This is a genomic window from Arthrobacter sp. 24S4-2, assembly GCF_005280255.1.
Lineage (GTDB): Bacteria > Actinomycetota > Actinomycetes > Actinomycetales > Micrococcaceae > Arthrobacter.
On the sequence record NZ_CP040018.1, the window covers coordinates 1,542,913 to 1,600,583 of the forward strand.

A 57,671-nucleotide genomic window follows, 5' to 3' on the forward strand; every position below is an offset into this window, starting at 1 on the left:
CGACGTCGCCTCAGCCTGGCAGCGGCGGCGTCCTTTGGCGATGAGGCTGCTGATTTGTACCAAAACGCAGTCCAGGACGAGCTCCACGTCCTGCAGCTGTTCCTGGAGTCGCGCGAGGGAAACTGGCCCAGCCCGGGCGGTGAGCTCTTCCACCGGCTGTGCCCGGCGGATTCCGGCGATAGCGGGCACTCCGGTCCGGGTGGTGAGCCGTCATCCCACGCGGGTATCTTCCTCCTTGCCCTGGCCGCCCAAGGCCTGTCCGTGCGCGGAAAGTCCGCGGACGCCGTCGTGCTTTCCACCAGGGCGCTGAACGCAGTGGAGCGGCTGCCGCGGTGCAGTGTCGACTTCCATTCCATGGTGCTGACGATCCACGCCTCCAACCTGGCGAGGCTGGGCCAAAGTCCCGGGGCCGGGAACGCGGCGGAACCCACGGGCAGCAACAAGTGGATGAGCTATCCCGGCGGCCCCCTGCAGCTCTTCAGGGCCATGATGTTTTGCCGGCACGCCGCTGCTGACCGCGCCGCACAGGGTGCCCCGGGAATGGCCGGCGGAACGCCCGGCGGCCCTGAAGACCTGCTCGCGCTGACCTTGGGCGCGCAGGCCACGGCCGAGTGGATGACCTGGGACCTGGCACACGTTCCCGGTGCCCCGGACTCCCGGCCGGACAGGTCCGGAGTGGCCGTGCTTTCAGTGGCACTGCCATCGCCGGCCATGCCTTCCGACGGCGACATCTCCGCCAGGCTGGCCGAAACGTATGCGTCCGTCGCACGGCCGGCGGTGACCGGTGCGGTGGGCCCGCCGGTAAGAACGCCGCGTAAGCCTGCGAAGGCAGCCGGCGGCGGCCGGGGGCGCCGGGCGGTGGAGCTGCTGAACCTGGGTGCTTCGGCGCGCGGGGAGAATCCGGGGCATGACCAGGCCGCCGACGGGATTGGCGACTGGAGCTGGTCAACGGCAAGGAGCGGCGGTCCGGTGCCTGCTGGGCCACTGGAGAACCGCCGGGCCGCCGCCGACCCCGCGAAGCTCTCGCAGCGGGAGCGGGAAGTGGCGGTGCTGGTTGTCTCCGGAATGGGGAGCGCGCAGGTCGCCAGGGAGCTTGGGATCGCCGTGAATACGGTGAATGCGCACCTTCAGAGGATCTATGGCAAGCTCGGGGTTTCCCGCCGCCAGGAGCTCGCTGAGCTGTGGAGAAGCCTGGATGCGGCAGGGCTGTGACACCGGTCCCGGAACCGGGGCCCGGCAATAGTGGGACAATTGAGGAGTAGCACCGCGGACCCAAGCGGTGTGCCTGGCGTGGCAGTGAGCCATCGGCAGGTCTTGCCTATCTAGGAGCTCCAGTTTGGTCATGGTACCCACTCCCGCTACCGCAGACGCCGAGGTCGCGTTCAGTGATGTCGAGGTCCTGCGTATCCGCAACGACTTCCCTGTCCTGGATCAGGAAGTCAACGGCAGGCCGCTGGTGTATCTGGACTCCGGCGCCACCTCACAGAACCCCCGTAGCGTGCTCGAAGCCGAGCAGGAGTTCTACGAACTAAGGAATGCCGCAGTGCATCGCGGCGCACATCATCTGGCCGTCCAGGCCACGGACGCATTTGAGGACGCCCGCGCCACTGTTGCGAGTTTCGTGGGGGTTGCGGAGGACGAGCTGGTCTGGACCGCAAACGCCACGGCGGGGCTCAACCTGCTTGCCTACGCTTTCTCCAACGCCAGCATCGGCGCTGTCGGCGGCGAAGCCCGCCGCTTCGCGCTCGGCCCGGGGACGAGGTGCTGGTGACCGAAATGGAACACCACGCGAACCTTATTCCGTGGCAGGAACTGTGCCGGCGCACCGGCGCCACACTGAAATTCATTCCCATTGACGACGACGGCGCGCTGCGCCTTGACGAGGCATCCCGCCTGGTGACCGGACGCACCAAGGTCCTCGCGTTCACGCACGCCTCGAACGTCCTCGGAACCATCAACCCGGTGGCCGAGCTCGTCCGGCTCGCCAGGGGAGTGGGCGCCCTTGTGGTCCTGGACGCCTGCCAGTCCGCACCGCACCTTCCGCTGGACCTGAAGGCCCTGGATGTCGACTTCGCCGTTTTCTCCGGGCACAAGATGCTGGCGCCGACCGGCATCGGCGGTGTCTACGGCCGGCGGGAACTGCTCAATGCCATGCCTCCGTTCCTGACCGGCGGCTCGATGATCACCACCGTGACCATGGACAAGGCGGAGTACCTCCCCGCACCCCAGCGGTTCGAAGCCGGAACACAGCCCATTTCGCAGGCCGTGGCGCTCGCCGCCGCCGCCAATTACCTGCGCGAAACGGGCATGGAACGCATCGCCGGCTGGGAAGCGGCACTGGGCCAGCGGCTCGTCGAAGGGCTAAGCGCCATTGACGGAGTGCGCGTCGTCGGGCCGGCGGCAGGCGTGGAACGGCTGGGGCTGGCAGCCTTCGACGTTGCCGGCGTTCACGCACACGACGTCGGCCAGTACCTGGACAGCATGGGCATTGCGGTCAGGGTGGGACACCACTGCGCGCAGCCGCTGCACCGCAGGCTTGGCCTGACCGCCACCACCCGGGCGAGCACTTACCTGTATAACACCACGGACGAAGTGGATCTGTTGCTCGAAGCGGTGGCCCAGGTACGGCCCTACTTCGGCGTCGTCACTGACGGAGCGGCGAAATGAGCGCCTTGGATGCGATGTACCAGCAGCTGATCCTGGAACATGCGAAGACCCGCAGCGGATCAGACCTGACGGCGGAGGAAGCCGCGGCCATGCCGAACCGGGCCGGAGTGGGTCAATGCCATCAGCTCAATCCCGTCTGTGGCGACGAAATAACACTCCGGCTGGAGCTGGACATGGCCGGAAAAGAAGCGGCGGGTGGCGGCCCGGGCACGGCGGCTTCAACGGTGAAAGGCGTGCACTGGCATGGTGACGGCTGTGCGATCTCAATGGCCTCGGCGTCCATACTGAGCGAGATGTCGGAGGGCGCCTCTCCGCAGGAACTTGAAGGAATGATCGGTCATTTCAGGGAACTGATGCGATCCCGGGGCCGGCTGGAGCCGGACGAGGAAATCCTGGGCGACGCGGCAGCGCTGGCCGGCGTGGCGAAGTACCCTGCCAGGGTCAAATGCGCAATGCTGGCATGGGTCGCGGCCGAGGACGCCCTCAGGCAGGCCGTGGGCAGCGCCCTGTAGGTCTTGAGGCGTCTGGTCCTTGCAAGTGGGTTAGGTCTTGCCGGCGTCGGGGTGCTCGTCATCGGCCAGCGTCGAGTGGTGCTGGACGTAGTCCTCGATGGCGTGCTCGGGCACACGGTAGGACCGGCCGAACCGGACGGCCGGCAGATCGTGCGCCTTGACGAGCCGGTACACGGTCATCCGCGACAGCCTCATGACTTCGGCTACCTCGGAAACTGTGAGGAAACGGGTATTGGAAAAACCTTCAGCGGCCACTTTTCTCAGCTCTCCTGGGACGTAGTTCAATCCTGGGGACGTACTTCGATCCTGAGATAAACGTCGCTGAGCCGATCGCCGATCTTACCGCTACTTTATGGCATGGTGAGCTTGATGTGAAGAGCGAACAGCAATGGGGAAAAAGACAAGTAGTGGCTACTCTAGTGGCGTGCAGGGTGCCCCCGTAGCCTTTTAACATGGTTGATATCCAGGACGACAGTGAATGGCGTCAAACGCAGCACAGGATTCGCAGGGCGGAAATTGTGTGCGTTATTTCGCTGGTGGTGCTTACCGTGCTGACCATTGCTGCCGGCTTCTCCGATTTTGTCCGGTAATTGGGCCCGGCAGGGAAATTGGCCAGCTTCGCAAACAAAACTCCGGCGGGTGGACCGGCCGGAGTTTGATTGTGTTGTGGAAATTCCGAAAATTAGTGGGGAAATACTACAATTACCCACGCGATAAGCCCCAATAGGGTCAGGGCAAAGTATAACGACCAGTTTCTGCGGTCGCTTTTACGGTGGTTACCGTGCCAAACCCTTTCCATCTCGTTCGCATCCATAGCAGCAATCTATGGCCTTATCACGTTCAGGTAACAGCGTGTCGTCCACCCCATTTACGGACCCCGCCACTCCATTTGCGGTACCGGCTACTCGAGTGCCCCGCGGCCGCCTCCAGTGCACGGATGCGACGGCCGCCTGAGCGGGCCGACCTGCAAAAGACGGTAGTCTGGTTGCGCGCCAGCGGGTACCGGAGGATTCCGTCCCCGGCTGCGAAATCAGCAATGCCGGAGAAGTGGAAGAGGGCCGTCAAGTGAAGTTCGTGGTGCAGGGGGATCTGGGCCAGGGCGCTTACCACGTCGGCGATGAGGCCATGACTGTTGCCGCAGTGGACGAACTCTCCGGGCGGACCGGTGCCTCCTTTGTGTTGCTGTCCCGCGACCCGGGACAGACCGTCGGGCTGTACGGCACGGCGTCGATACCCACCATCGAATTCCCATGGCCGCCTGCCGAACGCAGCGCACACCTGGAGCTGGTGCGCCGCGCAGTCCGCGGTGACCGCGCCGCACTCCCGCCGGCCGACCACGTGTGGGGCGTCATCGACGAGGTGGCCAAGGCCGACGGCGTACTGATTGCAGGCGGTGGCAATATGAACTCGCTGTACGGCTGGCTGCTCTACGAGCGCGCCGCCGTCGCCATCATCGCCCGCGAACTCGGCAAACCGCTCGTGGTCAGCGGCCAGACGTTCGGCCCCACCCTGCTGCCGCAGGACCGCAAGGTCCTCCACGAACTGCTGGAATGCGCCACCCTCATCGGCGCCCGCGAGCCGTCGTCCTACGCCCTGGGATTCGAACTGGGCCTGGGCTCGGACAGGCTTGTCCGCGTGCTCGACGACGGCAGCTTCCTGCCGTCGTCGGCCCGGCACCTGCCTTCGGCAGCGGAACAAGCCCCGCCGGCCGGAGACGGATTGCCGGACCTCCCTGCCGGTGGCTACATCGCAGCGACGGTGGGCCCCGACGCCTGGCGGGAGGGGACCCGAACCCTGGCGCCGATCGCCGCGGTCCTGGACCGTGCCGCGCTGCTGACCGGGCTGCCCGTGTACCTGCTGCCCCACATGGGCGCACTGGGCTCCGCGGAAAACGGCAGTGACCATGAGTCCCACCGCACGGTGCTGGCCCACTCCCGATCGGGGCAGCTCACAATGCTGCCCGTCCTGCCGGTCCGCACCGCGGCGGAAGTGACGGCGGCAGCCGCCCTGGTGATCACCAACCGGTACCACCCCGCGGTATTCGGCCTGGCGGCCGGCGTTCCCGTGGTGTCGCTGGCCAACGATGCCTATTCCGACATCCGGCTCACGGGCGCCCACGGAAACTGGGGGCTCGGCGACTGGGCCCTGCCGCTGCCAAGCCTCGCCCCCGGCGGAGTGGACGACGCCGTGGCGGAAGCCTGGGGGCGCCGGGACGAGATCCGGCAGCACCTCGAACGGCTGCGGCCCGGGTTCCAGGAGTCGCAGGAGCAATGGTGGGACGCCGTGGCGGCGGTTCTGGCCGGCGGCACCCGCCCCAGCTACGCCGGGCTTGCGGAGGCGCCGGCCCTGCGCTCCGCTGCGCCCTGGTCGGGGCAGGCCGCCGAACAGCGCGAGCTGTTCCGGACGCTCAGCCTGGGAACCGGAAGGCTCTGGACAGAATGGGACGACGTACGGTCCCAGCGCGACGTACTCATCCATGAACGGGATGAAGCAAGACGGGAAAAGGACAGGATCCTGGAATCACGAACATTCAAGGCCGCGAAACTGCTGGGCCGGGGCGCCGGCATCGCCCGCCGACTGACCGGAAGGAAGCGCTGATGGCTGACGGACGCGTCAATGTGGTGGTTCGGACCAAGAACCGCCCGGTCCTGCTGAACCGGGCCCTGGAAAACATCCTCGGCCAGTCCTACCAGGACTTTTCCGTCGTGGTGGTCAACGACGGCGGGGATCCGGCTCCCGTTGACGCATTGGCCCAAGGCTACGGGCACCTTCCCGCCGGCAAACTCACCGTGATCCACCACCCGCAGAGCAAGGGCATGGAGGCGGCCACCAACGCCGGCATCGCGGCGTCCGCTTCGGAGTACGTTGCCGTGCATGACGACGACGACCGGTGGCACCCGGATTTCCTGCTCAAGACCGTGGGCCTGCTGGACGGGAAAGCCACCGCGCAGGGCGTCGCCGTCAGGACCAACGTGGTGTACGAGGAAGTCCGCGATGGGGCCATCGTGGAGACGGGGTCCTTCGCGTACTGGCCCGATCTTCAGGCGATCACGCTGACGGATATGCTGCGCATCAACAGGATCGTCCCCATTTCCTTCCTTTACCGGCGCTCCGTTCACGAACACATCGGTTTCTACAACGAGGAACTTGACGTGGTGGGGGACTGGGAGTTCTACCTGCGCTTCCTGCAGGCCTACCCGATGGAGCTGCTCGACGACGAACCGCTGGCCTTCTGGTGCCAGCGGCCCGCAGCCAGCGGCGACATGGGGAACAGCGTCATTGCTGCCGCCGACGAACATGCGAAGTTCGACAGCCTCGTGAGGGACGCCTTCCTGCGGCGCGAAGCCGGCAAGACGGGAGTGGGGTACCTGCTTTATTTAGCACAACTGAGCGGGCAGCAGGAGGAAGCCGCCGCCGAAGCACGCGTGCTGGCTGACCGGGTGGTATCCACCCTGGAGGCCCTCAACCGCCGAATCGCGGCGCTGGAAGAGACGGTGGTCCGGCGGACCAGCGTCTTCGAGTTTGTGGGCAGGCCCGCCCGCGTGGCCGCGCGGCTCTGGAAGTCCCGCCGGAAAGACTAGCCTGTTCCTTCCAGCCGGCACGCACCGGCTGGAAGGAACAAGGCCCGGCGATGGCTAGGCGACCAGCCCGGCGATGCCAATCGCGGCCGTTGCCGCGCCAAGCACCATGGAGACGGACACCAGGACCACGTGCACCGTCAGGAACTTCGTGGCCTTGCCGGCCGGGTCACGGGCCCGCGGATCCTTCATCACGCGCTTGAGGAACTGGGGCCAGACCGCCAGCGACCAGACACCGGCAATGATGAGGATCCAGGCCAGGGCAACGGGAAGCTGCACGGGATCAGTGGCTTTCCAGCCAGGCCTGCGCCTGCTGGGACTGGATGTTCAGGGCCTTGCCCACCAGGGGCTCGGCAGCATCGGCAATCTTGCCGCCCAGGAACGGCACCGAGGACGTGACGTTGCCCTCGAGCTCAACCCGGGTGCTGCCGCCATCGGCGACGAGCCGCTGCACGGCGCTGACGTCCAGCGGCGCACCTGCAATCTTCAGGCTGATGCTGCTCTGGCGTGAGCCGTCGGCGGCGGGCGCTTCCCACGCCTCAAGCTGGGTAACGGTGAGGCTCTCGCCCACGAACTTGCGGGCGATCTCCGGCAAACGGGTGGTGGGCAGGGTGCGCACCGAAGTGGTGCTGAAAGCGCCGGCAACATCGCCGTCGACCTTGAACGATTCAAGGGTTCCGCCCACCAGTTCACTGGTGTGGCGCTGGAAATCTTCGTTGGCGAACACAGCCGCAACGCGATCGACGCTGTGCGGCAGGGTGGTGGAAGCACTCAGTGCCATTGTTCCTCCATTGGGTTGGGGGTAGGGGGCATTGGCATTTTGCCTCCCACATCCTACGTGCTGGGCCCCGCCGACTCCGATTCGGCCTCTTCCAGCTTTTGCGCGGCGGCCGTGATGTTGTGGGACATGGCGGGGAAAATGACCCTGTGGAACGGCAGCACGGCCAGCCAGTACAGCCGCCCGCTGAGTCCCTTGGGGAAGAAGATGGCACGCTGCCGGTACCGGCTCCCGTTGCCCTCCGGTTCCACCGATAGTTCCAGCCACGCACGTCCCGGCGCGCGCATTTCGGCCCGCAGCCGGAGCAGTCGGCCACGGTCGATCCGTTCTGCACGCCACCAGTCCACCACCTCGCCCTCGGCCAGCAGGTGCGGGTGCCTGCGGCCGCGCAGCAGGCCGGCGCCGCCGGTCAATTTGTCCAGCCAGCCGCGCACCCGCCAGGCAAGGGGCAGCGAGTACCAGCCGTTGCGGCCGCCGATCCCCTCGATGATGGTCCACACATGCTTGGGGTCCGCCGGGCTGGAATAACTCCGCTCGTCCAGGAACACCCGGTGTCCTGCCCACTCCGGGTCGCTGGGCAGGGGATCGGCATCCGCTCCCGCGTTGGCCCAGGTTGTTTCCACCTGCGCGTCACGTTCCTTGCCCAACGCGAGGGAGACTGCCCGCCGGTACGGGGTCAGGCCGCCCTCAGGCACGGGGATATAGGCATCGATGTCATGTTCCCTCGACACGGCGTCATGCTGGAGCGACTCGACGAGCGGCAACGACATGGACAGCGGGATGGGCGTGGTCAGGGCCACCCACATTCCGGCCAGTTTGGGGGCAGGGATGGGTAGTGCCAGCACCACGCGGTGGGGCAGGCCGGCCTCGGCGGCGTACTCCTTCATCATCCCTGCGTAGCTGAGCACCTGCCGGCAGCCGATGTCGAATGTGCGGTTGATGGGCCCTTCCAGGGACGCCGCGCCCACCAGGTAGTAGAGCACGTCCCGGACAGCGATCGCCTCGATCCGGTTCCGGACCCAGCTCGGGGCCGGCATCAGGGGAAGGGTTTCCGAGAGGTGCCGGATCATTTCGAACGACGCCGACCCCGAGCCGATCACGACGCCCGCCTGGAAGACGACCGCGTCCACCGGACCTGCGAGGAAGACCTTGCCGACGGCTTCGCGTGAGCGCATATGGGTGGAGAGCTCCGCGCCTTCGGGGTGCAGCCCGCCGAGGTAGACGATTCGCCCCACCCCGGCATCGGATGCAGCCTTGGCGGCGGTCTCGGCCATGGCCTTTTCCTTGGCCTCGAATCCGGCGCCGGCCGCCATCGAATGCACCAGGTAGAAAAGCACCTCGACGCCGTCCAGCGCTGATCGGAGCACGTCGCCGTCGTCCAGGCTGCCCTGGATCACCTCAACCTGCTCCAGCCAGGGCACACCGGCGATCTTGGCCGGCGTCCGCACAACAACCTTTACCTTGTGCCCTGCCTCCAGGAGTCGCGGGACAAGCCGGCCGCCGATGTAGCCGGTGGCCCCGGTGACCAGCACGGTTTTCGGGGAGGCGGCCCTGACGGAGGCAGACGCGTCAGGGGCTGCCTGCGGGGCTGGCGCAGGCGTTCCAGCGGGTTCAGGGGTTGCGGTTGTGCCGTTCATGGTGACTCCTTGTCAGCCAGCAGTTGGGGGGTGGCCTGCGAAGCCATTCGGTGCCCAAGCGGTTCGGTGCCCAAGCGGTTCGGTGCCCAGGCCACTTCGGATGGGCGGCCCGCTCCTTCCGCCAGCCTAGCCCTGTGCATCCGAGTGCGTCAGCCAGCCCCCGTCGGCCGCGCCCGGGGCTCCGCGGTAGGCTTGGAGGACCCGGTATTCTCACGAATTTCGGCTATTCGTGTTGCCTGCATCCCCGTGATCACATCAGGAGCTTCAGCCATGAGCCTCAACGGCCCCTCTCTCACCGGTTTGCGCCGTGTCCTCGCCGAAGACCGGAACTACGCCCGCGTACAGGCCGAGGCCGCCCGCGGGTTCGCCGGCCGCAGCGAGGACTACCAAATCAGCGCCCCGGCCGGAATGCGGTCCACGTTGCTCGCGGAAATGGCGGACGGACTCGCGACGCTCACGGCGAACGAAACCGGCGCTGCCGAAGCTGGCCCTGGCGAAACCGGCGCTGCCGGAGCCGGCCGTCCGGTGCCCGTGGTCCTGGCCGTCACCGCGACGGGCCGCGAGGCAGAGGACCTGACCGAGGCCCTGCGTGCCTTCCTTCCGGCAAACGCCGTGGCAGAGTTCCCCAGCTGGGAGACCCTGCCGCATGAGCGGCTGTCACCCCGCTCGGACACCGTGGGCCGGCGGCTGTCCGTGCTGCGGCGGCTCGCACACCCCGAATCGTCCGCCGCCGGTGCGCTGCGCGTAGTGGTGGCCCCAGTTCGCGCCGTCGTGCAGCCGATCGTCGCAGGCCTGGGCGAACTGGTGCCCGTGACCCTGAAGGTCGGCCAGGATGCCCCCTTCAGCAGTGTTGTGAAGAGCCTCGCCGACGCTGCCTATGCCCGGGTGGACATGGTGTCCCGCCGAGGCGAGTTCGCCGTCCGCGGCGGCATGCTGGACGTCTTCCCGCCCACCGAGGACCACCCCGTCCGGGTCGAGTTCTTTGGCGACGAGGTGGACCAGATGCGCTGGTTCGCCGTTGCCGACCAGCGCTCGCTCACCGCGCCCGGCCTGCGCCATCCCACCGAACTCCATGCCCCGCCGTGCCGCGAAATCCTGATCACCCCCTCCGTCATGTCCCGCGCGGCCACCCTGAAGTCCCAGCTCCCGGCCGCCGCGGACATGCTGGAAAAGATCGCCGGCGGCATAGCGGTTGAAGGCATGGAATCGCTGGCCCCCGTGCTGGTGGACGCCATGGTGCCGTTCCTGGACCAGCTCCCGGCGGGTTCGATCTCGGTGGTGATCGAGCCGGAGAAAGTCCGCACCCGGGCCCACGACCTCGCTGCCACCAACGAGGAATTCCTCGAGGCCGCCTGGTCGACGGCGTCCGAAGGCGGCCCTGCGCCCCTGGCGCTGGACACTGTCCTGAGCTCCGCGGCGTCCGAGGCCCTGCACTCGGCCAGCTTCCGGTCGTTGACCGAAACCCGTACCGCCGCCCTGGAGCACGGCGTCTCGTGGTGGTCCATCACGTCGCTGGCCAGCGACGAAGAGCTGCTGCCCGACGTCGACGTGCTTAACCTGCACGCCCGGGAACCCCGCGGCTACCAGGGCGACGTGGCGGAAATGATGGACTTCATCGGCTCACGCGTCCGCGACCAGTGGCGGATCGTCGTGGTCACCGAGGGCCCGGGCCCGGCGCAGCGCCTCGCGGAACTCTTCCACGACAACGACATCCCCTGTGCGCGGGCGGATACCCTCGACCACGATCCGCAGGCCGGCATCATCGAGGTGACCACCGCTGCCGTCGGACGCGGTTTTGTCCTGGACGGCCTCAAACTCGGCCTGCTGACGGAAGCGGACCTGCTGGGACGGACGTCCGCCGGTTCCACCAAGGACATGCGCCGGATGCCGTCCAAACGTCGGAACGCCGTGGACCCGCTGCAGCTCGTGGCCGGGGACTCCGTAGTGCACGAACAGCACGGCATTGGCCGGTTCGTGGAGCTCATCCAGCGCAAGGTGGCGGGAGGCGGCGACGGGGTGCGCGAATACCTCGTCCTGGAATACGCCCCGTCCAAGCGCGGAGCCCCCGGCGACCGGCTCTTCGTGCCCACCGACCAGCTGGACCAGGTCACCCGGTACGTGGGCGGAGACACACCGGCGCTGAGCAAGATGGGCGGCGCGGACTGGGCCAGCACCAAATCCAAGGCCCGCAAGGCGGTCAAGGAGATCGCCGGCGAGCTCATCCGGCTGTACTCGGCCCGGATGGCCTCCCGCGGCTACGCCTTCGGCCCGGACACCCCGTGGCAGCGGGAGCTCGAAGAGGCTTTCCCGTACGTGGAGACGCCGGACCAGCTGACCACCATCAATGAGGTCAAGGCAGACATGGAGCGCGAGATCCCGATGGACCGGCTGATCTCCGGGGACGTGGGCTACGGCAAGACCGAGATCGCGGTCCGGGCCGCGTTCAAGGCCGTCCAGGACGGCAAGCAGGTCGCTGTGCTGGTGCCCACGACGCTGCTCGCCCAGCAGCACTACGAGACGTTCACCGAACGGTTTTCCGGCTTCCCGCTGGTGGTCAAGCCGCTGTCCCGTTTCCAGAGCGGCAAAGAGGCCAAGGAAACCGCCGACGGCGTCAAGAGCGGTTCCGTGGACGTGGTGATCGGCACACACCGGCTGCTGTCCAAGGACTTCGGCTTCAAGGACCTGGGCCTGGTGATCGTGGACGAGGAGCAGCGCTTCGGTGTCGAACACAAGGAGGCGCTCAAGAAGATGCGCACCAATGTGGACGTCCTGGCCATGAGCGCCACCCCGATTCCGCGCACCCTGGAAATGTCCCTGACCGGGATCCGCGAGACCTCCACGCTGGCCACCCCGCCGGAGGAACGGCACCCCGTGCTGACGTACGTGGGCCCCTACACCGACAAGCAGACCTCCGCCGCGATCCGCCGCGAGTTGATGCGCGAGGGCCAGGTGTTCTTCGTCCACAACCGGGTTTCCACCATCGACCGCACGGCGGCGAAGATCCGCGAACTGGTCCCGGAGGCCCGGGTGGAGGTGGCACACGGTCAGATGTCCGAGAGCCGGCTGGAACAGATCATCGTGGACTTCTGGGAAAAGCGCTTCGACGTCCTCGTCTGCACCACCATCATCGAGACCGGCCTGGACATCTCCAACGCGAACACCCTGATCGTGGACGGCGCGGACAAGTACGGCCTCTCCCAGCTGCACCAGCTGCGCGGACGGGTGGGCCGCGGCCGCGAACGCGCGTACGCCTACTTCCTCTACCCCTCGGAAAAGCCCCTGGGCGAGGTGGCGCTGGAGCGGCTCAAGGCCGTCGCGACGCACAACGAATTAGGCGCCGGCATGCAGCTGGCCATGAAGGACCTGGAGATCCGCGGCGCCGGCAACCTGCTCGGCGGTGAACAGTCCGGCCACATCCAGGGAGTGGGTTTCGACCTCTACATCCGCCTGGTGGGCGAGGCCGTGGCGGACTTCCGCGGCGAGGCCGAGGAGAAGGCCGCCGAGATGAAGATCGAGCTGCCCGTCAACGCCCACCTGCCGCACGACTATGTGCCGGGCGAACGGCTGCGTCTCGAGGCCTACCGCAAACTGGCTTCGGCGCTCACCAACGAGGCCATCGACGAGGTCCTGGCCGAACTCGTGGACCGTTACGGCGAGCCGCCGCTGCCCGCCCAGAACCTGATCGCCGTCGCCCGCTTCCGGGTGGGAGCCCGCGAAGCCGGGCTGTCTGACGTCGCCCTGCAGGGAAACTTCATCAAGTTCTCCCCGGCGCAGCTGCCCGAGTCGAAGACCATGCGGCTCAACCGCATGTATCCCGGTGCGCAGTCCAAGCCCGCCCTCGACGCGGTGCTCATCCCCAAGCCGAAGACCGCCAAGATCGGCGGCCGCGACCTGCAGGACGCCGAGATCCTGGAGTGGGCCAACGGCGTCATCCGGAACATCTTCTCCGACGCACCGCTAGCGGTGAAGTAAAAGAATGATGGGAGGACATCACGCCGCGTCGGGAGCCGCGGCGTGGGTAGCTATTGCGTCCACGGGGCCGTACACGCTGGGCTGGTACCCGCTGGACGCCACGGGAATCCTGATCGGCGGCATGGCGACGGCGGGAACGGCACTGGTGTGCGACTGGGACCACCGCCACAGCACGGTGGCCAATTCGCTGCCGCCGCTGTCCAACGTGATTGCCGTGGGCATTGAAAACGCCAGTGGCGGGCACCGGCAGGGCACCCACTCGGTGCTCGGTGCGGCCTTTTTCGTGCTGCTCGCAACACTGGCCGGACAGATCCAGCTGCACACGGACTGGGGGCTGCTGTCGGTGGGCGCAGGCCTGCTGTGCATGTTCATGATCAATATCGCCGCGAAGGCGCTCAAGCTGTTTCCGAAGGCCGGCTTTATCAGCAACTGGCTCTTCGCCCTGACCATGGCAGGGCTGGTGACCTGGTTCGCGCCGGGCCAGTGGACGTGGCTGCCCGTGTCCATGCTGACCGGCGTCGTGGTGCATATCGTCGGCGACATGGTCACCATCGGAGGTGTGCCGCTGTTGTGGCCGATCGTCATCAAGCCGCCCAAGTTCCTGCGGAAACTGCCGGTGCTCAACGACATCTGGAGAGCCAACGGAGCTTTTTCCATTCCGCTGCTGGGGCGGGCCGGCTCCAAGCGGGAATGGCTCGTGCTGATTCCGGTCAGTGCGTACGCCATGGTGGGGATGTGCGTGGCAGCCTGGGCGCTGGCCAAGACGCATTTTCCGGCCGCGCTCGCGCTCGGAAGCACCCTGGTGAGCAACCTTTTCGGCACCGGCTGACGCTGATACGACAAAGACGCTTAAACGGCTGAAGCCCCGGATGTCCGGGGCTTCAGCCATTTAAGCGTGTGTGGGTCCTAGTTCTCGCCGGCAGAATTCGAGCGGCCCAGGATGGTCTGGGGGATCCAGAATGCTGCGGCGAAGAGGCCCAGGCACACAGCCATCGGCCACGGGTTGCCCAGCGTGAGGAAGGACAGCGAATAGATGGCGCCGAGGAACAGGGCCATCATGACCACGTAAATGACGATGCTGCCTACAAGGCTGTTCTCGTTCTGAGGGGTCTTGGGGCTATCAACGGTCTTGGACATTCATTCCTCCTCGGCCCCGCAGGGCTCAAAACGCCCCTAAGGGGCTCAAAATACTGTGGCGGCCGCCGGATCGCGTCAGTACGCGGACGAACCCTGTTCGCCCTTGACGATTGCGATGCCGGAGCTGGCGCCAATACGTGTTGCACCTGCAGCAATCATAGCCTGCGCGTCGGCAAGCGAGCGCACGCCGCCGGAGGCCTTGACCCCAACCTTCGGGCCGACCGTGCGGCGCATCAAGGCAACGTCTTCCGCCGTTGCTCCGCCGCCGTTGAAGCCTGTGGACGTCTTGACGAAGTCCGCGCCGGCCTCCACGGCTGCCTCGCAGGCGAGGACCTTCTGGGAACCGCTGAGAAGGGCCGTCTCGATGATGACCTTCAGGATGGCGTCTCCCGTGTGCACGGCCTCGGCGACGGCCTTGATGTCGTCCACCAGGGCCCCTTGTCGTTGGCGCGGGCGGCGGCGATATTGATGACCATGTCCACCTCGTCGGCGCCGTCCAGCACGGCGCCGCGGGCTTCGAAGGCCTTGACGTCGCTGGGCGTGGCGCCGAGGGGGAACCCGACCACCGAGCAGGTCAGGACGCCCGAACCCTTGAGTGCGGTGGTCACGGTTTTGACCCACACCGGGTTCACGCAGACGGACTTGAAGTGGTACTCGGCGGCCTCGGAACAGACCTTGAGGATCTCCGCTTCGCTGGCCTCCGGCTTCAGCAGTGTGTGGTCGATGAAGGAGGCGATGTCTGCGGGAGTGCTGACCCCTGCGGGGTTGGCGTCAGGTGTGCCGGCCGCGGTGGCTTCGTTGCTCATGATGGTCCTTCCTGGCGGGCCTGTCCGGGCCTCGTGGGCAACAGGCGCCGTGTTCTTCGTGGCTTCTCAGGTGACCATCTTGCCACAACGGCGCTAGGCGGCAGCCCGGACCGGTTCCTGCAGCGTTGCCTGCATAAGCTGGGCTGCGCAGACGCCGGCAGCAGAGCCTGAAGCGACCAGCAGGCCAAGCCGGACGCCGTCGAACGATGCGGCATCGCCGATGGCCCAGATTCCCGGAACGGACGTCCGGAAGTCCTGGCTAATGGCGATCCCGCCGTTTGCTGCCGTCGCAACGCCGGCGCTGGCGGCCAGCGCGCCCCGCGCCACGCGCTCCTCGGCAAGGACCACCAGGTCGCCGTTCATGCTGCTGCCGTCGTCGAAGACAATCCCGGCGGCGGGCAGCACCGAGCCCGCAAGGGTGGGGACCACCGCGGCGGGGCGCAGGGTGGTGCGGATGGGCCGCACGCCGCGTGCCCGCAGCACTGCCTCGGCCTGGCCCGCCTCGGGACCGGTTCCCACCAGGATCCCCAGCGGCCTCCTGCCGAGGACCCGGGTAACTTCCTTGACAACGTCACCGATCCGGGCGGCGTCGTCGATCGTGGAGTAGCTGAGGCAGCGGCTGGCGCCGTCCACGGGGGCCAGGGCCGGAGCGGAACCGGTGGCGATCACAAGCTGGTCGTAGCTGAATTCCATGCCGTCCGCGGTGGTCACCACGCGGTTGGCCGCATCGATGAAGCTGGCCGGCTGGCCGAAACGGACCGAAACCTGGGGGAGAGCCGCGAGCTCCAGGAGGTCGGACGGGGCGTCGTCGCGGTTGCTGAGCACGGTGATGCTGCCTTCGAAGCGGGACCGGTCCAGCTGGTTCACCAGGGCCAGTGCCGCCGGTCCGGCGCCGGCGATGACTACGCGCGGGAACGGGGACGAACCCTGAGCCGTGGCGGAGGATGGGTTGGACGGTGCCGGAGCGGACATGTGAAGGCCCTTTCGCTGGTGAGGCCCTTGTTTGGCCTTGGATTGGTGATGGATCCAGCGTAGGCCTGCGGTTTTTCGCGGGTGTTTCCCGGCTGTTGCCGGAATATCCCTATTCGTTCGATGTTGTTTACCAGGCGGTAACAAAGGTGGTCAGCGGTACCGGCGGAACACCTCCCGCAGCCCGCCGGCCGCGACTCTTCCGACGACGGCGGCGCGGTCCGCAGGGCCGTGGGCGCCCACGGGTTCCACCGAGGAGATGAGGGCCGCGGCATCGCCGAGTCCCATGGCGACCGGAACATCGAGCAGGGATCCGACAGTGAGGCGGGCACGCCGGGTGTCGTCCCAGGCATCAGGCCCGGGATCATTGTGGAAGACCCTGGACACGGCCAGCCGGTGCCAGCCGCCGCCAACGCGGACGGAGGCCCGGTAGGTGACCGCATCGCCGCGGACGTCCACGCGTCCGCCGGCCAGGAACACCCTCGGGCCGAAGGGGTTGTAGTCAAGGAATCCGGTCACCCGTGCCTGCGGTCCTGCACCGTTCAGGGACAGGGCCACAGTGAGGGTGAGGCGCACTTCCGGGCCGGAGTCCGGGCCGGGGTTGGCGCTCAGCTGCTCCGTGAAGCGGATGCCGGCCGCCGGTTCCGTCATGGCGGTGCAGGAGGCGTCCTTGGGCAGGCCTTCGGCGGTCATGCCTTTGAGGTAGCTGCGGGCATCCCGGTACCCCATGCCGATCAGGGTGTCCGCATCGATCCGGTTGAGGTAGAACTCCGGATCCAGCGGTAGGGGATTCTCCGGCTTGACCACGTGGAGCGTGAAGTTCCGGCCGGCCGCTGCCGCGGCTTCGAAGTCGGCCAGGAGCGCGCCCATGGCGCTCATTTCGATCATGTGGACGTACTGTTCCAGCGGGCCGTCGCCCCAGTAGCCGGTGTTGCCGATGCACCAGACCAGCCACACTTCGTCGGCTCCGCGCCGGAGGGCCTCAGCCACGTTGGCGTCGCGGATCCAGACCGCGTCCGTCCAGATCTTTCCGTGCCGCCGCAGCGGGGTGAGGAAAATGGGCAGCGACATTCCGGCTGCCATGAGTTCGGCATCCACGTCGCGTGCATCGATGGCATGGCACCGTTTCCCGGTGAACTCCACCACGTTGAAGGTGCCTTCGACGGCGCCCGGAAGGGCGGCGCGGCGCCGGATCTCGTCGTCGTCGATCCCGAGCGCCGGAAACACTTTGTCCAGCAGGCCGTCGGCGTCACCGATTGCGGGCAGCGACCACGGTCCCTTCGCATAGTCGCCCAGCGGCAGCGCCGAGCCGAAGTCCTTCACGTTCACCCCGGACCAGTTCCGGCACATGTCCTCGGGTGGTACGCCGGAGAGCATCATGCCCGCGGTCATGATGCCGCCCGACGTTCCGTCCACGTGGTCAAAGCGCAGGCCCTCCTCGGCCAGGGCAAGCACCACCCCGGCTTGCCAGGCGACGCGCATCCCGCCACCGGCCAGCACCAGTGAGCGCTTCACTGCCCGGCCTCCTGGCCGGTCCCCAGTCCCGTCCCCCGGCCGCGGCCGCTCTCCCAGTAGACCCGGCGCAGATAGATAAGGCAGAGTGCCGCCGTCGCAAGGTCAAACGCCGCCACCGTCAGGGCCACCGGCGCGAACACGCCGTTCAGGACGCCGACCGCGACGGCGGCGCACGCGCCCGCCTTTTGGATTCCGGACCACAGCAGGACTTCCGGGGCCGGCTTCGGACGCAGCAGCGTGTGGAGCAGCAGTCCGCCCACCACCACCATGAACATGCCTACCGTGGCGAACAGCTGGCGCGCCGCCGTCGTCGGCTCCGCTCCGAGCAGCTCCAGGACAGTGCCGCCCAACGGGATCTGCACCGCACCGGAAAAGACAGTGACCACGGCGATCGCGGCCAGGAGGGCCCGCAGCGGGTCGGCCGCGATCCAGGCACCGACGCCGGGGGAGGGCGTCCCGGACGGGCGCACCGCCCCGCTCATGATCCCGAGCCGTTCATGCGAAGGCCTCCCAGAGCCGGCCCCTGTCCACCAGCAGCCACACAATGGCCAGCCAGGTGAGCGTAGAGACGTAGAAGCGGATGTCGTTCAGCAGCATCCAGCGGCGCAGCAGGGAGCGCAGTTCGGTGTCGTCGGCAAAGTCTCCGCCGCGGATCCTGACGTTGATCGGAATGATCAGGGCCTGGCCCACCACCGTGAGGACGATGATCCCGAGCAGGCACAGCACGGCCGGGACCAGCCGCGTGGTGCCCCATTCGGTCCAGACCAGGATGATGCCGGAGATGAACATCGGCGGCACCACTACGGTGAAGAACTTGGTGGCCTGACGGGTGGGGGTGCCGAAGTGCATGTCCACGTTGCCGCGGTGCAGGGACTGCCAGGTGGGGTACAGGAAGAACTTCAGGACCCACATGGTGCCCACGTACATGGTGGCTCCGAACAGGAAGTACAGTGCGTTCAGCAGCAGGAGCCAGTTCACGGGGTGCCTCCGGTGCCGGAAGTGTCTTCCCTGCGGGCTGTCGCGGTCCGGTCCGGCCCGGGCATCCACTCCTGGCCCTGGCCCAGTCCCACGACGGATTCGAGCGGGTCGCCGCCGGGGATCCGGGCGGCGTCTTCGGCGGTGGCGGCGGTCAGGAACCACGCCTCGTAGTGGTCGTCCAGGACCCCGCGGGCCTCTGGCAGGTACGCAGTGAACACGGGTTTGTCCGCAGGCTGGAGGGCCTTGAGCGGGGCGACGCCCGGGGCGTCGCCGAGCACCAGGCGGGCTTTCGCGTCACTGCCCACGGCGATGTCGCCGCTGGCTTCGAAGTAGATGTCCGATTTCATCAGCATCCCGCGGAAGGCGCAGTAGTTGGACGCCGCGAGCCTGAGCGGGATCCCCAGCGGCTCGGGGCGTTCGATCTCGATGAAGCAACCGAGCGTGCCGGCGTCGTCGTACTGGGCCGAGACGGTGGAGTCCGTGACCACAAAGTCCAGGCTGGCCCGGTGCTTCGGCATTCCCCAGATGCCCTTGCCACCTTTGACCGAGACTTCGGTGCTGACCGGAAGGTCCACCACGTACTGGCCCAGCCGGAACGTCTTTTGGAAGAGCAGCGGCAGAAGCGGAGGCACGGGCCGCGCTCCGTGAGTCACCGCGATCGCCAGCGAGTATTCGATGTACTGCCCGATGTCCGTCGACTTGTAGTTCACCACAGTGACCACCAGCAGCCCCTTGCCGCCAAGGCTGAAGGGCCTAAGCTCCGTGCCAGGCAGGATGGCAGCCGCCGCGCGCTTGTTGATGGGGAACGCCGCCATCAGCACGGGGGAGTCATCGGAGTTGACCGGCATGGCGTACTTGATGCCGTCCACCACGGCATGTTGTCCCCGCAGCCGCTCCTGCCGGTGCGGTACGGGCGAGGGCACCAGCCGCAGCAGGGATGTGGCCACGCCGATGAGTCCGTTCATCTGTTCAGCTCCTTGAGGATGATGGGGTAGGTGTCCGCCCAGGCGCGGGCACCGAAGAAGACGTCCAGGTGGCCGTACCCGGAGAGCAGGTTTAGCGAGTCCTTGCCGGGACGGTGGCCCTGGAAGAAGGTGAAGGTCCGTTCCTGGCTTTCGGGCAGGAAGCAGCGGTTGTTGCGCCCGGCCAGGAACGCGAACCGGGCATCGGTCTGCGGGGCTTCGGCCAGGAAGTTGCGGGGGAGCCCAGGGTGGTCGCCTGCAGCCACAATGCGCCGGGCCAGCACACTGTGGCCCATTTCGGAGAGGAACGTGAACGGGACTTCGGCGAACTCCCCGCTGATCCAGTTGTGCGTGGCCTCGTCCAGGTTTTCGTGCGACCACAGTGCGGGCCGGCCGCTGCCGTAGGTGAAGCTGACCAGCCGGCATACCAGGTTGTCGCATTCGTGGTGGGTGGCCTTGACCATGAACCGGAGCATGCGGGAGAGGTACCCGTTGGATTTGTAGCCCCACGCCGGTGACAGGTACGGCGTGAAGGGTTTCAGCAGCTCGGCCAGGTAGGTGATCTTCACGACCGACCAGAGCGGAATGACGGGATGCAGTGAGACGGCGTTGGAGACAATGGTGTCCACCCGGGGCAGGAGCCCCGCAACGGCGGCCATGGTGAAGGAAACGGATCCCTGGCAGTGGATGACCGCCTTGAGGGTCTCGGCGCCGGTCGCCTTCAGGACGTAGTCCACCGCTGCAGGGTGGTCGTACACTGCAGCGTCCCCGAGCGTCCACGAGAGCGGTTCGAAGTCGATGGACGCCCGCCAGTTCAGGAGCCAGACATCCCAGCCGTCCTCGAGCAGGGCGTCCACCAGCGTCCGGGGCAGCGGCGGCCGGAAGAGCTCGGCCCGCACTCCGGCCCCGTGGACCAGCAGCACCGGACCCTTCTCCGGGGCCCCGGCGTCGGGCGGGACGGCGGTGGTGACATGCACCAGGGTCAGCGGCGTCCGGTCCCCGGCAGGAAAGGGAATCACCTCGGTGACGTGGTCCGCCCGGGTGACGGTGCGGGGGCTGTTCATGGCGGAAATCCCTCCCTGGCGATGGTGACCGGTGGTTCGAAGAGCCGGAGGGAGGGCAGCCCGCGCGACGGCACCGGGCGCAGGGCGCCGCCGTCGTCCATTCTTTCCAGGTCCCAGTCCCGGCAGATGCTGTCCACGGCCACCGGAAACACTGTCAGGTTGCCGTCCGCGGCGATCCTGATCCGCAGGAAGCCTTTGTGGTCCTCGATGGCCTGGCCCGACATGGCCCACGCGGCCACCTCCCCGGTTGCGGTGCCCAGGATAAAGATGGCGAACGCCTCACTGCCCGCCGCGTAACCGGCAACGAAAGTTATGGCCAGAACCAGCCCGAGGGTCAGGTACGGAGGCCAGCCTGACGGCCAGGGCAGCAGGATCACGACGGCGATTCCCGCCGCGAGTGCCGAAATCTGCCAGAGTGCACCGCGGGCAACAGTGAACCCGGCACCGTTTTCCCGCGAATCCCGGTCGAGGCCGAGCGGGGTGCCCAGTGTGGCCAGCAACAGGAGCAGAAGCAAGGGGACGGCGAGGATTGCCAGTGCGAGGAGGACCGTATTCCCTGTTTTCAGGGTGACAAGGCTGTCCAGGAATGACAGGCCCCGGAAGGCGCTGAAGACGGTCCAGAGCGTGAGGGCTGCTACCATGTGGGCGACGCCGAGGGCTGACCCGAAGCCCGGGTTGCGGACCGGCAGCCAAAACGGCGAGAGCGGGTTCGCCAGGCGTCCGCGGAGCCGCCTTGATGCAGCCCCGCCCGGGAAGGTGCCGGGCATGAGGGCGAAGCGGCGTGTTCCCCGCGCATCCGGCGGTGCCGGTGTGTCCGCCGGTGCATCTCCCGGTGCTGCGGCGTCTGCCGGGGCTCCCGATGCCGGTGCAGTTCGCGCTGGGACGTCTGTGTGTGCATCAGCCGGGGCGCCTGCCGGGGCCGGCAGGCACAGCGGAAGCGTGAGCTCCGCGGACAGCCATCCGGCGTCCGCCAGGAAGGCACCGCCCAGGCCGCAGGTGATGAGCTGGGTCCGGCGCGGGTCGATGGAAGCCGCGGGGCTGCCTTCACGCTGTTCGCCCGGCACCATTTCCTCGTAGCGCGAGTAGTGGTGCTGGTCCCCGGTGAGCCACAGACGGACGGACGCCCCCGTTTCCTCGAACATCCCCGCACGGCGGTTGAAGCGGCGCCGAAGGTAGTCCTGCTCAAAGAAATGCACCTGCCGGAACGCGCTCGGGTCCTCAGCTGCCTTGGCCCAGTATGGTGCGGCCACGCACAGGATGATGGCGTCGCCGGGCAGCAGCCGGGCAGTTACCGTGTTGTAGAAGTAGTCCAGTTGGGGCTCGTCGATGTACTGTCCCAGCTGGCTGTCCAGCCCCAGGAGCCACCATCCGGGTGCATCGTCGCCTCCCGTGAGCCGGAGGGCAAAGTAGCTGCGCGTCTGGATGGTTCGCCAGCCGCCGATGTTGCGTTGCCGGGTGAACAGCCGGATGAAGGACGTAAGGCCGTCGTACCAGTCGTGGTTGCCGGGCAGGGCCAGCAGCACGCCGGCCCGGCCGGGGGAGCGGCCTGCCGGCAGCGCTGTCCGGTAGGGACCCACCATGCGGTCTTCATAGGCAGCCGGGGCTGCCACCGGATACACCTCGTCGCCGCCGAGCACCAGCACCCTGCCGCGCCGCAGCTCATGGCCATCGACCAGCAGCGACTTTTCGGCCAGCAATGTGGCCACGGTGTAGGTGGCGTCAAAGCCGTCGCCGAGATCCGCCGTGAAGTCGAGCCACAGTGCTGCGGTCCCGGCCCCGCCGGCCGTGTCGTGATCTCCGGCTTGCTGTTCGGCCCGCCGTTCGGCCTGCTGTTGAGCCTGCGCGGCGGGCGATGTTGCGGCCGGTGATCCGGGCAGGCCCAGGTCCCTGACCACCGGCTGGGCCGGCTGGCCCGGGATGGGCAGCCGTGCCAGGTCGAGTTCGTAGCGGGGGAAGCCGCCCTCCAGCTCGCGTTTGTCGCCGAAGTCGGCAAAAACGGACGCCAGGGCCACTCGAACCGCGGTTCGGCCCAGCTGGGCCGGGGCCAGCCAGCGCACAGCATCCCGGGGGGTGAAGCCAAGTCCGTTGCTGTGCTGCGCCAGCTCACTCCGCTTCATGTCCGGTGGCTCCTCATCGCTCGCCGGTGGTCTGGCCGCCGGATAGCCCGCGCCCCCGGAGCGGCAGCGGGACGCGGCTGACGGGCCCGCCGTAGACCTGCCACAGCTCACCCAGGAACAGCTTTCCGAACGCGGCAAGGGCGCTTGCCGGGGCCGGGCCCACGGTGCGGAACGTGGTCAGTTGGCGGGCGAAATCCCACGGCCGGATGTACAGGATGCCGGCGCCCGCTGCCGCTTCCGGGTTTTGAGGGCCGTCAGCGGACTGGGCTGTGGGGGTTGGGGCGGCTGACTCCGGGGCGGTTGACCCCGGCGGGGGCACGTGCCCCCGGAGGACGGTGACGAAGAGCGTGGTGGTGTCGCCCCAGACGTCCAGACCGGCGTCGTTCCTGATGTCCTTGTGGCCTACGAAGGTCAGGGGCGTTCCGCCGGGATCCCGCAGCCAGAGCCGGTACAGCATCTTCCGTCCCGGGGCCCCTCCGCTGCCGGAACCCGAACTGCCGGAATCTGCGTCCTTGACAAACAGATTGAACCAGCCGCGCTCCACGGGCAGACGGCCGCCGAATTCGTCCGCGAGGACGTAGCCTTTCGCCGTCGCCGCATGGAGTGGATCCCGGACGAACGCCTCGATATCGGCGGCGGTGATGGTGAGCTCGAACATCATCCGCCGACTGCGGTCCCGGCCCAGGCTTCGCCCCGAGGCCGGGTCCGCCACTCCGGCACTGAACCACCCGTGCATCTGTTCGGTGAAGCTGACGGACGTCGGGCCCGTTTGCGCCGCCTCGGCCTCTTCCTCGAGTTCTGCCTCCTGCAGCGCCTCACCTGCGGGTGATCCGGCGGCGCGCGGCAGCCCCAGGCCCCGGTTGGCGGCCGGCTGGTCACTTCCGGCCGGCGGGACAAATGTGCGTTCCTCCTCCGGCGCCCTGGCACCTTTGGTGGCGTCCGGCACCAGTGCGCGCGGCGGCCCCGGGCGGTAGGCGGGCGGAGCGCCGTCGGAAGTCACGACGTCGGAACTCCCGCTGTCTGAACGCCCGCTGTCTGAACGCCCGCTGCCGGAAATCCCGGCAGGGAGATCGGCCGTGTCCAGGCCGCCCCGCTCGCGGTCCCCGGCCGGTCCGTTCAGGATCCGGTGGCAGGCGCGCTCGGCAAACGCTGCAATGGTCAGCGCGGGGTTGGCCCCCACGGGCCCGGGCATCACCGCGCCGTCCACCACATGCAGTCCGGGGTAGCCAAAAACCTCCCCGTACGGATCACAAACGCCCTCGCTGCTGTTCCGGCCTGCCGGGGCGCCCCCCAGCGGATGAACGGTGATGACCCGCTTGCTCCACCAGAGCGGATTCTGTTTGAAGCTCCCGCCCAGTTCCCTGGCGATGGAGTGCATGGTGGCCTGCATCCGGCCGAAGTAGGCGGCGGAGGTGGCCAGCGTCCAGTTGATGGCCAGCCGTCCGCACTGGAGGGTCATGACGCCGTCCGGAATGTCGCGCCCCATGCCGAGCAGCGGCACCGACGACGCCGAGAGCCGGCCGTCGCCCAGCGCGGCGGCAAGATCGGCCGAAATATTGGAGCGCTGGGCGTGGAAGAGCCTGTCCTTGAGGAGCTGGACCATCACTTTTCCGGCCCGCCTCACCACCTGGCGGAACTGCGCGGTCTCCAGGAGCCAGTCAATGAACGACGGGTAGCCGGCGTCTTCGATGTAGTAGCCGCGGCCGTCGCCGCCGTCGGTGGAATCGGCAGTGCGGATGGCCGTGGTGATTACCGGGCCGCTGCTGCCCGAGAGCGTGCGCGTGGCGCCGTCGGGGTCCGTCGCGTCCAGCACGAACCCCAGCAGGTCACCGTTGCCGCTGAAGCGCGTGCCCAGCGCCGGGCTCAGCGCGGGCAGGGACGCGCGGTTCCGCAGCAACAGGAAGGTGGTGCCAAAGGTTCCCGCGGCGAGGATGAGCCGGCGGCAATGGATCAGCCGTTCGCGCAGGAGGCCTGGTGATGCGTCGGCGGGGTCGTGGATGACGTAGCGGACCTCATAGCCGCCCGCCGGAAGGGGACGGATGCCGCGGACGTCGTGGTAGGTCCGGATGTCCGCCCCGGCGGCCTTCGCCGCGGACAGATAGTTGTGGTCCAGTGTGTTCTTAGCGCCGGTGTTGCAGCCGATGTCGCACTCCCCGGACAGGGTGCAGGTGGTGCGCACGGCGCTGTCGCCGTGGACGCTTCCGTACGGCGCTGGCGGCAGCACCTGGTTCCGGGCGGGAGCGGCCCCCGGCGAGCGGGAGAAGGTGACGGCGATGGGCGGCCGGGTGATGCTGAGTCCCAGCGCTCCGGCGGCGGTTTCCATGGCCAGGGTCTTGGGGGTGTCCCGGTACGGGTAGGGCACCGGCCGGAGCATGGCTTCGGCGGCGTCGTAGTAGGGGTCGAGGTCCTGCCGGGTGAACGGCCAGCTTTCGTAGCCGCCGCCGGGCACCGGGGATTCCTGGACGAACCAGTTCTGGTCCTTGCGCAGGAGCACATTGGCGTAGATCAGTGAGCCGCCGCCCAGGCCGCTGGAGACGATCCCCTCCAGGCCGCGGAAGGTCCAGGCGTCGAACAGTCCGTAGAGCCCCTTGTCCGGATCCCAGAAATTCCGGCCCATCTCCGACGGCGTCCGGGCGAAGCTTCCCGGCGGGTAAGCCTTGCCGCGTTCCATCAGGACCACGGACTGGCCTGCCGCCGCCAAACGGTAGCATGCTACCGAGCCCCCAAATCCGGAACCCACCACCACGGCGTCCACCGACTCCGCGGGTTCATCGTCGCCTTGCACCACCGGTTCCACGCAATTCCTCTCGGAAGAGCTGACACGCCGAACGCCCTGCGGCCGCGTACCCGTAAGGGGTGCCGCGAGGCCGCGGGGTGGTCAAACGCAAACCCTAGCGACATGTTCCCACTGCGGACCGGGTCTGTCCACGGACATGTGCGGGCCAACGGAAGCAGCGGGCCGCTAGGGCATGTCTCCTAATTCCTTGAGCCAGATGGTGATGGCGCGGAGGACGACTCCGCCGCGGTAGGTCAGGGCGAGCTTGTCGTAGCGGGTGGCGAGGCCGCGCCATTGCTTGAAGATGTTGAAGGACCGTTCGACGACGTTTCGCCGCTTGTAGGCTTCCTTGTCCAGGCCCACTGGTCGGCCGCCCTTGCTGCCGCGGCGTTTGCGGTTCGCTTCCTGATCGGAGCGTTCCGGGATCACCGCCTGGATGCCGCGCCGGCGCAGAAGTTCCCTGTTGGCCTTTGAAGAGTAAGCCTTATCCGCCAGGGCCCGGTCAGGGCGGGAACGGGCTCTGCCCGGACCCAGCCGCGGAACGCTGAGGGAGTCCAGCAGGTGCGGGAACATCGGGGAGTCCCCGCCCTGCCCGGGACCGAGCAACATGACCAGCGGGCGCATCTTGCCGTCGCAGAGGTGATGGATTTTCGTTGTCAGCCCGCCGCGGGACCTCCCGATCCCGTGGTCAGGCGGTTCCTCTAACAGATTCATGTAATTCGACAGGTCCCCCTGTGTGGCGGGTGAGGTTCGTGGCGTGCTGGTGGGCCCGGTTGACCGTGGAGTCCACGGAGACCTCCCAGTCGATCATCCCGGCCGCGTCGGCCTCCGCCAGGATCCGGGAGTGGATCTTGTCCCAGGTTCCGTCGCCACTGAAGCGGCGGTGGCGTTTCCAGACTGTCTGCCACGGGCCGAAGGTCTCCGGCAGGTCGCGCCAAGGAATCCCCGCCCGGAAACGGTAGATAATGCCTTCGACGATCAGACGGTGGTCCTGGAACGGCCGGCCACGGCTCCCGTCGGAACTGGGCATCAACGGTTCAATCCGCTCCCATTGGGCATCGGTCAGGACGGCAGTACGCGACATGATTCCAGCATGCCAAAGCCGACAAGAACCAATTGGGAGACACGCCCTAGACCCTGATGCGGTACCCGCGCTTGACGACGGTTTCCACCAGACGGCCGTCAGGAAGCGAGGAGCGCAGCCGGCTGACGGTCATGTCCAGGGCATGGACCGAGCCGCGCAGTTCCAGCAGCTCGGAGAGCGACTCCCGGGACAGGACAGCCCCTTCGGCACCCAGCAAGGCACGCAGTAGCAGGAGCGGTGCGGGCGCCATTTCCACGGGTTCGCCGTCGATCCGGAGTGACCGTCCCCGGAGCTCCACGTTGCCGGAGCGCGTGTCGAGGCGGCGGACGTGGTTCAGGGCAAGGTGTTCGCAGACGAGCCTGATGAGGGCTCCCATCCGGAAACGCTCGGGGATGAGCGGCGACAGCCCGGCGTCGATCAGCGGCTGGGCGGTGATGGGTCCCACCACGGCGGTGGTGACGGTGGTCTTCAGGGCGTCGACGAGCTGCTTGTAGAGGCCCATTTCATGGGCGGTGCTCCACATGGCGTCGACCGCCGGGGCGCTGGTGAAGGTCAGGACGTCCAGGTTGCCGCTGCAGGCGGCCTCGATGAGCCGCGGGAGCTTGTCCTCGCCGTCGGGCTTGACCCAGCGGTAGGGGGTGACGGTAAGAACGGTGGCACCCGACATCTTCAGCCGCTCCAGCTGGCGGACGTCCGTGTAGCCGTGCAGCTGGACGGCCACCGTCTTGCCGCGGACGCCTTCCTTGAGCAGCATGTCCACCAGGGTGGCGGTGGTTTCGTCACTGCTGATGCCGACGTCGGCGAGTCCGGCCGCGCGGACGGCGCCGCGTGCCTTCGGCCCGCGGACGAACATCCGGCACGCCGCGAGCGTCTCGAGCAGTTCGTCGCCGATTCCGGAGGCGTCGGCCGCTTCGCACCAGCGGCGCATGCCGTAGGCGGTGGTGGCGATGCAGAGGTCTGGCTTGGCGGCGATGATGGCCCGGGTGTCGTCGATGAGCCGCATATCCTCCTGCACCGGCGCGATCTTCAGCGCGGGGGCATGCAGCACCTCGGCTCCGCGCCGCTCCAGCGCCTCGATCAGGTCCTGGGAACGCCGGTGCGACGTCACGCCGATCCGGAACCCCTCCAGGGGCGCATCGGGGGAGTCGGGAGCAGGGGCGTCCTGCTGGCCGGAAGCCGGGGCCGCGGAAGCGGGGGCAATAGAGTTCATGGCGCTCATGGTGTTACTTTCACGATCCCATCAGTGACGCCGCGAGGCGGTCGAGATCGGCCGCCGCCTCGGCGTGCCCGCGGTTGGCTTCAGCCACCCGCACCACCTCGCCGATGACCAGTACTGCCGGGTTAGTGCAATCGGCGGCCGCTGTGACAATCGTACCCAACTGGGCGATGGTGGTGCGCTGGCCCGGGCGGTATCCGCGTTCGACGACGGCCATCGGCATGTCTGCCCGCATGCCCGCTCGGCGCAGGCCGGCGGCCAGCTGGTGCAGCGTGCCGATGCCCATGAGGACCACGATGGTCCCGCCCAGCCCGGCGAGGTGGGTGAGCTCCTTCTCGGTCAGCGGCGCATGGCCGGACACCACGGTGAACATGTGGCTCACTTCGCGGTGCGTGACCGGGATCCCGGCCGCCGCAGGGACGGAGATGGCGCTGGTGACGCCGGAAATGACCTTGACGGGGACGCCGGCTGCCACGCAGGCCGCAACCTCTTCGCCGCCACGGCCGAACACGTAGGGGTCGCCGCCTTTGAGGCGCACCACGTTGTTCCCGTCGAGGGCGCTTTGCACCATGAGCTTCTCGATGTCGCCCTGGCTGACCTTGTGGTGGCCGGGCTGCTTGCCCACATCCACCAGCTCGGCCGAGGTCAGGGACGGGAGCTCCTGGTAGGGGGCCAGCCGGTCGTAGAACACGACGTCGGCATCGCGCAGCGCCTTGACGGCGGCAACGGTCAGCAGTTCGCCGACGCCGGGTCCGCCGCCCACGAGGGTCACGTGGCCGACTGCTCCAGCGGCCGGTTCCACCGCAACGGGGATGCCGGCTGCGCGACAACGGTCCAGCAGTGCGTCCCAGCCGGGCTGGCCGTCGTCGACGGCAGCCACGAGGAAGGGGCGCTCGGGCAGGGGTCCGTCATGGCTCGCGCCCTGCGGGTTGCTGAGGCGGGAGACGACGGCGCCCGCGGCCTGGTAGCGGCGGACCGCCTGCCGTGCGGCGTGGTCGGTGCCGGTGACCAGGACTTCACGGCCGGTGAGATCAATGCTGAGCTGCATGCTATACCTCGTTCTCGTCGCGGGGCCTCATCGGGATGGAAGACCCGATCAGGACCTTCCCTTTTTCTTCAGCAGTTGCCGGGCGCATCTGGCCGCGCTCGTCCGGGACGAAGGTGATGGAGTCGTCCTTCTGGTCGGGCGCATTGACGAAGGAGCGGAACCGGCGCAGGCGCTCGGGGTCCGTCAGGGTGTCGGCCCATTCGTCGACGTAGGTGTCAACGTGCTTGGACATGGCCGCCTCGAGTTCCTCGGCGATGCCCAGGGTGTCCCTGACCACAACATCCTCGACGTGTTTGATGCCGCCGTCGAGCTCTTCCTGCCAGCGCGCGGTGCGCTGCAGGCGGTCGGCGGTGCGGATGTAGTACATGAAGTACCGGTCGATGTACTTGATCAGCGTCTCGTCGTCGAGGTCCTTGGCCAGCAGCTGGGCGTGGGCCGGGGTGGCGCCGCCATTACCGCCGACGTACAGGTTCCAGCCGTCAGCCGTGGCGATCACGCCGACGTCCTTGCCGCGGGCCTCGGCGCATTCGCGGGCACATCCGGAGACGCCCATCTTGAGCTTGTGCGGGCTGCGGAGGCCGCGGTAGCGCAGTTCCAGCTGGATGGCCATGGCCACCGAGTCCTGCACGCCGAAGCGGCACCAGGTGGAACCGACACAGGATTTCACCGTGCGCAGGCTCTTGCCGTAGGCCTGGCCGGATTCGAAGCCGGCATCCACCAGCTCCTTCCAGATTTCCGGGAGCTGCTCCAGCCGGGCACCGAACATATCGATGCGCTGGCCGCCGGTGATCTTGGTGTACAGGTTGTACTTCTCTGCCACTGCGGCGATGACGCCAAGCTTCTTCGGGGTGATCTCGCCGCCGGCGATGCGCGGGACCACCGAATAGGTGCCGTCCTTCTGCATGTTGGCGAGGGCGCGGTCGTTGGTGTCCTGCAGGGTGCCGCGGCCGGCATCGAGGACGTAGGCGCTGTTCTGGCTGGCCAAAATCGAGGCGATGGTCGGCTTGCAGATGTCACAGCCGGCGCCGGTGCCGTATTTGGCCATGATCTCCTCGAAGGAGGTCAGTTCCAGGACCCGGATGGTCTCGAAGAGTTCCTGGCGGGACAGCTCGATGTGTTCACAGAGTGCCTTGGAGACCTCGACGCCGGACTTGGTGAGTTCGGTTTCCAGCAGCTTCTTGAGCATCGGCACACAGGAACCGCAGCTGGTCCCGGCGCGGGTGCAGCCCTTGAGCTCGCCGAGTTCCTGGACGGGAGCGTTGCCGTCGCAGGCCCCGCAGCCGTTGACGGTGTCGCGGATGGTTCCGGCCGACACGTTGTTGCAGGAACACAGGATGGCGTCGTCCGGGAGTTCCGTGTCCGGGGCGTCGCCGCCGCCGGCCGCCGTCAGGTACGCGCCCGGTTCGGCGCTGAGTTCGCGGCCCAGGAGCGGGCGCAGGCTGGTGTAGGGGGTGGCGTCGCCCACGAAGATGCCGCCCAGAAGGGTCTTGGCATCGTCGGTGGTGACGATCTTCTGGTACACACCGCGGGCCGGGTCAGCGTAGACTATTTCGAGGGAGTGCTCTGTCTTGGCGAACCCGTCCCCGAAGCTGGCAACGTCCACGCCCGAGAGCTTGAGCTTGGTGGCGGTGTCGAAGCCGGGGAAGGTGGCCTCGCCGCCGTGAAGGCGGTCGGCCACGATCTCTGCCATGGTGTTGGCGGGAGCAACCAGGCCGAGGCACATGCCACCGAAGTTGGCGACCTCGCCGATGGCCCAGATTCCGTCGACCTCGGTGGCGCAGTAGTCGTTGATGACAACGCCGCCGCGCTGGCCCAGGCTGAACAGCTGTTCCTCGCCTTCGGCTGCGCGGAAGAGTTCATCGCGCGGCCGGACGCCGATGGCGACGATCACGAGGTCAGCGTCGATAATGCGGCCGTCGGCCATCAGGACACCGGTGACCTGGCCGTCGTCGTCGGACAATACTTCCGAAGGGAAGACGCCGCCGTGGACTTCGAAGCCTTTGGCCTTGATGAGCCGGCCCATTGCCTGACCCGCGCCTTCATCCAGCTGTGTGGCCATCAGCCATTGCGAACCGTCGATGACGATCGGGTTGGCGCCCAGCTGCTCCGTGCCGGCGGCCGATTCGAGCCCGAGGAGGCCGCCACCGATAGTGACGGCGTTGACCTTGCGGCCGAGCTTCTCCGTGAGCCCGGTAATGGCCTCGTTGATGGCCCAGACGTCTTCGAGGGTGCGGTAGACGTGCGTGTGCTCGGCGCCGGGGATGGGCAGCCTGGCGGCATTCGAACCCGTGGCAACTACCAGGTCGTCGTAGCCGTAGATGCTGCCGGCTGCGGTTTCCACCGTCTTGGCCCCGGCATTGATCTTGATGACTCGTTCGCCGGTCTTCAGGGCCAGGGCGTCGTGGTCCCACATGGACGCGCTGCCCAGAGTGAGGTCCACCGCGCTGTCGGTGAGGGCCTTGGAGAGTGCCACGCGGTCATACGGGAGGTGGGCTTCCTCAGTGAGGACCGTGACATGCCAGCCATCGAGGCCACGGGCATGCATCGCGTCCGCAAAACGGTGGGCCGCGGGGCCGCCGCCGGCGACGACGATGCGGCGCGGATTCTCTGTGCTTGAAGTCAGTTCGGTCACTGTGGGCCTTTCGCATGGGCCGCAGACGGTGCTCTGCAGCTTGTCCATCCAGACTAGGCAGCCGCAGTTTCGCTTCAGTTTCCCTTATGTTTCGTGAACTTAACTTCTGCATCACGAATGGATTTCGGGACAGGTGAGTTGCCTTTTACGTGCCGGACACATTGACTGCACGCCGCTGAAACACCGCAGCCCTAGCTTGGATATGTGGCCGCGTCGGCGGTCCGGGCCTGGCAGCCGTTCCTAGGAGCGCCGGGCCGCAGGCAATGCGAGAGGGGCCGGAAATGACCGCAATACTTGAACTTGATGACCAGACCACAGGGTTTGCGACGGGCTGGAACCGCGTGTGCGCCGTGGAGGAACTGGAACTGGCATGGGGCGAGGCTGCGCTGATCGCGGGCCGCCAGGTTGCGCTGTTCCGCACCGCGGCCGCCGAGGTGTTCGCCGTGGCCCAGGAAGATCCCGCCACCGGTGCCCACGTGATGGCCCGCGGCATCGTTGGCTCACGCGGAACGCGCCCCACCATTGCGTCCCCGCTGCACAAGGAAGTCTACGATCTGGAGACCGGCGAATGCTTTGGCACCGCCGGCCTCCGCCTGCCCACGTTCCGTACCCGCCTGGTGGACGGCTACGTCGAGGTTGAGCTCTAGGTCAGGCGTCCCGACTAAAGCCCCAGGGCCTCCCGCACGTCTCCCAGTACGCCGTCGAGCGCTGCCCGGGCCGCCTGCCGCGCCTCGGGCAGCTCCGCTGCTGAGCCCACGCTGCGGATGACTTCGAGATAGCACTTGAGCTTCGGCTCCGTGCCGCTGGGGCGGATGATCACCCGGCTGAGGTCCTTGGTGACGTACAGCAGGCCGTCCGTCGGCGGCAGGTGTTCACTGCCTTCGGCCAGGTCCTTGGACGTTTCGACGGCGGACCCGCCGAATGATTCCGGCGGGCTGACCCGGAGCCGGTTCATCATGGCATCCAGCAGGCCAAGGTCCGCAACGCGGATGCTGAGCTGGTCGCTGGCATGCAGCCCGTGCACCAGGTACAGCTCGTCCAGGGTGTCGAATATGGTCTTGCCGTCAGCTTTCGCAGCGGCCGCGAGTTCCGCGATGAGCACGGCCGCGGAAATGCCGTCCTTGTCCCGCACCAGATCCGGGGCCACACAGTAACCCAGCGCTTCCTCGTAGCCGTATAGCAGGCCCGGAACGCGCGAAATCCATTTGAAGCCAGTCAGGGTTTCCTCGTGGGCGTATCCGGCCGCCGCGGCGATCCGCGAGAGCAGGCGTGAGGAAACTATCGAGTTTGCAAAGACGCCGGGGGGTGTCGCAGCATCGCCCGCAGCAAGCCTGGCCACGATGTGCGCCCCCAGCAGTGCGCCAACTTCATCACCCCGCAGCATGCGCCACGCTCCGGTGTCCGGGTCCTTGGCCGCGACGGCCGCGCGGTCGGCGTCGGGGTCGTTGGCCAGCACAATGTCAGCGTCCACACGGGCGGCTGTTTCAAGCGCAAGGTCCAGGGCGCCGGGTTCCTCCGGGTTGGGGAAGTTCACCGTGGGGAAGTCAGGGTCCGGCTCGGCCTGTTCTGACACCAGCGTGACGTCGGTGAAGCCGGCCCTTTTCAGCACCGAGACTGCCGTCTCGCCGCCCACGCCGTGCATGGGGGTCAGCACGATCTTCAGGTCGCGCTCCGGGAAATGCGCGGGCAGGGCAAGGGCGGCCACAGCGGACTGGTAGTCGGTGGTGATGGACGGTTCCAGGACGGTCCAGCCCGACGGCGCGAGGGCGATGGATTCCAGCGCGCCCACCCGTTCGATTTCCGTGGCGATCCACTCGTCGTACGGCGCCACGATCTGGGCGCCCCGGCCGCTTTCCTCCACGGCATGCCGGCCGAGGTACACCTTGTATCCGTTGTCCTGCGGCGGGTTGTGGCTGGCCGTCACCATGACGCCGCCATCGCAATCCAGTGCCCGCACCGCGTACGCAAGCAGCGGAGTGGGGAGCGCCTGCGGCATCAGGAACGTTTCGATTCCCGCGGCGGTGAAAATCGCCGCCGTCTCTTCGGCGAAGACGTCGGAGTTGTAACGCGCGTCGTAGCCGACGACGGCACGCGGTGTGGTGCCCGGCGATGCCTGCCCGACGGCGGCGGTCAGGAACGCGGCGAAGCCGGCTGCGGCGCGGCGCACCACCACCCGGTTCATCCGGTTGGGGCCGGGGCCGAGTGCCGCGCGGAGGCCAGCGGTGCCGAACTGAAGTGTGCCGCTGAAACTGTCCCTGAGTTCCTGCCGGGCCGAGGCAACTCCGTCCCCGGAGAGCCGGATGAGTTCTGTCAGTGCGGCCGAGGTGGCGGGATCCGGATCCTCGGCGGCCCAGTCGCGGGCGGCGCTCAGCAGTTGCGGGAATTCGGCATCGGAGGACGTCATAGGAACAAAGCTATCGTCTAACCGCCGGTATTCGCTGTCCGACAAGCACCGCGGGAACCCTTGACAGCAAATTTTCTGGACACGTAATGTCTGAAAAATGAAAATGGGGCAGGGCGTGGAGTGGGCGCTGCACTGCTGTGTCAATATGTCCTGGACTCCTGCGGGGGAGGCCGTTAGCAGTGCACGGCTGGCGGAGTTGTACCAATTGCCCGCCGCCTACCTGAACAAGCAACTGCAGGCCCTGGTCCGGGCAGGCATCCTGTCCTCGGTGTCCGGACCCCGCGGCGGCTTCCAGCTGGCCCTGCCTGCGGACAAAATCACCGTGCTGGACGTTGTGCTCGCCATCGAGGGCGTCGAGCCGGCCTTCCGCTGCGAATCCATCCTCGCGAACACGCCCGGGGCCGACTCCGGCGAGGACTACATCCGCAGCTGCCTGGTGTCCCAGACCATGCGGCAGGCTGAACTGGCGTGGCGGCAGACCCTGTCCCGGCAGACCATCGCCGGGATTGCCGCCTCCGTCGAGCGGAAGTTTCCCGGCGCCAGGAAGGACACCCTCCTGCGGCTCATGCCCGCCAGGAAGTAGAAATCAGAGCTTGGCGATGATCTCCGCGAGCAGCTTGGAAATGCGCGGACCGGCCGCTTGGCCGGCTTCCAGCACTTCCTGATGGCTCAGCGGCACCGGGCTGATCCCGGCGGCGAGATTGGTCACCAGCGAGATGCCGAAGACTTCCATGCCCGCGTGACGGGCCGCGATGGCTTCGAGCGCTGTGGACATGCCAACCAGGTCAGCACCGATCCGTTTGGCGTACTGCACTTCCGCCGGCGTCTCGTAGTGCGGGCCGGTGAACTGCGCATACACACCTTCATCGAGGGAAGAGTCCACATCGCGGGCCAGGCCGCGGATGCGTGCAGAGTAGAGATCTGTCAGGTCAACGAACGTAGCACCCTCAAGCGGGGACGTGGCGGTGAGGTTTATGTGATCTTTGATGAGCACAGGAGTGCCGGGAGCCCAGTCTTCGTTGAGCCCGCCGCAGCCGTTCGTCACCACCAGGGTCTTGCAGCCGGTGGCCGCGGCGGTGCGCACGCCGTGTACTACGGCACGGACGCCCTTGCCCTCGTAGTAGTGCGTGCGGGCGCCGAGCACCAGGGCGCGCTTGCCTTCTTTGGTCAGGACGGAGCGGATGGTTCCCACATGGCCTTCCACGGCCGGTGCGGAGAACCCGGGGACTTCGTCCGCGGACAGCGTGGCCGTGGTCTCGCCGATCAGGTCCGCGGCGTCCCCCCAGCCGGAGCCGAGCACCAGGGCGACGTCGTGGCTGTCCACGCCCGTCTCCTGGGCGATGTAGTCGGCGGCGGCGCGGGCAGCGTCAAAAGGGTCCGTGTTCAGGAATTCTGTATTACTCACTGGTACAAGCTATCGCGCCCGCGGCGCCCTGCCCAGCAGTGGCGCAGGTCCCTTTTATTGGTGTGCGGCGGGTGATGGGTAGAGAATGGATCTTTGTGACTACGCATCCGGATTTCAGCTCACCCCGCATCGCAATTCTTGGCGGAGGCCCCGGCGGATATGAAGCCGCCATGGTGGCCGCCTCACTGGGGGCGCAAGTCACCATCATTGAACGCGCCGGCCTCGGCGGCTCGGCGGTGCTGACCGACGTCGTACCTTCCAAGACTCTGATCGCGACGGCGGACCTGATGACCCGCGTCGGTGAGGCGGGGGAGCTGGGAGTGAAGTTCGACGTCGACGGCGGCGATTTCGCCCCGGTGATGCGCGCCGACCTGAAGCACATCAACGACCGCCTGCTCGGCCTGGCCCGGAAACAATCCGAGGACATCCGGGCCGGCCTGGAGCACCAGGGCGTGCGCATCCTGATCGGTTCCGGCCGGCTGCTGGACAACCACACCGTTGAGGTCCTCACCGTTGACGGCATTGAGACGGTGGAAGCGGACACCATCCTGCTCGCGGTCGGCGCCCACCCGCGTGAACTTCCCACGGCCCGCCCGGACGGCGACCGGATCCTGAACTGGGCGCAGATCTACAACATGGACGAGCTCCCTGAGGAACTCATCGTGGTGGGCTCCGGCGTCACCGGCGCGGAGTTCGCGTCCGCCTACAACGGACTGGGTTCCAAAGTCACCCTGATTTCCAGCCGTGACCGCGTGCTGCCGGGCTCGGACACCGACGCCGCAGAGGTCCTCGAGGCCGTGTTCGAGCGCCGCGGCGTGAAGGTGCTCTCCCGCTCGCGCGCCGAAACGGTGGAACGGACGGACGACGGCGTGGTGGTCACCCTGGGCGACGGCTCCAAGGTCACCGGCAGCCACTGCCTGGTCTGTGTCGGTTCCATTCCCAACACTACAGGCATCGGCCTGGAGGAAGCGGGCGTGGCGGTCACTGAGAGCGGCCACATCAAGGTGGACGGCGTCTCACGCACCACAGCCCCCAACATCTATGCCGCCGGCGACTGCACCGGCGTCCTGGCCCTCGCATCAGTGGCTGCCATGCAGGGCCGGATCGCCGTGGCCCACTTCCTGGGCGACGCCGTCATGCCGCTCAAGCTGCACCAGGTGGCGTCGAACATCTTCACTTCGCCCGAGATCGCGTCCGTGGGTGTGTCCGAGGCCGAGATCGATTCCGGCAAGTACCAGGGCGACGTGGTGAAGCTGTCCCTGCGCAGCAACGCCCGCGCCAAGATGCGCAACCACCGGGACGGCTTCGTCAAGATCTTTGCCCGCAAGGGGTCCGGCACCGTGATCGGCGGCGTGGTGGTGGGGCCGAACGCCTCCGAGCTGATTTTCGCGATTGCCATCGCTGTCACGCAGAAGCTCCACGTCGACGACGTCGCCAGCACCTTTACGGTGTACCCGTCACTCAGCGGCTCCATCTCCGAAGCGGCAAGGCGCCTGCACGTCCACATGTAACCGCCGGTGATCGAGCCGGGGAACCCTCATCAGGCGGCCGCCGTCCGGATGTTCTCCGGGGATTCGGCGCCGCGGGCCATTCGTGCGGCCACTAGGTAGAGCAATCCGGTGATCAGCGGGATCACGCTGACGGCTGAGAGTGGCACCACCCCCGCGAGGCTGCCCAGCGCCGAGAACGCGATGGGACCGAAGCCCAGGGCGAGCAGCAGCCACCCTGCGGTGGCCGTCCGTTTCAGGCCCAGGACTGCTGCCGGAAATGCCAGGACCAGCACGGCCACCGCCCGCACGGGGCCGTTCGCGTTCTCGAAGGCCCGCCACGACGCCGAGTCGATTGCGAACCACATGCCGGCCAGGACCAGCAGCGCGGTCACGACGGTCATAGCGGGGGTGGCCCACCCGGGACGCAGCCAGGCAAGCGCGGCGAGTGCGGCCATCGGGACGGCCCAGGACACGATCAGCATGAGCCCTTCCGTGCCGCCCGGATCGGCAAGGGCAAAGCCGCTGATGAACAGGCCTGCGACGACGGTGAAGGCGGCCATGACGGCGGCCGCGGTCCACACGAGGGCACGCGCCCGGACGTAGCGGTCCGGCTGCCGGACGGCCACGAGGCCCATCACGGCGGCCGCCAGGATGAGCACGGCCGCGGCGAGGAAGATCGTGACGGCGAACATGGCACCCCTCCGTGCGACTCAGGGACTGTTTTCATCCATAAGACGCTACGTCCAGGGGGATGGGCAAGGGGCTAAGGGCCTTCGCTTGAGGTCCGAAGAGTCGGACGATCGTTCAGGTGAGGACGGTAGCCGACCAGCTGAAGCTAGGGGATGCCGCTTGCGTCAACGGCACTTTGAATCGCCACCGCTAGGACGATACACCGTCGTTCTGCATCCGATTTGGTCTTGGGTAGTGATTTCCGGGCATGCTTATGAGAGACCACCGTTTGGCTGAGAGCTGTGCTGCTTGCGCCCAGTGCTGTGTGCAGGCCGGTCTCGAGAGTAACAAGCGTTTGGTCCTCGGAGAAGCGATCACGATCCGGGCGGTCCCCGCCGCCCAAATATCGCTCTCATGTCGTGTCTTACGAAGTTTTTGCCCCGATGTTGATGACCTTCGTCTCTGACATGGTGCTCCGCGCCCTCGGCAAGCCCGCAAGTCTGCGTACGCCAGAGCATCGAACGCCATGCCTCTGATCCCCGATCCTTGTGGGCAGTTCCACTTCACCCGGATCCAGATCAGGACGGACCCGCACCAGTCGCACCGAAAGCCGAACGCGCGCCCGGACCAGGCGACGTCGGCAGAGACCTCCACGACGATGGGATCCACCAAAGTCAGGCGTACCGAGCCACTTTCCTTGTTGAACCTGTCCAGTACCCTTTCGCTGATTTCCTCCGGCCAGGGATGTTTCCCCGCGGCGGGCGCAGATACTTGGCCAGATTCCTGCTGCCCCAGCCGACAAGGGTGGAGCGGCCAACTATCCGCAGCCGACCGCGCAGCGGCAGCCCGACGACGGCCGCCCGTGGCTGGGCTCGCCGGCTGATGACGGAGGACAAATTCTGTACCCACAAAGCTGTTGTTGGAGGTCTCGGGGACCCTCGAGCGCTTCGACTTTCTTCTGGAGCAGATGCTTATTGGCCTGATCGCCGAGGCCGCGGATCCTCCTATCGCGCTCACCGCCAGCCAGCCGGCCCCATTTTCCCCGAAGACGGGCACTGTCGGTTTAAGCCGCCGTCGGCGCCCCGATCAACATCGGCGGATCAAGGCTAAGACGGCCGGGGTGCCAGGCTTGTGGCTCATATAGAAAGTGACCGACAGCCCCCCGCTGCCGACCACTTTGCTTCCGCTCGGTTTTTCGAAACGATGCGACGCCGAGCACGTCGCCAGCCTGATTCGTCTTTAGGGACGGCGCGTCGGGACTAGGGGGCGATTTCGGCGCAGAGGTCCCGTTGCCGGCCGGACGTGCTCGTTAGCGTTCCGACCTGATCATAGGTTTCTGTAATCACCGTGTAAGTGACTCGTCCGGTGTACAGGATGGAGGTCGGCCCCCTGGGTCGGTTGGGAACTGAATCAGGACGTTCTGGCCGGTCAACTGGAACTCGGTCAACCCGGTCGCCGGGTCGGTAGCCGTGTGTGTCACAGAACCATTGGTGGGGAATGTGACGGATTTGCCAGTCGTGAAGTTGCCTATGGTGAGTGTGGTGCCGTGCCCACCGACGACTGAGTAGATGATTCCATCCCTCAGCCTTGTGACCCTCGTGGCCTGATTTCCACCGGTCGCCGAAATCGTAATGTCAAAGCCAACGCATCCCGGATAGTGCGGCACGGGCTCGGCGAACGCCGATTGGGGGGCGGCCAGCATCATTGCCGCCAACACAGCGGCTGGCATCAGCCGACGAGTAGATCTCTTGACCATGATTTCTCCATTTTTCTCAAACGCTTGTCATCGTTTGGAGACACACCCCCAATATTTCCGGCGGAGGAGACCGTGTGCCAGCCTGATCGGGACCCGCCCTGACTGCGGCAATATGAACCTCGCCGCTCAACACCCCGGCCTGAGTGTGGCGCCGGCTCACGGGAGAGTTTACGCAGTTATAACGTCGTTGACCTGAGTAGCCACTACCTGTAATCGGCGTCTGGCACTTGAGTGCAATACGTGCGACAGCCCTTGGTCCGGGGTGGTTCTCCCCGGCGGAGCTTCAGCCGGATCCGTCGGGCCCATGTCGAGGCGGAACGGGCGGGTACTCGTCACGCATCAGCGACACGCAGGCCATGAGGCGGTGGGTCCAGCGGTTCAGGCCGATCAGCAGGCCCAAGAGCCTCCTGCCGTAACGGCTCGTAAACGGCAGGCTGAGCCGGCCACGATCACCAGCAGCCCGATCAGCGAGATCCCGCGGCCGCCCTGGTATCCCACCTGACAACTGGGAGAAGACCAGCCCCGCGGAACTGTGTAGGTCTTAGGGGAGATATAGCCGTTAGTGACGACCACGTCGTCGAGATACGTCCAGGCGTTATCGGCAGGAACCGCCCCATCGATGTGCCCGACGGACCACAGCGTCACCGTCTGGCCCTGAAAGCCGGAAAGGTCTGCCGTGACCCGCGTCCAGGTTCCCGAAATACTGTTCAATTTGGGGAGCATCGTGAGCGTGCTGCCGCCGGCGACCCTAACCTTCCTTCCATCCAGTCCCAATTGCAGTTATTCCTGTTTCTGGCGCCGCCGTCGGCGTCCGAAGATTTGGCTGGTACAGACCACTCATCCAACAGGGCCGCGGGCCCTACACGCCTACAAGTCGTTTGCGGCCCGGATTTCTTCCGCCAGGACGTCAATGTGAGGCCACGGGTCGTCATGCACCGATCTGCCGCCACAGGCCGAAGACGCCGGACGCAGGTGAGTCGGTGGACAAGGCGGCACTGGGTGAGGGCAGTGGCGCCTTGTATCCGATTGGAGACTACGGAGCGAACAAAGCACAAACGTCGGTCACGGTGCCGTTGCCGGAGAACGCCCTGACTACGGCGACGCCCTCGAATGCTATCCCGGGCCGCATCTTCAAAACGCGAGTAGTGACTACCTGTTTGTAAACCAACTTTGCTATCTAACAGCCGACACCCAAAAAGCCGCCAGGCCATACTTTGGCACGCCAAAGTATGGCCCCGGTCGCGGTGGCCAACCCTATGGGTGAGCTGGATTTGAAGCAGGCCGGACCTACCCCCAACCTCACCTCACGTCAGGCGGCTGCCGCCGCCTGGAAGTGTTTTTCGATGATGTCCTTGATGTCGGAGTGGCAGCCGCCGCAGCCGGTGCCTGCCCTGGTGGCACCGGAAACCTCGGCCACCGTGGAGCAGCCATCAACAACTGCATCCTGGATCTTGGTTCCGGTGACCCCGGCACACCTGCATACGGTGCGCTCCGGGTCAGTGTTTCCTGAAGCAGCCAGCTGGTCCGGTCCGTCCAGGCGCAGCAGCAGCGACCGGTCGGCGGGGAGCTCGTCTCCACGCTCGAACAGGGACACCAGCTCGGCAGCGGTGCGGGGCATTCCCACGGCCACGAGGCCTTCCAGCACGCCGCCGCGCGTGGTCATCTTGACGTAGCGGCCGTGCTCCGGATCGGCCCACTGCGCAATCTGGAGCCGAGGGCGGCCGTTCACGGCACCGGCCATGAGCATTTCGTCATCCCACGGCTCGGCGGCATTGTCGCCCGCCACGGCCATGTTCATGCCGCGCGCCTTCAGGACAATGACGCCCGGCTTCTCGATGGGCAGCTCGGGCAGGGAATCGGCCGCCTCCGTCGAATCGTGCTGCGAATCGGCTTCGCCGGAACCGTCGCTGGTTCCCTCGGCGAGAAGCGTAAGGTACTCGGCAAGCCACTCAGCCTGGCGCCAGCCCGGGCCGACCAGGCCGGACGGGCCACGCGCTGTCCGGCACTCGCCGCAGGACGGATCCGGGCAGCGGACTTCGGCGCAGTCGCCGATCGCGAAAATGTGCGGCTCGTGGTGCGCCCGCAGCTTGTGGTCCACCAGGATCCCCGTGGCAGTTGACAGCCCGCAGCCTTCGGCGAGTTCCACGCGCGGACGGACGCCGCAGGACAGCACCAGCAAGTCGCCGTCGATCGCTGAACCGTCATCTAGCAGCAGGGCGGAGAAACCGCCGTCGGGAGCGTTGTGTTCAACCCCCGTGGAGCGGGCGTTGCCGGCCATCCGGACGCCGCAGTTGCGCAAGCTGGCGGCGAGCACCGCACCACCGCCGCGGTCAATGTTCCGGCCCAGCGGGTGGGGTCCGTTGTGGACCACGGTCACCGTGGCGCCTTCTTCGGCGGCGGCCAGCGCCGTCTCGAGCCCCAGGACTCCGCCGCCCAGCACCACTACGCGCTTGCCGCCGGCAACGGCCTGGCGCAGCACTTCGGCGTCGCGCAGGTCGCGCAACGCGGTCACGCCGGCCGGCAGCACGGGGTGCGCCGGGTCCGGGTTGAGGCCCGTCAGGTTGGGGATCACGGGGCGGGAACCGGTGGCGAACACCAGCCGGTCGTAGTGGGGGGTGGTGCCGTCGGTAAGGACCACCTGCTGGCGGGCGCGGTCCACCCGGCGGACCCGGACGCCCAGCCGGACGTCCACGCCGTCGGCGATCAGCGCCGCGGCATCGGAGAGTGCCAGTGCGCCCGCCGTGGTGCGTCCGACGCCAAGGTCGGCCACGAGCACACGGTTGTAGGCGGCGTCGGCCTCCTCGCCGATCACCGTCAGGCGGGCGAGTCCGCTGCGCACTGCGGGCAGCAGTTCATCGATCAGCCGCGCGGCTACCGGACCAAAGCCAACAATTACAATCTGCTCACTCATGAGGCCTCCGATGTCTGAAGAACGCTGTTCTGAAGTCCGTTTGCGGCCACCCGGACCCACACCTTGTTGAATTTGAACTCGGGCATCCCGGAGATGGGATCGGTGGCGGCCTCCGTCAGGCGGTTTGCACTCTCGAGCTCCGGAAAGTGGAACGGCAGGAAGACCGTCTCGGGCCGGATCGCCGTGCTGAGTTCCGCCCGGCAGAGCACCTCGCCGCGCTCGTTGGCCACTGAGACGAACGCACCGTCCGTGATGCCCATCGACGCGGCGGCCGCAGGGTGGATCTGCATCTTCGCCTCCGGCTGCGAAGCCAGGAGCTCGGACACGCGGCGGGTCTGGGCCCCGGACTGGTAGTGCTCCAGCAGGCGGCCGGTAATGAGCGTCATGGTCTTTGCGTCCGGGTCCGGATTCGCTGCGGGAGTACGACGGCGGCGGGGCGCCACCGGGGTCATGACCGCCTTGCCGTCGGCGTGGGCGAAGCTGTCCAGGAACAGCCGCGGAGTGCCGCTGCTGCCGACGGGGAAGGGCCAGTAGGCTGCTTCGCCGCGGTCCAGCATGGCGTAGTCGATGCCCGAGTAGTCGGCGAGGCCGCCGGCGGAGGCCAGGCGAAGTTCCTCGAAGACGGTCTCGGGGTCGTCGCTGTAGGTGGACGGAGCGTCGAGCAGTTCTGCCAGCCGCGCCATGATCCACAGTTCACTGCGGGCACCGGCCGGCGGCTGCAGGGCGCGGCGGCGGCGCAGCACGCGTCCTTCGAGGTTGGTCAGCGTGCCTTCCTCCTCCGCCCACTGGAGCACCGGCAGGATGAGGTCCGCTTCGGCTGCGGTCTCGGAAACGAAGAAGTCGCAGACAACCAGGAAGTCGAGGCTCCGCAGGCCGCTAATCACGGCGTTGGCATCGGGGGAGGCCACCGCGATGTTGGAGGCGTGCACGAAAAGGCAGCGGACGCCGTCGGGCTGTCCCAGGGACTTCAGGAGCTGGACGGCGGGGAGGCCGGGGCCGGGAATCAGCGATTCCGGCACGCCCCACACCTTGGCCATGTGCGCGCGGGCGGCGGGGTCGGTGATCTTACGGTAGCCGGGGAGCTGATCGGCCTTCTGGCCGTGCTCGCGGCCGCCCTGGCCGTTGCCCTGGCCCGTGAGGGTGCCGTAGCCGCTGCGGGCGGAACCCGGCAGGCCGAGCAGCAGGCTCAGGTTGATGGCGGCGGTGGCGGTGTCCGTGCCGTCCACGTGCTGTTCCACGCCGCGGCCGGTCAGGATGTACGTTCCTCCCTTGGCGGCGCCGTGGGCAAGCCTGCGGGCGGTTTCGCGGAGCAGGTCTGCCGGGACTCCGGTCAGGGACTGGACGCGCTCCGGCCAGAAGGCGTTGACGCTGCGGGACAGGGCCTCGAAGCCGCTGGTGCGTGACCGGATGAAATCAGTGTCCGCCAGGCCTTCGTGGATCACCACGTGGGAGAGGCCCAGGAGGAGGGTGAGGTCGGTGCCCGGCAGGGGCTGAAGGTGGAGGCCGCCGCCGTCGGACGTGAACGCCGCCGTCGCGGAACGGCGGGGGTCCACCACAATCAGCCCGCCGGCGTCGCGCGCTCCCTGCAGGTGCTGCACGAACGGAGGCATTGTCTCGGCGACGTTGGAGCCGAGCATCATGATGGTGCTGGCGCCGTCGAGGTCCGACAGGGGGAACGGCAGGCCGCGGTCCACACCGAAGGCCCGCATGCCGGCGGCTGCTGCCGAGGACATGCAGAACCGGCCGTTGTAGTCGATCCTGGACGTGCCCAGGGCCAGACGGGCGAACTTGCCCAGCTGGTAGGCCTTCTCATTGGTCAGCCCGCCGCCGCCGAAAACACCGACGGCGTCCGCGCCGTAGCGGTCGCGGGTGTCCTTGACGGCGGCGGTGATGAGCTTCAGGGCGTCATCCCAGCTGACGGGACGGTGGACGCCGTCGGAGCCCTTCAGCATGGGCTCGGTGACGCGTCCGGGGTGGCTCAGCAGCGAAGCGGACGTCCAGCCCTTGCGGCACAGGCCTCCACGGTTGGTGGGGAAATCACGCCCCGAAACTTCCAGGACGGGGGCAGCTGCCGCGCCGGCGGCAGCAACAGTTGCTGCGGACGTATTCGGAGCGGTTGGAGCCGGCACGGGGTCTGACCCCGGCTGGACAGCCGGGGTCAGAGCCGCTGGGGACTTCAGCGTCATGGCGCACTGCAAGGCGCAGTAAGGGCAGTGCGTGTCGGCGCTTTTGGTCATGTTAGACGTGTCCCATCGCATTTCGGTTGGCGTTGCGGATGTAGCAGGCCCAGCAGACCACGAGCATCAGGACATAGGCCCCGACGAACCCGTAGAACGCTGGCGTGTAGGAACCGCTGGCCGTGTTGGAGGCGTTCAGCACCTGGGGGATGACGAATCCGCCGTAGGCGCCGATTGCCGAGATCAGGCCCAGGGCCGAGGAGGCCAGGCGCTGGGTGGCTACCGTGCTGGCGCCGTTGCGCGCTGCCCGGCTGGAGGTGGCGAAGATGACCGGGATCATCCGGTAGGTGGCACCGTTACCGAAGCCGCTGGCGGTGAAGAGCATCAGGAACAGCACCAGGAAGAGCCAGAAGTTCTTCAGCGGCAGGGTCCAGATCATGGTGAGTGTGATGACCGCCATGGAGGCGAAGGCGGTAACGGTCATACGGGCGCCGCCCATCCGGTCCGCCATGCGTCCGCCGTAGGGGCGGGCCAGCGAACCGACCAGCGGGCCGAGGAAGGCCAGGGACAGTGCCACGGTGCCCACTCCGATGGAGGAGAACGCGGGGAAGTAGTCCTTGATGAGCTTCGGGAAGACGCCGGCGAAGCCGATGAATGAACCGAACGTGCCGATGTACAGCAGGGCCATGATCCACAGGTGCGGTTCCTTCAGCGCAGCGACGGAGCCGGCCACGTCACCCTTGGCGCTGGTGAGGTTGTCCATGTACTTGTAGGCACCGAACGCGGCAAGCAGGATCAGCGGGACCCACATGAGGCCTGCGACCGGAAGGTTGACCGTGCCGGCGGCCAGGAGGGTGATGGCGATGGGGACTGCCAGCTGTGCGATGGCGGCACCGAGGTTTCCGCCGGCAGCGTTCAGGCCCAGCGCCCAACCCTTTTCACGGGCCGGGTAGAAGAACGTGATGTTGGCCATGGAGCTGGCGAAGTTGCCGCCGCCGAAGCCTGCGAGCGCGGCCACCAGGAGCATGACGCCGAAGGGCGTTCCCGGGTTCGACACGCACATGGCCAGCCCGATGGAGGGGATGAGGAGAAGCAGCGCCGAGACGATGGTCCAGTTGCGGCCACCGAACCTGGGGACCATGAAGGTGTAGGGGATGCGGAGCGTGGCACCCACCAGGCTGGGCATGGAGATCAGCCAGAAGATTTCAGAAGTGGAGAACGTGAAGCCTGCTGCGGGGAGCTGGACAACAACGATGGACCAGAGCTGCCAGACGACAAAGCCGAGGAATTCGGCGAAGATGGACCAGTTCAGGTTGCGGCGGGCGATGGAGCGTCCCTGGGACTCCCACTGGTCCTTGTTCTCGGCATCCCAGTTGGCAATCCAGCGGCCGGGGCGGACTTCAAGCGCCGGGGCGTCAGCGGTGCGGGTAGTGCCGGGCTGCGCGCTGGATGAAGTGGCAACACTTCCGTGCCACGGCTCGGAGCCGGTCTCAGGGGAAATGCCGGCTCCGGCATCTGCGTTGCGGTCAACAGTCACGGTGTACCTCCTTTGGGGGTTTGTTGTCCTTCCAAGATAGAGACGCCGCGTTTCGTGAACCGTCGCCGTTTGTTAACGTGCTGTGAAGTTTGCCTATCGTGGCGTTTGTGACGGCGTGAGGCGGCGTTGGTGAGACAAATCCAGAAGTCCGCATAATGGACCCTTTGTCCAGTCGATGGACGGCGGGAACTATTATTGAGAGATACGTATCCCTTAGCCGGGCAGCCTTTTGGGGACAAACGCCCGGTTCTCACGAAAGCGTTACTACATGTCATCCACTGCCACCTCACCGCAGCCGGGGTCAACCAAGCAGGTTAACTCGCGCGGACGTGTGATCGTCGCCAGCCTTATCGGAACCACCGTTGAGTTCTACGACTTCTACGTTTACGCCACGGCCGCTGTGCTGGTCTTTCCCAAGCTGTTCTTCCCCGGACAGAACGAGACCACCCAGCTGCTGAGCTCCTTCGCAGTGTTCGGCGTCGCCTTCATTGCCCGCCCACTCGGTTCTGTGGTCTTCGGGCACTTCGGTGACAAGTTCGGCCGCAAGGGCACCCTGGTGGCATCCCTGCTGACCATGGGTATTGCCACCTTCCTGATCGGTTGCCTCCCCACGGCCCTTGTCCCGGGCTGGGGATTCTGGGCTCCTGCCCTGCTGGTTGTCATGCGGTTCGCCCAGGGCCTTGCGCTCGGCGGCGAATGGAGCGGCGCTGCCCTCCTGGCCACGGAGAATGCCCCTGCCAACAAGCGGGCCATCTACGGCACCTTCCCGCAGTTGGGTGCGCCAATCGGCTTCATCATTGCCAACGTGATCTTCCTCGTGGCCAGTTACACCCTGACCCCTGCCGCCTTCGAAGCCTGGGGCTGGCGCGTTCCGTTCCTGCTCAGCGCCGTTATGGTGATCATCGGACTCTACGTCCGGCTCAAGCTCATTGAAACGCCTGCCTTCACCAAGGTGCTGGAATCCAACGAGGTGGCCAAGCTCCCCATCAGCAGGGTCTTCAGGACCAGCTGGCGCCCGCTCATCCTGGGCACGTTCATCATGCTGGCCACGTATGTGCTGTTCTACCTGATGACCACATTTACGCTGACCTACGGCACCCGTCCGGCCTCATTGGACGCCGCCAAGGCAGCTGCCGAGAAGGCCGGCAAGCCGATGACCGAGGCGGCCGCCGCGGCGTTCGTGCCCGGCCTGGGCTTCACCCGCAACGACTTCCTGTGGATGCTGATCGCCGGCGTCGTGTTCTTCGGCATCTTCACCCTGGTCTCCGGTCCGCTGGCCGAAAAGTACGGCCGCCGCAAGATGCTGCTGGTAGTGACCGGCGGAATCTTCGTCTTCGGCCTGCTGTTCGTCCCGCTGTTCAGCGGCGGGTTCGTGGGCACCATGGCCCTGCTTATCATCGGTTTCTCCCTGATGGGGCTGACGTTCGGGCCCATGGGCGCGCTGCTGCCGGAACTGTTCCCGACCAACGTCCGGTACACCGGCTCAGCCGTCAGCTACAACGTGTCAAGCATCCTGGGAGCGGCAGTGGCACCGTTCATCGCCGTCGCCCTCTGGGAACAGGCCGACGGCAGCCCCGTGCTCGTGGGAATCTACCTGACCGCTATGGCGGTGCTGACCCTGATCGCACTGTTCGTCAGCAAGGAAACCAAGGATCTGGATTACGAGAACAACGTAGCCTGACCGGCCTTCCGCCCTCACGGCAATGCCCGGTGCCACTTCGCGGGGTGCCGGGCTTTTGTCGTTTCCTGCCGCTACCGGGCGTACCGCTCCACGAAGTTCCGGAGGATCTTCATCGGTTCCGTCGCGGTGAACTGCCTGGCGTCCTCCATCAGGAGTTCGGCGGATTCCGGCGGAAAGTAGCCGGCGTGGCGGTAGATGTCGATCCTGGTGACCAGCCCGTCCGCATCGAGTTCCGGGTGGAACTGGGTGGCATACAGGTTGGTCTTGATCCGGAACATGTGCACCGGGCAGGCTGCTGAACTGGCCAGGAGAACCGCGTGGGAGGGGAGGACAGTGCAGCCTTCCTTGTGGCCGGTGAAGGCCGTGAAGCTCTCAGGGAGTCCGCGCAGGAGCGGATCCTGGAGTCCTTCTACCGTCAGCTTGATGGTGGTCCCGCCCAGCCCTTCGCCGTAAGTCCGGTCGATCACCGCCCCTTGGTGCAGGCCCAGCGTGCCGACCCCGTAGCAGGCTCCCAGGAAGGGAAAATCTGCCGGCACAATGCGGTCCAGCAGCAGGGACAGCTCACGCTCCACCCGGTGCTGGGCTTCGCTTTTGTGCTCCGCCGGGTCGCTGGACGTGAAGGGGCTGCCGCCCACGATCACGCCGGAGTAGCCGGACAGGTCCAGCTCGGGCAGCGGCCCGGCTTCCATCCGGACGCGCCGCAGCTGCGCGGGTTCAAGCCCTCCGTAGCGCAGGTAGGACTCGTATTCCTCCTCGGCGGCCTTGTCCTCGGCGCGCGAGGCAAGCAGTAGAAATGGCTTCACACGCTAAGTCTGCATGGAGCCGCCCCCGGGCGCCATGGGCGCGCCGGGGGCGGCTGGGAATGCTGTGCAGTGGCGGTGGGGGACCGGCCCGGGGTCAGTCCTCGATGGTTACGATTACGGCCCCGGCGGAAACCGTCTCGCCCGCAACGGCCGCCAGTCCGGTGATGGTGCCCGCCCGGTGTGCCGTGAGCGGCTGCTCCATTTTCATCGCTTCAAGCACGACGACGAGATCACCCTCGACGACCACGTCGCCTTCGGCAACGGCTACCTTCACGATGGTGCCCTGCATGGGGGACGTCAGCGCGTTGCCGCCGGCGGCTGCAGCGGGGCCGCCGGAGCGGGACCGCTTCTTGGCCTTGGCCGGTTTGGCGGAGCCGCCACCGGTGCTGACGGAGCCTAGCGATGCAGGCAGGACCACCTCGAGGCGCTTGCCGCCCACTTCGACGACGACGCGCTGGCGTTCGCCGGCGTCCTCGCTGTCATTGCCGGTACCGCTGGGCGTCCATGCCGGAATGTCGTTGACGAATGCCGTTTCGATCCAGCGGGTGTGGACCTTGAAGGGTCCCTCAGCCGGGGCAAAGTCGGGATTGGTGACGACGGCGAGGTCGAACGGGATGACGGTGGGGATGCCCTCCACCACCATTTCCTCCAGGGCCCTGCGTGAACGCTGCAGGGCCTGGGCGCGGGTGGCACCGGTGACGATCAGCTTGGAGAGCATGGAGTCGAAGTTGCCGCTGATGACGTCGCCCTGCTCCACGCCCGAGTCGATCCTGATGCCCGGGCCGGTGGGGTTCTTCAGCGTGGTGATGGTGCCCGGGGCGGGCATGAAGTTGCGGCCCGGGTCTTCGCCGGTGATGCGGAATTCGATGGAGTGTCCGCGGACCTCGGGGTCGTCGTAGCCCAGCTTCTCACCGCGGGCCAGCCGGAACTGTTCGCGGACCAGGTCGATTCCGGTGACTTCCTCGGAGACGCAGTGCTCCACCTGGAGCCGCGTGTTGACCTCCAGGAAGGAGATGGTGCCGTCCTGGCCCACCAGGAACTCGCAGGTTCCGGCGCCGAGGTAGCGGGCTTCCTTGAGGATGGCCTTGGAGGACTCATACAGCCGGCGGTTCTGCTCTTCGGTGAGGAACGGTGCCGGGGCCTCTTCTACGAGCTTCTGGTTGCGGCGCTGCAGCGAGCAGTCGCGGGTGGAAACGACCACGACGTTGCCGTAGGCGTCTGCCAGGCATTGCGTTTCCACGTGGCGGGGGGCATCCAGGAACCGTTCGATAAAGCACTCGCCGCGGCCAAAGGCAGCGACGGCCTCGCGGACGGCTGATTCGAAGAGCTCGGGGATTTCCTCCCGTGTGCGGGCCACCTTGATGCCGCGACCGCCGCCGCCGAAGGCTGCCTTGATGGCGACCGGCAGGCCGAACTTGTCCACGAACTCAAGGATTTCTTCGGCGGATTCAACCGGATCCGCTGTGCCGGGGACCTGCGGCGCGCCGACTTTTTCGGCGATGTGGCGTGCCTGGACCTTGTCGCCCAGCGCGGAGATCGCCTCGGGGGACGGGCCGATCCAGGTGATGCCGGCCCCGATGACCATGGCGGCAAACTGGGCGTTTTCGGCCAGGAATCCGTAGCCGGGGTGGATGGCGTCCGCGCCGCACTGGTGCGCCACCTCGATCAGCTTTTCCATCACCAGGTAGGACTCGGCGGCAGTGTTGCCGCCCAGGGCGTAGGCTTCGTCAGCCAGCCGCACGTGCAGGGCGTCCCGGTCGGGATCGGCGTACACCGCCACGGAGGAGATGCCCTCGTCGCGGGCGGCGCGGATGATGCGCACGGCGATTTCACCGCGGTTGGCGATCAGGACTTTGCTCAGCCGCTTGGAGCCCGTCAGGGCCGCACTCGCGTGGCTGGGGCGGTGGACTGCTCTGGACTTGCGGACTGCTCCAAATTTGCTGACAAGGCGTCTCCTTCTTTCCTTCAGGGAGCCTAGCGCGATTTTGAGGGTTCCGCCGATATTACTTGCGGATTCCGCGCGTAATGCTCCAAACCTTTGTAGGGAAGCTACAAAGCGTCGCGAATTGGCTCACTCCGCGCGGACTTCAGCGGGGTCAACAGCCCCGCCGGTCCACAGCTCGGTGATGCCTACCTGCGCCTGGCCCAGCAGGCTGCGGAGAGTGGAAACGGAAAGCCCGACGACGGTGTGGGGGTCGCCGTCGACCTTGCGGATGAACGCCCCGCCGTAGCCGTCGATCGTGAAGGATCCGGCGCACTGCAGCGGCTCGCCGGTGGCGATGTAGGCGTCGATCTCTTCGCCGCTCATCTCCATGAAGTGGACCTCGGCGGAGGTCACGGCGCCCAGCGTGGCGCCGGAACCGGCGCGTTCGCCGTCGCTGTTCTCCGACGAGTCGGGATTGGTGTCCCGGCAGTCCACCAGCCAGTGGCCGGTGTGCAGCACCCCCATGGAGCCGCTCATGCGGAGCATCCGCTCCTTGGCCACCTCGGCCGTGTATGGCTTGCCGTGCGCCTCGCCGTCGAACTCGAACACCGAATCGCAGCCCAGCACCAGGGCGCCCTCCGCCCCGGGGAGGGAGGCGACGGCCTCGGCCTTTGCGCGCGCCAGCAGCAGCGCGGTGTCGTGCGGGTCGGTCACGCCGTAGCGGGCCTGGACGGCGTCCTCGTCCACATCGGAGACGAGGATCTCGTGCCGGATGCCGGCGTAGCCCAGCAGCTTGGTGCGGGCGGGGGACTGGGAGGCAAGAATGAGGCGGGTCACCGCTCCAGCCTAGTTCCCTTCTGCCCGGTTGGCAGTGCCCACATGGCCGGGGTTCCTGGCTGGCCCTGGCTGAGAAGGGCGCCGGTGTAGGGGCTATGTGCCCTTCCGCCCTTGATTGTGGTGGCGTAATTTCAAGCCCATGAAGACCCGGGAAGAAGGTGCCGACTGGAAGATCGCTCCTTCGACGCGCTTGGGTTGGTGGGCTCTCTGGCTCGCAGCCGCTGTCGTCTTTTATCCCCTGTACTGGAGCATCCTGCTCATCCTCCCCTCAGCTGCGGGACCGTACGTGGGAGTGGTCCTGGCAGTCCTTGCCATTGCGGCCGTCTCTGCTGGATGCATAGCTATTTTCCCGCGTAGGGACCGGAGTGGGCTGCTGCTCGCTGCCCTGATACTGCTGGTCGTCTCTGCGATCTTCTTCATCGGCGGCGAGTTTCTGTTCCCGCACTAACATGAACAGCGCCGAAAGCTGGACCATGCCGCCGACGTCCGGCGCGAGGTGCTGCACCAGCGCGGACTGCTGTTCTACCGGCTCCTCCAACAGTGCATGACCACCGGCCCCGTGCCCCTGAAGAATCTGGTCATTTCCGCATCTGCGGAGTGACTCCAGCTAAGCAGATACCCAATGCCGGAAAACACTACCGGCTGCTGGACGAGCTGGCTCTGCACTGAGCACTGTTAGAACGCGTCTTGAAATGGCGGTTGTCCTCAGCCGTGTGCCGGTATCTACGTCCGGGGTGGGGACCTCCCCGATGGCGTCCGCAGCGACTGGCCGCCTTCGGCGGGCCATCATTAATGTCCTAGCCATTAATGTCATAGCCCACAGGGACACTTGAACTATGGACGGTAATTGGGGGTCCGGACCGGCTCCGGCTGCATTGGGGAGCGATTGCGCTTGCAGCTGCGGTCGGGAGCCGTCAACGGAAGATACAGGCTCAGCTCTGTACGGAGGCATATCTGAGCAGGACGGTGCCCGCCTGATTGATGAGATCCGGATATTGGAAGACAGAAAGTCTGCCTTGGCTGCCCGTCAGGCCCGGCTGTCTGTCGCATTTGATCAGCTGCAGCGCCGCCGGCAGTCCGACGCCGGGATTCCCGCAGACCAGCTCGGGGCGGGCGTCGGAGCACAGATCGCCCTCGCCCGTCGCGAATCCCCGGCCAAGGGAAGCCGGTTGTTGGGCCTGGCCAGGGCCTTGGTGACTGAGATGCCGCACTCGCTCGCTGCCTTGGAGACGGGGCAGCTGAATGAGTGGCGGGCCACGTTGCTGGTGCGCGAAACGGCGTGCCTGTCCGCGGCGGACCGGTGTGGCGTCGATGAGGAACTCGCGCCCGACGCGGGAACGCTGGCAGGTGCAGGAGACCGGGAACTGGTGGCCGCCGCCCGTACCGCTGCCTATCGCCGCGACCCGCGCTCCGTCACTCAACGTGCCGCCCACGCCGCCACAGGGAGGCACGTCAGCCTCCGCCCCGCTCCGGACACCATGTGCTACCTGACCGCCCTGTTGCCCGTCTCGGCCGGTGTCGCCGTTCACGCTGCGCTTGTCCGGAACGCCGGCTCTCTCCGCTCCGGCGGGGATCCCCGGTCCCGGGGCCAGATCATGGCCGACGATCTGGTTGAACGCATCACCGGGACGCCGGGCGGGATCACCGGCATCGAAATCCAGCTCGTCATGACCGACCGCACCCTCTTCCAGGGCGACAGCGAACCGGCACGCCTCCCCGGCTATGGCGTTGTTCCTGGCGGCTGGGCCAGAAGCATCATTGACCGGGGCGGATCGGCGCCCGCAACTTCAGTGCCCGGCGCTTCCACGCCTGGTGGATCCTTACCCGGCGCGTTCCCATCCGGCGGAGCCCGGGACCAGGCTTTCAGTACGTGGATCCGCCGTCTGTACACCGCGCCCGCCACAGGCGAGCTTGTGGCCATGGACTCGCGCGCCAGGCTTTTCCCTCCGGGACTCCGCCGCTTCATCGAGGCACGCGACGACACCTGCCGCACCCCCTACTGCGACGCCCCGAGCCGCCATCTGGACCACATCGTCCCCTGGCACGGCGGCGGCGCTACAACACAGGCCAACGGTGCCGGGCTCTGCGAAGCCTGCAACCACACCAAGGAAATGCCGGGCTGGAAAGCACACCCGTCCGCCGGACCAAACGCCGCCGGTGCAACCAGTCATGCCATCCAACTGACCACTCCCACCGGCCACAGCTACCAATCCACCGCACCACCTCTGCCGGGGACTCAACGCGGTAGCCCGGCCACAGGCTCCGGCCACCCGAAAGAGCTCGGCCACCCGAAAGAGGTCCGCCACCGGAAAGAGCTCCGCCACCACGCCAAGATTCATAGGCGTACTCTCCGGTCACGGCAGGATGCTCCCTTCGCGGCGTAGGTCGGCGCGCGGGCCGCAGAACGCGGGCCGCCCGCCGATCGAGTGATCAGCGGGCGGCCCGTTAGGACTCGCAGAGTTCCGTCAGCGTGCGCCGACCTCTTCCGGTTCTGTCTCTGCGGCCGGCACAGGCTTGCGCAGCTTGGCGCCCTCAACATCCACGTCGGGCAGGAGGCGGTCCAGCCAGCGCGGCAGCCACCACGCCTTGCCGCCCAGCAGGTACATCACGGCCGGGACGATCGTCATTCGCACTACGAAGGCATCCACCAGCACACCGAAGGCCATGGCGAACCCGAGCGGCCGGACCATGTTCAGGTGGGAGAAGATGAAGCCGGCAAAGACGCTGACCATGATGATGGCGGCTGCCGTGACCACGGCGGACGCATGGCTGAATCCCGTCCGCACAGCGTGCTTGGCCGATTCCCCATGCATAAACGATTCGCGCATGCCCGAGGTGATGAACACCTGATAGTCCATGGCCAGGCCGAACAGCACCCCGATCAGGATGATGGGCAGGAAGCTCAGCACGGCGCCCGGGTTTTCGACGCCGAACACGGCCCCCAGCCAGCCCCACTGGTAGACGGCCACCACGGCACCGAAGGCCGCGGCCAGGGAGAGCAGGAAGCCGCCGGTGGCGAGCAGCGGCACCACGATGGAGCGGAACACCAGCAGCAGCAGGATCAGGGACAGCCCCACCACGATGGCGAGGTACGGCGGAAGCGCGGCACCGAGCTTGGTGGAGACGTCCACGTTGCCGGCGGTCTGGCCGGTGAGGCCAATGCCAACTCCCGTGGCCTCCGTGATTTCGGCGTTCCTGCCCCGCAGCTCCGAAACCACCTGGACGGTGCTGGCGCTGGCCGGACCCTCCTTCGGGATGACCTGGAACACCGCGGTCCGGCGGTCCTCGCTAAGTGCCAGCGGTACTGCGGCCGTGACGTTGTCCACCCCGCGGAGGATATCCGCGACGTCGAACTGCTTGGCCTGCGCTTCCTCTGCGGTGAGCCCGGCGGGGAAGTCGCCCACCACCACGATCGGGCCGGTCATTCCTTCTCCGAAACTCCGGCCGGTGACGTTGTACGCCTTGAAGGCCTGGGATTCAACGGGTTCCGATCCGCCGTCCGGAAGGGCCAGGCGGAGCTGGCCGGCGGGCAGGGCCAGGACACCCAACAGCACCACGCCTGCCAGCAGGGCCAGCACCGGGTGACGGGTGACCAGGCCGCCCCAGCCGTGGCTGCTGCGGTGCTCCTCCCTTGCCCTGTCCTGGCTTTCGTGGCCCGGGGCCGCGTTGTGCCGTTCGGCCTTGGCCCAGGCCCGCTTGGAGATCAGCTTCCGCCCTACCAGTGAGAGGACGGCCGGCGTGAGCGTCAGGGCGACGACGACGGCGACGGCCACCGTTGCGGCGGCGGAAAGTCCCATGACGGCCAGGAACGGCAGCCCCGGGACAACCAGGGCGGCCAGCGCGATGATGACGGTCAGGCCGGCGAACATCACCGCGTTGCCCGAAGTTCCGGTGGCCATGGCCACGGATTCCTCGGGGTCCATCCCGGTCAGCAGTTGGCTGCGGTGCCTGTTGACGATGAACAGTGAGTAGTCGATCCCCACTGCGAGGCCGAGCATGAGGGCCAGCATGGGGGAGATGGAGCTCATGTCCACGGCGCCGCTGAGGGCAAAAGTTCCGCCCACACCGACAGCCACGCCCACCACGGCCATGAGCAGCGGGAGCCCGGCGGCGATTAGGGTGCCGAGCATAATGATGAGCACCAGGGCCGCGATGGCAATGCCGAGGATCTCCGAGATGCCGAACAATTCGGAGACGTCCTCCGTGATTTCCTTGCTGGCCAGGGCAGTGACGCCGGCGGGGGACACTTCCTGGGCGATGTCCTGGACCTGCTGCCGGACCTCCGGCGTCAGCCCGTTAATGGAGGTCTTGAACTGCACCTGGGCAATGGCTGCCTTGCCGTCCTGCGAGACGAACCGCATGCCCCGCGATGCCTCCAGCTGGCGCTTGCCGAGCGCAAGCTTCGCCGCGCCTGCCTCCGCTTCCTTGGTGCCGGCGTCGAACTTTGCCTGGCCCTCCGCAAGGGCGGCCTTCTGCTGCCCCAGCTGCGCTTCGATCGTGGCGGCCGGCATGCCGGCGGCGGTCATCTGTTGCTCGGCGGCCTCGAGCTGGGCCTTGCCCGCGGCAAGTTCGGCCGCGGCCTTCTCCAGCTGGCCTTTGCCGGCGGCGGCCTGCTGCTCTCCGGCGGCGAGGTCCGAAGCGGCTTTGTCCAGCTGCGCCTGCGTGGCGAAGGGATCCACGGTGCCCTGAACGTCGGGAAGAGTCTTGAGTTTGGTCAGTGCGGCAGTAACGGCGCCCCTCCCGGCCTGGTTGAACTGGCCGTCCCGTGCTTCAAACACGATCCCTGCCGTCCCGCCCGATGCGTTGGGAAGCTCCTTCTTGAGCTTGTCCGCCATCTGCTGGGTCTCGGTGCCGGGAATCTGGAAGTTGTTGGACATGGTGCCGTGGAACGCGGCCGCTGCCCCGCCCACGCCAACGAGCACGGCCAGCCAGAGCGAAATGACCAGCCAGCGGCGGCGGTAGGAGAACTTGCCGAGGCGGTAGAGGAAGAGGGCCATGTCAGTGCCGATCTGTGGAGAGGTTGGCTGGGGGCGTAAATCCTGAGCCGAGGAGGCCCATGGCATCGATCAGGAGCTGGCGGAGCGTGGACAGCGATTCGGCCGAAAGGTCCGCACCGCACCGGGCGAACCAGACGTCCATGGCGGCCTTGCCGCAGGAGATCACCGAGCCGGCCAGGGCGCGGAGGTACAGTTCGTTGATTTCGGTGCCGGGGTACAGGGCGAAGCGCTCGCGGGCGGCCTCGATGATCTGCCCGGTGCAGTGGTCCCACGCTTCAAGTTCGGAGCGGTTGAGCTGCGGATTGGACAGCGCCAGACCGTACAGCTCGGCCATGGGGGCAACCGTCATGGGGTCCGCCAGCTGGACGAGGGCCGCCCTGGCCGACTCCAGGATGGGCTCGTCAGCAGGCCGCAGCCGGAACTGAGCCAGGGCGCTGTCCAGGAAACCGTGGGTCACCGAGGCCAGGGCCGCCTCCGTGCTGCTGAAGTAGTTGAAGAAGGTCCGGCGGGAGATCGCGGCGGCGTCGGCGATGTCCTCCACCGTGAAGTTCCCGGGCCCCCTGCCGCGCAGGAGCTCGAGGGCGGCATCGCTGATGGCCTGTCGGGTGGCGGCCTTGTTAAGTTCCCGGCGCGAGGGCGCCGGGCGTGCAGCGGTGTCGCTGCCGGCGGGGATGGTGGGCATGTTCGTACACTACGTGCATTTTTACACTCTGTGCAAGTTTTTGGATTCACAGCTTCCTAACAGCTGGATGACAGCTCATCCTTATGGGAATGCTGGACGCTTAGGGAAGGTAGGCGAACTCTAGCCACCTTCGGAAACAGCCGTGTTCCTGCGGCAGATCGAGGAGACGTGCCATGACAAGCAGAAAGAAGTTGGGCCTTGGCCTGGGCGCCGCGGCCCTGGTTGTTGGAGCCGGGATCGGTGTCAGCGGAATCGCGTCGGCCGCGACCACGCCGACTCCCACGCCGTCAGCGAGTGCATCGGCTGACGCCAACACCGACGGCCATGACCACGGGTACAAAGGCGGCCGGCACGGAGGCGGAGTACGGGCGTCGGAGCTCGCCGCAAAGCTCGGCGTTGACGAAGCCAAGGTCACCGAGGCGCTGAAGGCGTTCCGGGACGCGAATAAGCCCGCCACCCGGCCCGCGAAGGGCGAGAAGCCGGACCGCGCCGCTATGGAAGCTGCACTGGCCAAGTCCCTCGCGGCATCCCTGGGCATTGACGAGTCCAAAGTAACCGCTGCACTGGAGGAGCTGCGCACCGAAGCGCAGTCCGGACGTGCGGCCGCCCTGAAGACCAGGCTGGACAAGGCTGTCGCGGCCGGCACACTCACCCAGGCAGAGGCCGACGCCGTCACGAAGGCCGTCGAAAAGGGCGTAATCGGCGGCCGAGGGCGCTAGGTGTATTGACCTGAGAGGTTGGTGACCGGAAGCCGCCAGACGCAGAAGTCCCCGGGAAATTCCCGGGGACGTCTGCGTTAACTGCGGCTCGTAGCCACCGCGGTGAAGGCGGTTACGCCTTCGCGTCGGCCAGCTCACGTTCGTCCCGCTCAGCTGCCGAAGCGGCAGCCGAGGGGTCGACGGCGGCGGGGGCGGCGGCGTCGTCGTCCACGAACGGGTCGCCATTGCGCG

General features: G+C 67.0%; 43 protein-coding genes and 3 pseudogenes (2 of these 46 only partly in view). 15 read left to right on the forward strand and 31 right to left on the reverse strand.

Going from position 1 to position 57,671, the window contains the following annotated elements; translation table 11 throughout:
* The 3 genes and pseudogenes from FCN77_RS07145 to sufU all read left to right on the forward strand — a co-directional run.
* Positions 1 to 1,212 carry the end of a LuxR C-terminal-related transcriptional regulator gene (locus FCN77_RS07145; RefSeq protein WP_137321705.1) on the forward strand. 1,389 nt of this gene lie to the left of the window's left edge, so the window shows 1,212 of its 2,601 coding nt (coding positions 1,390-2,601); its start codon lies off the left edge, out of view; the stop codon is at positions 1,210 to 1,212.
* Between the two features lie 130 nt (positions 1,213 to 1,342).
* A pseudogene (locus tag FCN77_RS07150) lies at positions 1,343 to 2,667 on the forward strand (SufS family cysteine desulfurase).
* The gene (gene sufU, locus FCN77_RS07155; RefSeq protein WP_137321706.1) at positions 2,664 to 3,179 is read left to right on the forward strand and encodes a Fe-S cluster assembly sulfur transfer protein SufU; all 516 of its coding nucleotides are present in this window, start codon (positions 2,664 to 2,666) and stop codon (positions 3,177 to 3,179) included. The pseudogene FCN77_RS07150 and the gene sufU overlap by 4 nt, the downstream one beginning before the upstream one ends.
* Positions 3,180 to 3,209: 30 nt before the next feature.
* On the opposite strand, the gene FCN77_RS07160 is transcribed toward sufU, so the two are convergent.
* A complete protein-coding gene (locus FCN77_RS07160) occupies positions 3,210 to 3,434 on the reverse strand; it encodes a helix-turn-helix domain-containing protein (RefSeq protein WP_137321707.1) in 225 nt (74 codons plus the stop codon).
* A gap of 197 nt (positions 3,435 to 3,631) precedes the next feature.
* On the opposite strand from FCN77_RS07160, the gene FCN77_RS25875 reads away from it, so the two are divergent.
* From FCN77_RS25875 to FCN77_RS07170, 3 genes are all read left to right on the forward strand, one after another.
* Positions 3,632 to 3,769: a hypothetical protein gene (locus tag FCN77_RS25875; protein WP_175417177.1), complete on the forward strand. Its 138-nt coding sequence runs from the start codon at positions 3,632 to 3,634 to the stop codon at positions 3,767 to 3,769.
* Between the two features lie 475 nt (positions 3,770 to 4,244).
* Positions 4,245 to 5,777 (forward strand): polysaccharide pyruvyl transferase family protein, encoded by a 1,533-nt coding sequence (locus FCN77_RS07165; protein ID WP_137321708.1) that lies wholly within the window; start codon positions 4,245 to 4,247, stop codon positions 5,775 to 5,777.
* Positions 5,777 to 6,760: a glycosyltransferase family 2 protein gene (locus FCN77_RS07170; protein ID WP_137321709.1), complete on the forward strand. Its 984-nt coding sequence runs from the start codon at positions 5,777 to 5,779 to the stop codon at positions 6,758 to 6,760. Before FCN77_RS07165 ends, FCN77_RS07170 begins: the two co-directional genes overlap by 1 nt.
* 54 nt (positions 6,761 to 6,814) lie before the next feature.
* Here the strand turns inward: FCN77_RS07170 and FCN77_RS07175 are convergent, their stop codons facing one another.
* From FCN77_RS07175 to FCN77_RS07185, 3 genes are read right to left on the reverse strand one after another with little or no spacing between them, the layout of a single operon-like run.
* Positions 6,815 to 7,036 carry an SCO4848 family membrane protein gene (locus tag FCN77_RS07175; RefSeq protein WP_137321710.1) on the reverse strand — a complete coding sequence of 74 codons (222 nt, stop codon included), beginning with the start codon at positions 7,034 to 7,036 and terminating at the stop codon, positions 6,815 to 6,817.
* Between the two features lie 4 nt (positions 7,037 to 7,040).
* A complete protein-coding gene (locus FCN77_RS07180; RefSeq protein WP_137321711.1) occupies positions 7,041 to 7,538 on the reverse strand; it encodes a DUF2505 domain-containing protein in 498 nt (165 codons plus the stop codon).
* Between the two features lie 53 nt (positions 7,539 to 7,591).
* A complete protein-coding gene (locus tag FCN77_RS07185; RefSeq protein WP_254678893.1) occupies positions 7,592 to 9,172 on the reverse strand; it encodes an SDR family oxidoreductase in 1,581 nt (526 codons plus the stop codon).
* A 270-nt stretch (positions 9,173 to 9,442) separates the two neighbouring features.
* Between FCN77_RS07185 and mfd the strand changes: the two genes are divergently transcribed.
* Positions 9,443 to 13,144 (forward strand): transcription-repair coupling factor, encoded by a 3,702-nt coding sequence (mfd, locus tag FCN77_RS07190; protein WP_137321712.1) that lies wholly within the window; start codon positions 9,443 to 9,445, stop codon positions 13,142 to 13,144.
* A 4-nt stretch (positions 13,145 to 13,148) separates the two neighbouring features.
* Positions 13,149 to 13,973 (forward strand): metal-dependent hydrolase, encoded by an 825-nt coding sequence (locus FCN77_RS07195; RefSeq protein ID WP_175417178.1) that lies wholly within the window; start codon positions 13,149 to 13,151, stop codon positions 13,971 to 13,973.
* Positions 13,974 to 14,050: 77 nt separating this feature from the next.
* On the opposite strand, the gene FCN77_RS07200 is transcribed toward FCN77_RS07195, so the two are convergent.
* From FCN77_RS07200 to nirB, 14 genes and pseudogenes are all read right to left on the reverse strand, one after another.
* Positions 14,051 to 14,281, reverse strand: a complete 231-nt coding sequence (locus tag FCN77_RS07200; protein ID WP_137321713.1) for a hypothetical protein — start codon at positions 14,279 to 14,281, stop codon at positions 14,051 to 14,053.
* A gap of 75 nt (positions 14,282 to 14,356) precedes the next feature.
* A pseudogene (gene deoC, locus FCN77_RS07205) lies at positions 14,357 to 15,087 on the reverse strand (deoxyribose-phosphate aldolase).
* Between the two features lie 93 nt (positions 15,088 to 15,180).
* A complete protein-coding gene (locus tag FCN77_RS07210) occupies positions 15,181 to 16,059 on the reverse strand; it encodes an FAD-dependent oxidoreductase (RefSeq protein WP_137321714.1) in 879 nt (292 codons plus the stop codon).
* 150 nt (positions 16,060 to 16,209) lie between these two features.
* Positions 16,210 to 17,571, reverse strand: a complete 1,362-nt coding sequence (locus FCN77_RS07215) for a patatin-like phospholipase family protein (RefSeq protein ID WP_137321715.1) — start codon at positions 17,569 to 17,571, stop codon at positions 16,210 to 16,212.
* Positions 17,568 to 18,053 (reverse strand): hypothetical protein, encoded by a 486-nt coding sequence (locus tag FCN77_RS07220; protein ID WP_175417179.1) that lies wholly within the window; start codon positions 18,051 to 18,053, stop codon positions 17,568 to 17,570. Before FCN77_RS07220 ends, FCN77_RS07215 begins: the two co-directional genes overlap by 4 nt.
* 13 nt (positions 18,054 to 18,066) lie before the next feature.
* Positions 18,067 to 18,549, reverse strand: coding sequence for a DUF1772 domain-containing protein (locus tag FCN77_RS07225; protein WP_137321716.1), 483 nt, complete (start codon positions 18,547 to 18,549; stop codon positions 18,067 to 18,069).
* Positions 18,546 to 19,514 (reverse strand): acetoacetate decarboxylase family protein, encoded by a 969-nt coding sequence (locus FCN77_RS07230; RefSeq protein ID WP_137321717.1) that lies wholly within the window; start codon positions 19,512 to 19,514, stop codon positions 18,546 to 18,548. The genes FCN77_RS07225 and FCN77_RS07230 overlap by 4 nt, the downstream gene beginning before the upstream one ends.
* Entirely contained in the window at positions 19,511 to 20,575 is a 1,065-nt protein-coding gene (locus tag FCN77_RS07235; RefSeq protein WP_137321718.1) for an alpha/beta fold hydrolase, read from the reverse strand. The genes FCN77_RS07230 and FCN77_RS07235 overlap by 4 nt, the downstream gene beginning before the upstream one ends.
* Positions 20,572 to 22,692, reverse strand: a complete 2,121-nt coding sequence (locus FCN77_RS07240) for a hypothetical protein (protein ID WP_137321719.1) — start codon at positions 22,690 to 22,692, stop codon at positions 20,572 to 20,574. Before FCN77_RS07240 ends, FCN77_RS07235 begins: the two co-directional genes overlap by 4 nt.
* A 13-nt stretch (positions 22,693 to 22,705) precedes the next feature.
* Entirely contained in the window at positions 22,706 to 25,489 is a 2,784-nt protein-coding gene (locus FCN77_RS07245) for a GMC family oxidoreductase (protein WP_137321720.1), read from the reverse strand.
* 165 nt (positions 25,490 to 25,654) lie between these two features.
* Positions 25,655 to 26,552, reverse strand: a pseudogene (locus FCN77_RS07250) (IS5 family transposase).
* A 46-nt stretch (positions 26,553 to 26,598) separates the two neighbouring features.
* A complete protein-coding gene (locus FCN77_RS07255) occupies positions 26,599 to 27,762 on the reverse strand; it encodes a uroporphyrinogen-III synthase (RefSeq protein WP_137324684.1) in 1,164 nt (387 codons plus the stop codon).
* A gap of 19 nt (positions 27,763 to 27,781) precedes the next feature.
* On the reverse strand, positions 27,782 to 28,816 hold the full coding sequence (cobA, locus tag FCN77_RS07260; protein ID WP_137321721.1) for a uroporphyrinogen-III C-methyltransferase: 1,035 nt from the start codon (positions 28,814 to 28,816) through the stop codon (positions 27,782 to 27,784).
* Between the two features lies 1 nt (position 28,817).
* Complete coding sequence (nirB, locus tag FCN77_RS07265; protein WP_137321722.1) at positions 28,818 to 31,448, reverse strand: nitrite reductase large subunit NirB; 2,631 nt, start codon at positions 31,446 to 31,448, stop codon at positions 28,818 to 28,820.
* Between the two features lie 281 nt (positions 31,449 to 31,729).
* Here nirB and nirD point away from each other — a divergent pair, with 281 nt between their 5' ends.
* Positions 31,730 to 32,095 (forward strand): nitrite reductase small subunit NirD, encoded by a 366-nt coding sequence (gene nirD, locus FCN77_RS07270; RefSeq protein WP_137321723.1) that lies wholly within the window; start codon positions 31,730 to 31,732, stop codon positions 32,093 to 32,095.
* A gap of 14 nt (positions 32,096 to 32,109) precedes the next feature.
* On the opposite strand, the gene FCN77_RS07275 is transcribed toward nirD, so the two are convergent.
* The gene (locus FCN77_RS07275) at positions 32,110 to 33,852 is read right to left on the reverse strand and encodes a phospho-sugar mutase (protein WP_137321724.1); all 1,743 of its coding nucleotides are present in this window, start codon (positions 33,850 to 33,852) and stop codon (positions 32,110 to 32,112) included.
* A 97-nt stretch (positions 33,853 to 33,949) separates the two neighbouring features.
* Here FCN77_RS07275 and FCN77_RS07280 point away from each other — a divergent pair, with 97 nt between their 5' ends.
* Positions 33,950 to 34,435: an Rrf2 family transcriptional regulator gene (locus FCN77_RS07280; RefSeq protein WP_137321725.1), complete on the forward strand. Its 486-nt coding sequence runs from the start codon at positions 33,950 to 33,952 to the stop codon at positions 34,433 to 34,435.
* Positions 34,436 to 34,438: 3 nt separating this feature from the next.
* On the opposite strand, the gene FCN77_RS07285 is transcribed toward FCN77_RS07280, so the two are convergent.
* Entirely contained in the window at positions 34,439 to 35,257 is an 819-nt protein-coding gene (locus FCN77_RS07285; protein ID WP_137321726.1) for a purine-nucleoside phosphorylase, read from the reverse strand.
* 95 nt (positions 35,258 to 35,352) lie between these two features.
* On the opposite strand from FCN77_RS07285, the gene FCN77_RS07290 reads away from it, so the two are divergent.
* A complete protein-coding gene (locus FCN77_RS07290; protein ID WP_137321727.1) occupies positions 35,353 to 36,768 on the forward strand; it encodes an NAD(P)H-quinone dehydrogenase in 1,416 nt (471 codons plus the stop codon).
* Between the two features lie 29 nt (positions 36,769 to 36,797).
* Here the strand turns inward: FCN77_RS07290 and FCN77_RS07295 are convergent, their stop codons facing one another.
* The 5 genes from FCN77_RS07295 to FCN77_RS07315 all read right to left on the reverse strand — a co-directional run bounded on the left by FCN77_RS07295 (position 36,798) and on the right by FCN77_RS07315 (position 45,797).
* Positions 36,798 to 37,439 (reverse strand): hypothetical protein, encoded by a 642-nt coding sequence (locus FCN77_RS07295; RefSeq protein ID WP_137321728.1) that lies wholly within the window; start codon positions 37,437 to 37,439, stop codon positions 36,798 to 36,800.
* 2,120 nt (positions 37,440 to 39,559) lie between these two features.
* Positions 39,560 to 39,895, reverse strand: a complete 336-nt coding sequence (locus FCN77_RS25880) for a hypothetical protein (RefSeq protein ID WP_217496247.1) — start codon at positions 39,893 to 39,895, stop codon at positions 39,560 to 39,562.
* 586 nt (positions 39,896 to 40,481) lie between these two features.
* Positions 40,482 to 42,083, reverse strand: a complete 1,602-nt coding sequence (locus FCN77_RS07305; protein ID WP_137321729.1) for an FAD-dependent oxidoreductase — start codon at positions 42,081 to 42,083, stop codon at positions 40,482 to 40,484.
* Positions 42,080 to 44,320, reverse strand: coding sequence for a molybdopterin oxidoreductase family protein (locus tag FCN77_RS07310; protein ID WP_137321730.1), 2,241 nt, complete (start codon positions 44,318 to 44,320; stop codon positions 42,080 to 42,082). Before FCN77_RS07310 ends, FCN77_RS07305 begins: the two co-directional genes overlap by 4 nt.
* A gap of 1 nt (position 44,321) precedes the next feature.
* Positions 44,322 to 45,797 (reverse strand): MFS transporter, encoded by a 1,476-nt coding sequence (locus FCN77_RS07315; RefSeq protein WP_137321731.1) that lies wholly within the window; start codon positions 45,795 to 45,797, stop codon positions 44,322 to 44,324.
* Between the two features lie 268 nt (positions 45,798 to 46,065).
* On the opposite strand from FCN77_RS07315, the gene FCN77_RS07320 reads away from it, so the two are divergent.
* Positions 46,066 to 47,478, forward strand: coding sequence for an MFS transporter (locus FCN77_RS07320; protein ID WP_137321732.1), 1,413 nt, complete (start codon positions 46,066 to 46,068; stop codon positions 47,476 to 47,478).
* Positions 47,479 to 47,549: 71 nt separating this feature from the next.
* On the opposite strand, the gene FCN77_RS07325 is transcribed toward FCN77_RS07320, so the two are convergent.
* From FCN77_RS07325 to FCN77_RS07335, 3 genes are all read right to left on the reverse strand, one after another.
* Positions 47,550 to 48,281 carry a glutamine amidotransferase gene (locus tag FCN77_RS07325; protein WP_137321733.1) on the reverse strand — a complete coding sequence of 244 codons (732 nt, stop codon included), beginning with the start codon at positions 48,279 to 48,281 and terminating at the stop codon, positions 47,550 to 47,552.
* 94 nt (positions 48,282 to 48,375) lie between these two features.
* Entirely contained in the window at positions 48,376 to 50,160 is a 1,785-nt protein-coding gene (locus tag FCN77_RS07330) for a biotin carboxylase N-terminal domain-containing protein (protein WP_137321734.1), read from the reverse strand.
* 192 nt (positions 50,161 to 50,352) lie between these two features.
* Positions 50,353 to 51,042, reverse strand: a complete 690-nt coding sequence (locus FCN77_RS07335) for a nucleoside triphosphate pyrophosphatase (protein ID WP_137321735.1) — start codon at positions 51,040 to 51,042, stop codon at positions 50,353 to 50,355.
* A 139-nt stretch (positions 51,043 to 51,181) separates the two neighbouring features.
* Between FCN77_RS07335 and FCN77_RS07340 the strand changes: the two genes are divergently transcribed.
* Both FCN77_RS07340 and FCN77_RS07345 read left to right on the forward strand, forming a co-directional pair.
* Positions 51,182 to 51,490, forward strand: a complete 309-nt coding sequence (locus tag FCN77_RS07340; RefSeq protein WP_137321736.1) for a hypothetical protein — start codon at positions 51,182 to 51,184, stop codon at positions 51,488 to 51,490.
* 388 nt (positions 51,491 to 51,878) lie between these two features.
* The gene (locus FCN77_RS07345) at positions 51,879 to 53,426 is read left to right on the forward strand and encodes an HNH endonuclease signature motif containing protein (RefSeq protein WP_137321737.1); all 1,548 of its coding nucleotides are present in this window, start codon (positions 51,879 to 51,881) and stop codon (positions 53,424 to 53,426) included.
* Positions 53,427 to 53,507: 81 nt separating this feature from the next.
* On the opposite strand, the gene FCN77_RS07350 is transcribed toward FCN77_RS07345, so the two are convergent.
* Complete coding sequence (locus FCN77_RS07350; RefSeq protein ID WP_137321738.1) at positions 53,508 to 56,039, reverse strand: MMPL family transporter; 2,532 nt, start codon at positions 56,037 to 56,039, stop codon at positions 53,508 to 53,510.
* A gap of 1 nt (position 56,040) precedes the next feature.
* Positions 56,041 to 56,721 carry a TetR/AcrR family transcriptional regulator gene (locus FCN77_RS07355; protein WP_137321739.1) on the reverse strand — a complete coding sequence of 227 codons (681 nt, stop codon included), beginning with the start codon at positions 56,719 to 56,721 and terminating at the stop codon, positions 56,041 to 56,043.
* Between the two features lie 173 nt (positions 56,722 to 56,894).
* Between FCN77_RS07355 and FCN77_RS07360 the strand changes: the two genes are divergently transcribed.
* Positions 56,895 to 57,440: a hypothetical protein gene (locus FCN77_RS07360; RefSeq protein ID WP_137321740.1), complete on the forward strand. Its 546-nt coding sequence runs from the start codon at positions 56,895 to 56,897 to the stop codon at positions 57,438 to 57,440.
* Positions 57,441 to 57,552: 112 nt separating this feature from the next.
* Here FCN77_RS07360 and FCN77_RS07365 read toward each other — a convergent pair whose 3' ends face one another.
* Positions 57,553 to 57,671 carry the end of a dicarboxylate/amino acid:cation symporter gene (locus tag FCN77_RS07365; RefSeq protein ID WP_137321741.1) on the reverse strand. Its footprint extends 1,327 nt past the window's final position, so the window shows 119 of its 1,446 coding nt (coding positions 1,328-1,446); its start codon lies off the right edge, out of view; the stop codon is at positions 57,553 to 57,555.

Bases quoted from the DNA above. Each gene is read 5' to 3' on its own strand.
- FCN77_RS25875 (WP_175417177.1), top strand. From the start codon at position 3,632: ATGGTTGATATCCAGGACGACAGTGAATGGCGTCAAACGCAGCACAGG.
- mfd (WP_137321712.1), top strand. From the start codon at position 9,443: ATGAGCCTCAACGGCCCCTCTCTCACCGGTTTGCGCCGTGTCCTCGCC.
- FCN77_RS07295 (WP_137321728.1), bottom strand. From the start codon at position 37,439: ATGTTCGCCGTCACGATCTTCCTCGCCGCGGCCGTGCTCATCCTGGCG.
- FCN77_RS07240 (WP_137321719.1), bottom strand. From the start codon at position 22,692: ATGAAGCGGAGTGAGCTGGCGCAGCACAGCAACGGACTTGGCTTCACC.
- FCN77_RS07170 (WP_137321709.1), top strand. From the start codon at position 5,777: ATGGCTGACGGACGCGTCAATGTGGTGGTTCGGACCAAGAACCGCCCG.
- FCN77_RS07310 (WP_137321730.1), bottom strand. From the start codon at position 44,320: ATGACCAAAAGCGCCGACACGCACTGCCCTTACTGCGCCTTGCAGTGC.
- FCN77_RS07350 (WP_137321738.1), bottom strand. From the start codon at position 56,039: ATGGCCCTCTTCCTCTACCGCCTCGGCAAGTTCTCCTACCGCCGCCGC.
- cobA (WP_137321721.1), bottom strand. From the start codon at position 28,816: ATGCAGCTCAGCATTGATCTCACCGGCCGTGAAGTCCTGGTCACCGGC.
- FCN77_RS07345 (WP_137321737.1), top strand. From the start codon at position 51,879: ATGGACGGTAATTGGGGGTCCGGACCGGCTCCGGCTGCATTGGGGAGC.
- FCN77_RS07305 (WP_137321729.1), bottom strand. From the start codon at position 42,083: ATGAGTGAGCAGATTGTAATTGTTGGCTTTGGTCCGGTAGCCGCGCGG.
- FCN77_RS07280 (WP_137321725.1), top strand. From the start codon at position 33,950: ATGAAAATGGGGCAGGGCGTGGAGTGGGCGCTGCACTGCTGTGTCAAT.
- FCN77_RS07230 (WP_137321717.1), bottom strand. From the start codon at position 19,514: ATGAACGGACTCATCGGCGTGGCCACATCCCTGCTGCGGCTGGTGCCC.
- FCN77_RS07320 (WP_137321732.1), top strand. From the start codon at position 46,066: ATGTCATCCACTGCCACCTCACCGCAGCCGGGGTCAACCAAGCAGGTT.
- nirD (WP_137321723.1), top strand. From the start codon at position 31,730: ATGACCGCAATACTTGAACTTGATGACCAGACCACAGGGTTTGCGACG.
- FCN77_RS07210 (WP_137321714.1), bottom strand. From the start codon at position 16,059: ATGTCCGCTCCGGCACCGTCCAACCCATCCTCCGCCACGGCTCAGGGT.
- FCN77_RS07255 (WP_137324684.1), bottom strand. From the start codon at position 27,762: ATGAACTCTATTGCCCCCGCTTCCGCGGCCCCGGCTTCCGGCCAGCAG.
- FCN77_RS07180 (WP_137321711.1), bottom strand. From the start codon at position 7,538: ATGGCACTGAGTGCTTCCACCACCCTGCCGCACAGCGTCGATCGCGTT.
- sufU (WP_137321706.1), top strand. From the start codon at position 2,664: ATGAGCGCCTTGGATGCGATGTACCAGCAGCTGATCCTGGAACATGCG.
- FCN77_RS07355 (WP_137321739.1), bottom strand. From the start codon at position 56,721: ATGCCCACCATCCCCGCCGGCAGCGACACCGCTGCACGCCCGGCGCCC.
- FCN77_RS07185 (WP_254678893.1), bottom strand. From the start codon at position 9,172: ATGAACGGCACAACCGCAACCCCTGAACCCGCTGGAACGCCTGCGCCA.
- FCN77_RS07360 (WP_137321740.1), top strand. From the start codon at position 56,895: ATGACAAGCAGAAAGAAGTTGGGCCTTGGCCTGGGCGCCGCGGCCCTG.
- FCN77_RS07340 (WP_137321736.1), top strand. From the start codon at position 51,182: ATGAAGACCCGGGAAGAAGGTGCCGACTGGAAGATCGCTCCTTCGACG.
- FCN77_RS07200 (WP_137321713.1), bottom strand. From the start codon at position 14,281: ATGTCCAAGACCGTTGATAGCCCCAAGACCCCTCAGAACGAGAACAGC.
- FCN77_RS07275 (WP_137321724.1), bottom strand. From the start codon at position 33,852: ATGACGTCCTCCGATGCCGAATTCCCGCAACTGCTGAGCGCCGCCCGC.
- FCN77_RS25880 (WP_217496247.1), bottom strand. From the start codon at position 39,895: ATGCTCCCCAAATTGAACAGTATTTCGGGAACCTGGACGCGGGTCACG.
- FCN77_RS07195 (WP_175417178.1), top strand. From the start codon at position 13,149: ATGATGGGAGGACATCACGCCGCGTCGGGAGCCGCGGCGTGGGTAGCT.
- FCN77_RS07235 (WP_137321718.1), bottom strand. From the start codon at position 20,575: ATGAACAGCCCCCGCACCGTCACCCGGGCGGACCACGTCACCGAGGTG.
- FCN77_RS07220 (WP_175417179.1), bottom strand. From the start codon at position 18,053: ATGAGCGGGGCGGTGCGCCCGTCCGGGACGCCCTCCCCCGGCGTCGGT.